The sequence below is a fragment of the Rhizobium sp. BK049 genome (genome assembly GCF_014193135.1).
Classification (GTDB): Bacteria; Pseudomonadota; Alphaproteobacteria; order Rhizobiales; family Rhizobiaceae; genus Rhizobium.
On the sequence record NZ_JACHYV010000003.1, the window covers coordinates 170,768 to 228,438 of the forward strand.

Genomic DNA, 57,671 nt, shown 5'->3' on the forward strand with positions numbered 1-57,671 from the left:
CGCGCAGTTCGGTGTCTGCGAGCGAGGTTCGGGCTGAGGCGAGTGTGGCCTCGGCGGCCTTCAGCTGGGCGTCGGCGGCGGCGATGTCCTCGACGCGCGAGCCTTCCTGCAGCAGCTTCAGCGCCTCGCTGGCGGATTGCGAGCGGGCGGCGGCCATAGCCTTTGCGGCGGTCGCCTGGTCGAGGTTCGCTTCGGAAATCGTGCCCTGCGGGCGAAGCTGGCGGGCGCGGTCGTAAGCGAGGTTGGCATTCTGCAGATCCGCCAGGCTTTCGTCGTAGGCAGCTCGCGCCTGAGCTATCTCGGTCGGCCGCGGGCCAGCCTTCAGCTTGTCGAGCGTCGCGCGAAGGGCCGCGGCATTGGCCTCGCCGGAGCGGACTGCGAATTCGTAGGGTGCGGCGTCGAGCTTCGCCAAAACCGTTCCGCACTTGACGACATCACCCTCGTCGACCCCGAGTTCGGAAATACGGCCGCTGACGCGAAAGCCGAGCGAGACCTGACGGATATCGACATTGCCGTAAAGGACGAATTCACGCCGGGCCTCGGACAGCCAGCCGAATTTTTCGGGCAGGCCGTACCACCAGGCGGCGGCGCCCGCCGAAACGAGAAGAAGGATGAGGAGGGGAAGGATGCGTTTCATGCCGTACCTCCTTTCGGTGGCCCGATGACGTCGGCCAGTTCGGCGGCAAGGCCCCGCAAGATCTCCACCTGCTCCGGCCCGAATGTGTCCCATTCCATCTGGGCGAGCACGGAGGCATGGGCAAAGCGGAAGATGAGAATGCTGCCGACGAGATTGAAGGTGCGCAGGCGCACATGTTCGGACGCCGGATCCTCGCCAAGAATGGCGCCGACCAGGCGCCGGCCCATTTCGATCATTGGTCGCATGATGGCCTGATAGACCCGCTTGAAAGCCTCAGTCGGCTCCATCTGCTCGCGGATCAGGAAACGGGCCCAGGGTTCGGATTCCTTGGCGACGAAAAGCGTCACCATGGTCTGGAGAACTTCAGTCAGGAAAAGGCGGGCGTCGGCTTCGCCGAGCGGCTCGCCGGCCGCGTCGAGCGCCATCAGATGTGCTCCGATGCGCGCCCTCATGCCGCTGACATGCGCGTCGATCTGCATCATCAGATGTTCGGCGGTTGCGATGTAGAGGCCTTCCTTGCTTCCGAAATAATAGGGGATCGCCTGCAGGTTGACGCCGGCGGCTTCGGTCAGCTGGCGCGTCGAGGCGCCGTCGAAGCCGTAGCGCCCGAAGACATCGAGAGCAGCGGTCAGCATCTTCTGGCGCGCGATCTCGGCGCGGGCGGAGGCCGGGGGATTTGGAGTGTCACTGTTCTGGGTCATGACGGATTCATAACACCGAAGTTGCAGTAAGTCAATCGAATGATATATTCTAGATGGCGAACCGCTTTGGACGCGGAAAAGGACACGTTGTGTCCTCTCAGAGGTCGGGATGGCGGCTAAAGCGGTTCAGCGTCACGGAAGCCCAGAACCGCTCTAACCTTTTGGATTTGTGCCGGATGGAAACCGCTTCGCACTTTTTTGGAATTGCTTTAACGTGGGAAGCACCATTGACGCCACTGATGTGTCCGGCGCCGACCGCGGCGGAACGAAGAGCCGTTGTTTTTCTCGTTATGCGCTCATTTTTTGACACAAAACTGCCTTGCTCCTTCCCTATCGCCAATGCGATGCGTATCCAAATCTATATTATCGCGCTCCTGCTCAGCGCCATCATGTGGTCGATCTCGTTCGATGCGGCGCGAGAATCCTATCATGCCGCGCAGAGCGCGGGCCTGATGCCGAACCTGCATATCTACAAGAAGCTGGATCGCATCCTCTAAGCCGCGATTCGCGTCCGGGCATCGCTTCCAGCCGCGGTGTGGCTGGTTTCGTCAGGCATGTCGATGTCCTTCCGTATAGAAAGTCAAATTTCCTAAAATTTGACCGATGCGCTTAAAAGCCCTGCAAATACTGAGGTGTAGAGTGTTCTCATGAAGGCGGCCGAAGCGTGGACAGACGCATCGACCGCTTGGATCAGGGCGAGACGAAAGCCCTGCGATCCGAAAACGGGGACTTTAGACATGCAGAAAACTCTTGCCACCATCGTCTTGACCTCGAGCATCATTGCGGCTGCCGGGCCGGCCCTCGCCGTCGGGCCCGCCGGTCTTGCCCAAGACCTGATGTATACGTCTGCCATCGGCCGTTCGCCCGAGATTCCGCTGACGACACGTGTGGGTTTCGTGCGGCCGAGCGTTCCCTTCGTTCTACGCAGCCCGGCTGCTATCGAAGGCGAGGGCTATCGGCTCAAGGCCTATTCGAAGAGCCTAAGTTTTGCCATCGACTATGTGTTTGCAAAGACTATCGGCACCGTGGAAGCGCTCGCGTTTCTGCGCTAAGTCGCGAGGATGTCGGATTAAGCGTCCAGTTCGCGACGAACGTCGAGATACCATTCGACGAAGGCTTTGACGCCGACATCTAGCGTTGTGCCCGGCTTGTAGCCCGTCAGCGCGACGAGCAGATCAGGGGCGGCGAAGGTGCGCGGCACGTCGCCCTTCTGCATGGCCAGCATCTTGCGGATGGCAGGACGGCCGAGCGCCTTTTCCACCGTTTCGACAAAATCCATCAGACTGACCGGCTGGCCGCCGCCGATATTTACGACGCGGAAAGGCGCCTGTCGCGAGAGCGTTTCGATGCTCGCGTCGGCCAAACGATTCTCTTCGCGCGGAGCAATGGCCGAGAGCCGGACGATCGCTTCGATGAGATCGTCTATATAAGTGAAGTCACGGCTCATATTGCCTTCGCCGTAGATCTCGATCGGCTGGTCTTCGAGCATGTTCTTGGCGAATTTGAACAGCGCCATATCGGGCCGGCCCCATGGGCCATAGACGGTGAAGAAACGGAAGGCCGTCGTCGGAATCTTGTGGAGATGGGCATAGCTGTGTGCCATCAGCTCCATCGATTTCTTCGTCGCGGCATAGATGGTCAGCGGTTCGTCGGCACGGTCGGTTTCGCGGAAGGGGACAGTCGCGTTGGCGCCATAGATCGATGACGTCGAGGCCAGCATCAGATGGCGGACTTCAACCCGCCGGGCGATTTCCATGATGTTCCAGGAGCCTTCGACATTCGAATGTATATAGGCTTCGGGATTTTCCAGGCTGTAGCGAACTCCGGCTTGCGCGGCGAGATGGATCAGGATGTCAGGCGCGGCCGCGGAGACTGCCGCTTCCAGCGCCGGCCGGTCCTCAAGCATTGATATGACAGGCCGGAAGGCAGGAAACTGAGAGAGTGCGGCGTGGCGCATCTCTTTGAGCTTGACGTTGTAATAAGGAGTGAGGCCGTCGAAGCCTGTCACCTCATGCCCTTCCTGCAACAGGCGCCTAGCCAGATGAAAACCGATAAAGCCGGCAGTACCTGTAATGAAGTAGCGCATTCCCACCTTTTCTCGGCTCCCTGCCGACGGCAAAAGCCGATTCCGTAAAATGGCACCCACTTACAGGATAAAAAGAGGCCGAGTCGATAGGCCATTGAAAGATAGCACCTGACGCGGCGCTGCTGTCGTCGTTTCCGGACGTTATGCTGCATTGCACCATAACGGCTTGCATGTTATGGGCGGCGGTCGTCTTGAGCATGATGCCGAAATGGTTGAGCGGTTTCGGGCGACATCCTGTTCAGGCGAGACCAGGGATTGATGAGAAACATAGTTTATTGGATTCTCTCTGCGTTTCTGACCCTCGCCATTGCGGTCGTGTCGCTGCGCTATCTCACGAATTTCTGGCTGCTCTCCTTCATCTACAGTTTTCAGATCCATCTCGGCCTCACATTCGCCGCCGCCAGCCTCGTCATCCTGGTTGTCAGAAGACATGCTTACGGCTTTGCCCTTCTGCTTGTCTCGCTGCTCCTCACGGCGCACGGCGTTATCATGCTCCGTGAATTCGCCGGGGACGACTGGGGAACGGGAACGGCGCCGCTTTTCCGTCTGATGTCGTTCAACGTTGCGATCGATAACTGGAAAAATTCGACCGCCATCGCGGATATGGTGATCGCTTCGAATGCCGATGTCGTCAATCTGCTCGAAGCCAAGCCGCTGACGTTCCATCTGCAGCGATTGTTCAAGGTCTATCCGTATCATATCGGTTGCGACAACGGCAAAGACAGCTGCGATACGCTGGTGCTGTCGAAACGCCCGTTCGTGACCCGCCAGGTCGCGAGCATCGGCAGTTTGCGGAAAGACAGGCTGGTCGCAGCGAGCGTCGATTTTGGCGGGCATACCGTCAATCTCGTCTCGGCCCATCTCACCAAACCCTATTTCGACGATTACCAGATAGAAGAGCTGGACGATCTCAGCAAAGCGCTTGATGCGATCTCAGGTCCGCTGGTGCTGTCCGGCGATTTCAATTCGTCGTCGATCGCTCCCAGCATTCAGGCTCTCCTGCGCAAGCAGAAGCTGAAGACTATGGCGCCCGAACCGGCGACATGGCCGATCTCCGCCGGTCGGTTCGGTATTGCCATCGATCACATATTCGCGCGCGCGCCGCTTCATCTGACGTCGTTGAAGCGCCTCGACGACAATCTCGGCTCCAACCATTCAGGGCTGATCGCCGAATTCGTTGTCGATAAGAGCGGCGAGACGGCGCCGGCACGATAACAGGCAAGATAAGCCGGGCTGAAATTAGAATCTGGTTCGGCCGCCCTTGCGGTCGATCATCTGAAAATTCTTGCCGTCAGTCTTCACGTTGACGCAGTCGGTCGACTTATCGGGAAACCGGACACAGACCTGGCCATTGTTGATCTTGTAGCCATTCTTGCTGCCCTCGCGATATTCATAGCCGTTGCTGCTTTCTTTCAGCTCCGACGTGCCGGGCAGATGCTGTCGGATTTCCGCCTCGCTTGCGGCGCGCATGTTCGCCGTTTGGGCAAAGGTCATTGCCGGCAGCAGGATTGAAAGAAATCCGGCGAGGGCGGGCAGGGTACGCATCAGAGGACATCTCCTGTCAGGTCTGTCGGCTCATTCATTCTACGAGAATCCCGGCAGAGAATTCAACAGGGATGGTGGGCATGCCGCAAGCGCCGGCGGGCTGACTTGGCCCGCCGGCCGTTCCGACGCTTGGCTTACGTTCTTCCGAATTCGTCGACGATGCGGATGATATCGTCCTCGCCGAGATAGGAGCCCGTCTGAACTTCGATGAGCTCGAGAACGATCTTGCCGGGATTGGCGAGACGATGGACTTCCCCGAGCGGGATATAGACGCTTTCGTTCTCACGCAGCATCTGCACATTGTCGCCGATCGTCACCTCGGCCGTCCCCTTGACGACGACCCAGTGCTCGGAGCGATGGTGGTGTTTTTGCAGCGAAAGCTTCTTGCCCGGCGTGACGAAGATGCGCTTCACCTGAAAGCGGTCGCCGTTGAAGATAGAGGTGTAGCCGCCCCACGGTCGGTAGGATGTCGGATGCGTTTCGGCAAATTTCGCCGTCGCCGAGGAGGAGGCCAGCATCTTGACCAATTGCCCGACGTTCTGGCTGTCCTTGAGCGGTCCGACATAGACGGCGTCTTCGCTGGCGATGACGGCGACATCCTCCATGCCTTGGACGGCAAGGTGCACGCCATGGGTCATGACCAGCGAGTTGTGGGTATTGACGACGGTCGTGTTTGCGGCGGCGACATTGCCGTTATCGTCGCGTTTGCCCGATTTCCAAACGGCATCCCAGCTTCCCATGTCCGACCACCGGAATGGTGAGGGGACGACCGCGGCCTTCGACGTCTTTTCCATGACCGCATAATCGATCGATATATCCGGGCTCTTGGCGAAATGGTCGGCATCGAGGCGGGTGAAGTCGAGATCGCGGCTTGCCTTGGAAACAGCCTTGCTTGAAGCCTTCAGCACCTCGGGCGCATATTCCTGCAGCTCGGCAAGAAGTTCCGTCACCGGGAACATGAAGATGCCCGAGTTCCAGTAGAAGCCGCCGTCGGCGAGCATCCGCTGGGCTTCATCCAATGCCGGCTTCTCGACGAAGCGGCTCACCTTGTGGGCGCCATTAACAAGCGCATCGCCGATCTCGATATAGCCATAGCCCGTCGCCGGCTCGGTCGGGTTGATGCCGAAGGTGACGAGCCTGCCGTCGGCCGCCGCCTCGCGAGCGATGCGGATACAGTCGAAATAGCTCTTGTCGGCGAGGATTTCATGATCCGAGGCGAGCATCTGGATGATCGTGTCCTTGCCGAAGAGCTCGGCGGCGAGCGTCGCGGCAGCGGCGACCGCTGCGGCGGTGTTGCGGGCAACGGGCTCGAGCAGCACGGCGGCGAGCGGAATGGCAAGTGCGCGGGCCTGCTCGGCGACCAGGAAGCGGAACTCCTCATTGGTGACGACGATCGGAGCTTCGTAGAGCTCGGGATCGGAAACGCGTTCGAGCGTTTCCTGAAACAGCGTCTTATTACCCACGAATTGGATGAATTGTTTCGGCGCGGTCGCACGGGAAAGCGGCCAGAGCCGCGTGCCTTTGCCGCCGGCCATGATCACGGGAACGATTTTCTGCGTCATAGGCGGGTTCCTTGAAATAGACGACCTTACTGGTTGCATGTCAGCGGGCGGCTGCCCAGCCTCTTATTCTGTTGAGACCGGCGTGCAGCAGGTCGAGAGCTGCAGGCTCGCTGCCGGCTTCCACGTAGCAGCGCATTTCCGGCGCATTGCCGGATGGGCGGAAATGGATGATCCGGCCGTCCGTCAGTGTCATCCGAAGCCCGTCAATATCGGATTTGGTCGCGACAGCGCCGATCGGCTGCAGGAAAGAACGGAGATTTTGATCCGAGGCGCGCAAGTGTTGCATCAGCGCGGCGCTCGTCTCCACCGGGAAATTCTCCAGACGATCGGCAGCGGCGAAGGGCAGCTTATAGGAGGTCGCAATGGCAGAGAGCGGCTGCCTGCGAGCGGCCGCAAGCGACAGGACTGCGAGCATGGGAATAAAACAATCGCGCGTCGGCAGGGCGCGGACGTTCTGCCCGTTGACATCGAAAGGGCTGGCGGTCAGCAAACCGCCATTGGCCTCAAAGCCCATGACCCGATCGTCGCCGGCCGCCACGGCCTCTTCCATGCCTGTTATGACGAAGGGAGAGCCGACACGGGTGCGCTTGACGGCGAAGGAGCCCGCGACCTCGATGCCGGAATTGGAGGTGACGGGCGTCACCACGATGCGAGCTCCCAAGAAATTGGCTGCTATAAGGCCGAGGAGGTCGCCGCGCAGTGGCGTGCCGGTTTCGTCGGCGACCAGCGGGCGGTCGCCGTCGCCATCGGTCGAGACGATTGTATCGAAGCTGTGATCGGAGACCCAGCGCTTCATCAGCGTGATGGTCTCCTCGGAAACGGCTTCTGTATCGACCGGAATGAAGCTATCCGAACGCCCGAGAACGGTGACCTCAGCGCCATAATGGGCAAGAACGTCGACCAGGAGATCACGGGCGACGGTGCTGTGCTGGTAGACGCCGATCTTCAGGCCGGACAACGCGCCTTGCGGAAGCAGGGCCGTATTGCGTTCGAAAAAGAGCTGTCGACAGATCGCCTCACGATCTTCCATCGCCGCTGGCGCCTGGATCACCGCTTCGCCGCTTTTCTCGATTTCGGCCGCCAAGGCGGTAATCGCAGCCTCGTCCGATTTGTCAATCTCGCCGTCCGGACGGTAGAACTTGATGCCGTTGCGGTCCGCCGGAATATGAGAGCCGGTTATCATCAGGCATGCGGCCTTGCTTTCAAGACCATAAAGAGCAAGGGCTGGCGTCGGGACATTGCCGCAGTCGAAAATGCGGAAGCCGAGCGCGGCAAGCGCGCCAGCGCAATTGCCCGAGATTTCGGGGCTCGAATCGCGAAAGTCGCGGCCGATCAAAATGACGTCGCCGGTCTGTGCCTTGCCGCTTTTCAGCAGATATTTGCCGAACGCCATCGCGTAGAGAGCCGAGGCGCGACCCTTGAGATCCACTGAAAGTCCGCGAAGGCCGCTCGTGCCGAATTTCATTTGAAGAGGTGTCTCCAGTTTACAATCAAGGTTCTACTCAGGCCGCCTGCCGGCGTAAATACCGAAGCCATCATATAGTTAAACACGAACGACGATGCCTCGGACAGCCTCTCGCAGTCTTCTCTCGCCGATCCTAAAGACGTAGGCCCATTGCCGACAGGCATTGCAGCGTAGATCGATTTTGTTAGAACCGTGTGTCCATTGTTTCGTCCTATGCTGAGGGGTTCTTGATGAGCGATACATCCGTCAGTCTCGATGAGAGCTGGAAGGCCGCGCTGGCGGGGGAGTTTTCAAGCCCCTATATGCAACAACTCAAATCCTTCCTCGTCGCGCAGAAACGAGTGGGCAAGCGGATCTTCCCGAAGGGCAGCGAATATTTCCGCGCTCTTGATCTGACGCCGATTGCCAATGTCAAGGCCGTCATCCTTGGACAGGATCCCTATCACGGGCTGGGGCAGGCCCATGGCCTGTGCTTCAGCGTCCGGCCGGGCGTGCGCATACCGCCCTCGCTCGTCAACATCTACAAGGAGATGGAGACCGATCTCGGGATATCGCCGGCGCGTCACGGCTTTCTCGAACATTGGGCAAGGCAGGGCGTGCTTTTGCTGAACAGCGTGCTGACGGTCGAGGAAGGGCAAGCGGCCGCCCATCAAGGCAAAGGGTGGGAGCGCTTCACCGATGCCGTTATCGGCAAAGTCAATGACGAATGCGAATCCGTCGTCTTCATGCTCTGGGGCTCCTATGCCCAGCGCAAGGCCGCCTTTGTCGATACGGCGCGGCATCTGGTGCTCAAGGCGCCGCATCCCTCGCCGCTTTCCGCCCACAACGGCTTCTTCGGCTGCAAACACTTTTCCAAGGCGAATACCTTCCTCCAGTCCCGCGGGCGGGCCCCGATCGACTGGCAATTGCCGGCAGATCCTCATGGTGCCTGAAGTGAACGCGGCCCGGTCTTTGTTCACTAATAGTAGACAATGCGTTTTGGTCTCAGGGTCTATTCCGGAGGCCGGGTGAGGCGCATTTATGATCCATGAAAAGCCCGCGAAAGGCGGGCAAGAAAGGGGTCTCACATGCTCGATCAGATCAAGGGTCTGCACCACGTCACGTCGATGGCGGAGGACGCCCGCACCAACAACCAGTTTTTCACCCATGCGCTCGGCCTGCGTCGCGTCAAGAAGACGGTCAATTTCGATGCGCCTGATGTCTACCACCTCTACTATGGTGATGAGACCGGTGCGCCCGGCACGATCATGACCTATTTCCCGTTCCCGAAGATGGCGCAGGGCCGCCCCGGCACCGGTGAGGTCGGCACGACGGTATTTTCCGTCCCGCAAGGTTCGCTGGGCTTCTGGAGTGACCGCTTCGCTACGCTTGGTCTCGGCGGCCTGAAGGCTGAGGAAAGCTTCGGCGAAAAGCGCCTCAACTTCTCCGGCCCGGATGGCGACGGCTTCGCGCTCGTCGAGGTCAAGGACGATGACCGCCAGCCGTGGACGCATGGCGGCATCAGCGCGGATCACGCCATTCGCGGCTTCCACTCCGTTGCCTTGCGGCTGAGAGACGAGGGCGCGACAGCCGAACTCTTGAAATTCATGGGTTATCAAGTGGATGAGGAGCGGGATGGCATCAAGCGGCTGATCAAGCCTGACGGCAACGGCGCGCACCTCATCGACCTTGAGACGATGCCGAACATTGCCCGCGCGCTTCCCGGCGCCGGCTCCGTCCACCATGTCGCCTTTGCCGTCGAGAATCGCGAAAAGCAGCTCGAAGTGCGCAAGGCGCTGATGGATACCGGCTATCAGGTCACGCCTGTCATCGACCGGGATTATTTCTGGGCGATCTACTTCCGCACGCCGGGGGGCGTTTTGTTCGAGGTCGCGACCAATGAGCCCGGCTTCGACCGTGACGAGGACACGGCCCATCTCGGCGAAGCGCTGAAGCTGCCGCAGCAGCACGCTCATCTTCGCGGCTTGCTCGAGCAGCATCTGCAGCCGCTCGAAGTGTAAGGAGGGCAAGATGACCGAAACAGGATATGTGCACCGGCTGCATGCCGGTGCACCCGACAAACCTATTCTGCTCGTGCTGCACGGCACCGGCGGCGATGAAAACCAGTTCTTCGATTTCGGCCGACGGCTGCTGCCCGAAGCAACGGTTCTTTCGCCGCGCGGCGATGTTTCCGAATATGGCGCGGCGCGGTTTTTCCGCCGCACCGGGGAAGGGGTCTACGACATGGCCGACCTCTCACGCGCGACGGAGAAGATGGCGGCCTACGTCAAGGCATTTGCCGACGAATACCGGGCTTCTCACATTCTCGGCCTCGGTTTTTCGAACGGCGCAAATATTCTTGCCAATGTGCTCATCGAAAAGGGCATCTTCGACGCGGCGGTTCTGATGCATCCGCTCATTCCGTTTCAGCCCGAGGCTCGCTCGACGCTCGCGGGAAGAAAGGTGCTGGTGACAGCCGGGCAGCGGGATCCGATCGCTCCGATTGCGGTGACCCAGGCGCTGTCTGCGCACCTGGAGGGCCGGGGCGCGGAGGTCAGGACGGTCTGGCATGCCGGTGGGCACGAGATCGCACCATCGGAGATCAATGCGGTTGGCGACTTCCTCGGCGGCTATTGATCTGTGCCGGCACAGTGGCCAAGATATTGAGCGGGGCCGGCGAATGCCGGCCCCGCAACGTTGCTGAAACGAAGATCGTTAATCGACAAATTATCTAGGGGCGATGAGGATATTTGCCTCTTATCGCCTTCATGTAAAAATTCCCCGGTGATTCTGCCATCGTCAAACCGACGACGACGCCTTTGGGGACTCCTTCATATTCTCGTCTCTGACCGTTGGTCAGATAGACCCGTAGATGCCGGCTGTCTTCGTCGTAGCTGATCGCCTCGATAAGTTTCGAATCAACCGCAGTTTCCACTTTGCACCCCGCAGTTTTGGATCTGAGATTCCTGATCAAGAATTGTCATTCACGCTCGCAGCGCACCATATTTATGCGGCGTCGAAGGGTCGTCAAGCGTGATCTGCTTTAACGTTCATTTTTTCCGGTAGCCTCTCGCTATAGTTGATATGTGCAGCTTTTTCGAAGTCCTCACCTGTGGAAAGTCAATCGTTTCGAGTTCTTCCAGGCGTGGAAATATTGGATGACACAGCTGAACGTGAAAGAATCGAACCGGTAGGCATAAGTTTAACCAATGGTTAAGCATCATGTAATAAAATACAACCTGTTATTAATCCCGATGTCTTCCCAACTATGGATAAGTACAGAACGCCGATTTCCGCGGCAGCCGTTTTGCTATCGCCGGTGAGCTGCGGCGCTTCGCACCCAGGGGAAGATACGCAGGAGACCCTTGCGCTTTCAATCGCGAGCTACAAGGATGGACCGTCCCCGTTGCTTGATGTGGGAGCGCAGCGTTCTGTAGCGACCGCGCAGGCGAGCCTGGCGCGCGCGGTTCAGCAAACCGCGAAGGATCATGTCGTTCCGAATATGGCAAGAGGTCGCGGCTACATTGTCGACGCCGCGATCAGGCCAACTTCTTATGAACACTGCGATTCGTGCCATGGCAGCGATAGATGGGAAATCGATCAACCCGCCACGCGGTCGGGTCTCATAAATGGGTTACATGTCTAATTATCTAGGACGGTGGCGACAACAGATACCGATGCTGGCCGGCAATCGTAAGCAGCGCGCTCGGCTGACCTTTGCCGAAGGCGACTTCGCTGCGGTCTACGCCATGAGCGATGTTCACGGATGTTACAACGAACTCCTCGACGTACATCGCCGTATCGAGGAGGACGCAGCACGCATTCAGGGGCCGAAACTCATCGTCATGCTCGGCGATTATGTCGATCGTGGACCGGATTCAAGCGCGGTTCTGGAGTTCCTGAGCAAGAACCCGCCGCCAGGATTTCAGCGCTTGGTCCTTTGCGGCAATCACGATGCTGAGTTGGTGAAGCTCTATCGCAAACCGGCGGGTATTCTCGAATGGCTGGGTTTCGCCGGGACGGAGACGCTGCACTCATACGGCATCGATATCGAGCATCTCCTGCAGTCGGCGGCCGGAAACGAAACGATCGCCCGCGTCATTCGCAATATGATACCCGAGCGGCATATCCAGTTCATCGAATCGTTGCCAATCATGGTGCGAATGGGCAGGGTGGTGTTTGTGCATGCAGGCGTCAGACCCGGCATCGATCTTGAGAAACAAAAAGACAGCGACCTCATGTGGATCCGGCAGCCCTTCCTGGACGAGGGACCGCAGCTTCCTGTCCTCGTGATCCACGGACATACTCCGGGGCGAGCCCCGACATTCGGTCCGCAACGCATCGGCATCGACACCGCGGTTTCGGCGACGGGCCGGCTGACCGTACTGACCATCAAGGGGACGCGGGTAGGGCTGCTTTAGAGCTTCGGACGCTCAAAGGACCCGCTGCCCTCCGAATCCCCGTGTCGTCCTTTTCGAAAATCAATTCCGATCTTTAAGCCGATACGCTGGGCGAAGAGAGCGTGGCGCACGCTTCAAAAACAAACGCCGCGGGCTTGTGCCCGCGGCGCCAGAAGGTTTACATAGTTGCCAGGTCCTGTCAGGCGTCCTGGTAAAGGTTGGTGCCGATACCGGTATAGGTAAAGCCGTGTTTGCGGATCTCGTCACTGCGGTAGATGTTGCGCAGATCGACCAGGACCGGAGCGCGCATCGACTGCTTCAGGCGATTGAAATCGAGTGCGCGGAACTGGTTCCATTCGGTGACGATGACGAGGGCATCGGCGTCGGCAGCGGCTTCGTAAGGGCCGTTCGCATATTCGATGTTCTCGATGACCTTGCGGGCATTGTCCATACCCTCGGGATCATAGCCGACGACCTGGGCGCCGGCGTCCTGCAGGGTCTGGATGATGGCAATGGCCGGGCTGTCGCGCATGTCGTCGGTGTTCGGCTTGAAGGTCAGTCCGAGGACGGCGACTTTCTTGCCGCGAATGTCCCCGCCGACGGCCGAAATGACCTTGCGGCCCATCGCCCGCTTGCGGTTGTCGTTGATCGAGATCGTCGTTTCGATCAGACGGACCGGTGCGTCATAATCCTGCGCCGTCTTGGCAAGGGCAAGCGTATCCTTGGGGAAGCATGAACCGCCGTACCCCGGACCGGCATGCAGGAACTTGGAGCCGATACGGCCATCGAGGCCGATGCCGCGTGAAACGTCCTGGACGTTTGCGTCGACCCTTTCGCAGAGATCGGCGATCTCGTTGATGAAGGTGATCTTCATGGCCAGGAAGGCGTTGGCCGCATATTTGATGAGCTCGGAGGTGCGGCGGCTCGTGAAGACCAGGGGAGCCTGGTTGAGGTAGAGCGGACGATAGACTTCAGTCATGGTCTCGCGTGCCCGGTCGTCGTTCAGCCCAACGACGATCCGATCCGGACGCTTGAAATCCTCGATCGCCGCGCCTTCGCGCAGGAATTCGGGATTGGAGACGACGGCGACGTCAGCCGAAGGATTGGTTTCCCGCACGATGCGCTCAACCTCATCGCCGGTGCCAACCGGCACCGTCGACTTGGTGACGATGACGGTGAAGCCCTCAACATAGGTGGCAATCTCGCGCGCAGCGGCATAGACGTAGGAGAGATCGGCATGGCCGTCGCCGCGACGGGACGGTGTGCCGACGGCGATGAACACGACGTCGGCGCCACGAACGCTTTCGCCGACATCCGTCGAAAACGAGAGGCGGCCGGTGCTGGTATTTTCAGCAACCAGCTGATCGAGACCCGGCTCGTAGATCGGAATACGGCCCTCGCGAAGGGCCTCGATCTTACTCAGATCCTTGTCGACGCAGATGACGTCGTGGCCGAAATCCGCAAAGCAAACGCCTGAAACGAGGCCGACATAGCCTGATCCAATCATCGTGATGCGCATATTTCCCTCAAATCATTAGAGTAGAACGTCATGCTGCGTCGCAGCATGGCGTTCGTCATACTGAATCTGGGCCAAAAGGCAATATCGAAGATCGCTTAATACCCATATCGGAAGTCGTATGAGGGTGCCGCTGTTTGCTGCCGGGCACCCGCTCGACAGCAAAAACATATGTTTGTGTGGGCGATATGACAAGTCGAGCCGTTCGTGAGCGCCGGCTCGACTTCAATCCGGGAATGAGACGAATTGCTCTATCGGCTGCCTCGGCCGCTACAGCCGGTACCAGACGTAGGGGTCTGTTCCCGATTGAATCTTGTCCCAACGCAGATCCGTATCGCGCCAGTCCTTGATGCTGCTTTGCCTGTTGTCGAGCACCAGGTCGCCCTTGTCGGTTCTGACCACGAGGACGGCGTGCCCTTCGCCGGAGGGTGTATAGGCTGTTGCGATCCGCAAGGCGCGCGATGACCAGCCCATCGCTATCAGGCGGCTGCGCTTGGTCAACGCAAAATCTTCGCAGTCGCCGCTGCGCACATTCACCTTCCAGACATCGCCGTTCAGCTCGTTGCGGGAATCGTTGCGGCCGATCATGGTACGATTGACGGTGTTGTTCACATTCTTCAGCTGCAGCATTTCCTTGTCCGTCAGTGCGATGACCGACAGTCCGTTATTGTCGCGGCATTCGGAAGGGTTCTGGGCGCAGAACAGCACCTGGGCGAAGGGTGGAACGATCTTTCCCTTTTCGGAGATATAGCTGATCTCCGAACCGCTGGTCAGGCCGCGGGCGAAACCTGCGGGGCCGGCCGCGAATGCAGAGCAGGCATTCCCCGCAGTGAAAGCCAGTGCCAGAAGTGTAACGAAGGTTTTCTTCATCTCTTGATCCCCGTCAGGGCAAGCGCTTGAGATCAGGCTTGCCTTTTGGCTCAGTCAATGGCATGGCGACTTAGCGACCTGCCAAGTATTGGGCACAGAACGTCTGTCCCGTTTCTGCTGCTTGAAGGAGCATAAGCGGGGTCCTGTCTCGATTGGCTTAAGCCATTCGTGACAATTTTAACGATGTGGAATTCTGTTGCACTTTAACACGCAAGCGCTTGATCTGCAACTTATGTTAGTGCGAGTATATTAACCGTACTGGTTGTGATTGGCTCGTTTTGACTGCTGGTGAGTGAAGTCAAATGTTATCCAACCTCATCAACAGGCAGGTCTTGCGGGAGGCGGTTCTCGTTGCCTTCATCGGCCTGGTGATATTGACGCTCATTCCTTTTGGAAGTGTCACACCTTTGCCCTTCGCCTTCGCCGCAATCGGGATGTTTGCTCTTGCCATCGTTTCGGTATTGCTGTTTGCGGAGCCAAGACAAAGCAGGTGGGTGTTCAAGATCGCCTTGCTTTTGCTCGTGGTGCTGACGAGCTGGACATTTATCCAAACGATCGAACTGCCGGCCAATTTGCTGGCAAACCCTGCCTGGAGCGCTGCACGCGATCTGGCGGGCGTCCAACATGCGGCGATCTCCGTCGAACCGGCGGACACGCTTGCCTCGATACTCTGGGTGGCCCTGCCTTTCGTGACCTTTCTGACCGGACTTATCTTGTGCGATACCGATCAACGAGCGCGCAAAATGCTCGCCAGCCTGGGGCTCGCGGCGGGGGGCATCGCCGTTTTCGGCCTGCTGCAATTTTCGATGTTTCCCAACGTCTTGATCGTCATAGAAAAACACGCCTACCTCGACAGCCTGACGGCCATCTTCGTAAACCGCAATACCGCCGCCACTTTCCTCGGGCTGGGAACGTTGCTCATGCTGACGCTGGTCAGGGACATTGCCCGTTCCTATTCAACCCATCCGCCCGGCGAACCAGGCCGAAACCTTCTGCTCTTGAGAACGTGGATCTATATTCTGCTCTTATGTGCATGTTTCACCGCGCTGATGCTGAGCCGCTCCCGCGCCGGAATATTCGCGACCTTTGTTGCCGCGCTCATCTATTTTCCCTGGCTGGTCCTCAATTGGAACAGCTCAAGGCGATATTTAATATCGGCACCGAAATGGCATTCGGTATTAAAGCTTCTCGCGGCAGTAATTTTCGTCGTCCTCTTGCTAAGCATATTTGCAGGGCAAGCGATCTTACGCGCGCAGGAACGGCGGCTCGAGGATGATGATCGTTTCTGTATTCTGCCCGGCATATGGCGCGCCATTTCGGATCACTGGTTAACCGGAACGGGCCTCGGGACCTTTCGCACCGTTTTTCCGGCCTATCGTGATCCGGCCTGCGGCATCTTCGGGATTTTTGACCGTGCACATAATTTCTACCTCGAAGGATTTCTGGGCTTGGGGGTAGCGTTTCCAGTCGCGACGTTTCTTGCTTTCGCAGTGCTCGCGAGGGTTTTCTGGCGCGGGCTCTCCGAGAGGCGGCGCCTGCGACATTATGTTCTGCTCGGCATAGCGGCGACGGTTCTGGTCGCTCTTCATGCCGCGGTCGACTTCTCGCTGCAAATCCCTGGTTTCGCAGTATTTTTTTCCGCATTCCTGAGCGCCGTTGTTGCAATCAGCCTCGGCCGCAGTCACCGCGAAACGGATCGCCAATATGGGTGACCCGTGCATGCGCAATGGCTTAAATGAATGGAATTTATGAAGGTTTTTCGAAGATGCCGGATTGATTCAGGGCTGCGGGTTGACTCCTAAACCTAAGAAATTTTATAGCGGACGCAGCCTTTAGATTATTGCCGACGTCAGAGAGTCGGGCTGAGGCCGTTGGTTTCCTGAAGGGCGCGGCGTTGCCGGGCTGCCACAGTTAGGAATGATAAACGGCATTTGGTAATTATTGATCAGGGATTGTCTTGTAATTTGTCCGATTGCGGAGCAGTAGCTTCAAGGGCGTCAACACGGGTTATTCTATGGGTTGTTTTCCTGTTGGTAGTACACGCGTCGCCATTGTTGTAGCGCTAACGAGTATATTGGCAAGCTGCACGTCCTTGCCAAGGTCCGGCCCCGATCACAAGGATGTTGATCGAAACGCCGCGGTAAAGGTAACCACGAAGGAGCGTCGAGTCGGTATCGACTACGCCCTGGTTGATCTCAGCAAAAACGTCCTGGCCTATTTCACGACTCCGCAGCCGACCTCGTTCAAGGGTTTTGGCGGTGGACGCGGTGGCGCGCCCGAAATTCCACTCGGTTATGGCGACGTCGTTCAGGTTGCGATTTTCGAAGCCCAGTCCGGTGGTCTCTTCATTCCGTCCGACGCCGGTAGCCGGCCTGGCAATTATATCTCTCTGCCAGAGCAGACCATCGATAGAAACGGAACGATCACGATCCCCTATGCGGGTCGCGTTCCGGCTGCCGGTCGCCTGAAGGAGACTGTCGAGCAGGACGTCGAAGATCGTCTGGCTAGCCGCGCAATCGAGCCGCAGGTTGTTATCACAACGACGACTAACCGCTCCAGTCAGGTAGCCGTGCTGGGTGACGTCAACAATCCTCAGCGCGTTCAGATCAGTCCGGCCGGTGAGCGCATTCTCGACGTCATTTCCGCCGCGGGTGGTTTGACGACCAATAATATCGAAACGAACGTGACGCTTCAGCGCCGCGGCAGAACGGCGACCGTCGCCTACAATACGCTGCTGAAAAACCCGGCGGAGAATATCTATGTGGCGCCGGATGACACGATCTCCGTTGATCACGAGCGTCGCACGTTCCTGGCGCTCGGCGCCGCCGGCGTGAGCGGCCGGTTCGATTTCGAGGAGTCGGACCTGACCCTCGGGGAAGCCATCGCCAAGGCGGGCGGTCTGCGTGACGACCGTGCGGATCCAGCCCAGGTCCTGCTCTATCGCCTTGTCCCGAAGAAGACGCTGGCAGCGATGCATGTAGATACGACGCGGTTTGCGGGCGAGACGGTTCCGGTGATTATCCGCGCTAATCTTCGTGATCCGGCAACCCTGTTTGCCGCTCAGCAATTCAAGATGGAAGACAAGGATATTATCTATATTTCCAATTCGGACTCTATCGAACTGGTCAAGTTCCTTGACATCGTAAACTCGGTATCGTCCACTGTTGCCGGCGTCACGGACGACGCACGCGATACCCGTAATGCGGTCCAAGACCTCGGAAACTAAGTGGGGAGTAGCCGGCGCCGATCGTAAACGATCGGTGCTGGTGGTCTGTTTGCGATAGCGGATTTGATGAAGGAAGCCACTTTTATGGCAAGGTTTAGTGTTTATCGTAAACTTGCATACAGCGGAATTGCCGCGGGGATTTTTGTCGGCATGACTTCGAGCGCCTTTGCGGCTGCTTGCCTGGGTCCTGCAAATCTCACACCCGCAGACGTCGGCGGATTTACCGCCAATCCTGCCGTTCTGCTCGACATGTCCGATCCCCTGGTTCTGTCATCGCGTGTCCGAGCGCTGGTAGGGAGCAGCAACGACGCCCTATTGCCGGTACTCGAGCAGGCCAAGAAGGCTAATGCCGCACAGATGGCGGCGATCGGATCCGGTCTCGGGCGAGCCGCAAACAGTTGCCAAGTCTCGGATCCGCAGTTCAAACTGGCGATCGAAAAAGCTGTTGCCGAGGCGGCTAGCGCCGATCCCAATCTTGCGCCGCTGCTGACAGCCTTTGCAAAGGTTCTGGCCGAAGGCGGGACGGCGGCGCTCGGTCCGGGCACAGGTGCGCCAGCGGCAGCATCCGGTATCGGCAACACTGGTTCAATCGGGCAGACAGGTCCCGGGTCGGATGACGGTACGCCGTTTGACGGCAGCGCCACGACTGCCGGCACGCTTAGGGTTTCGGATACGAACAATGAGGACAGCTCGTCCACAACGTCGACGACGACAATCGTCAGCGCGGGAGGAGCGGGCCAGTCGTCCTCTGATACATCGGAGTCGACCAGTCAGAGCGTCCCCGTCACACAATAGCTGGAATTGCCTGTAGATCTTAGCGCTTGACGCCATTGTTGGAGATCGAAATTGCTGTCGCCAGATAAACTTACGCCGCGTATCGACCCTTCCCGCGATACGGGAAACGAAGCTGATTTCATCGATTTCGACAAGCTTATCGCAATCGTCCGTCGCCAGTGGCGGATTGTAGCGGTATGCGCTTTCGCCTTTGGCATTCTCGGTGTCGTCTATGTTCTGACGGCGGTGCCGGTCTATACAGCCGAGACCAAAGTGCTGATCGACCGCAGCGACAATCAGATGATTAACCAGCTGGCGGCTTTTGGCCAGTTGGACGATGACGAGGGTACGGTCCTCAGCCAGGTCGAGCTGTTGAAGTCCGATACGATCGCTTATGCCGTCGTCGACAAGCTGAAACTTGTCGACGATCCGGTATTCAATGCACAGAAGAACTCACTCTTTTCTGTCGCAACGCTGAAATCTCTGCTGAATTTTCGCTCCTGGTTTGCCGATGACGCGGCCATCGCTCCCGATCTGGAGATGAAGCGGCGATGGGCCGCAGAAACCGTCGCCGGAAATATCGATGTCGAGCGTGTCGGCAAATCCTACGTTCTCGACGTCACCTACACCTCGCAGTCTCCGGATCTGGCGCGAGTAATCGCCGCCGCCATTGCCGATGTTTATCTGGTCGATAAGCTCAATTCGAAATATGACGCGACACGCCGGGCCGGCGAGTGGCTGCAGGAGCGTATCGAAGAACTCCGGCAGCAGGCGTTGGACACCGACCTTGCAGTGCAGAAGTTCCGAAGCGAGCATGGGCTCGTCGAGGCGGGGCAGGGCAACTTGCTCAGCGAGCAACAGCTTTCCGAGCTGAACAGCCAGTTGATCAAGGCCCAGGCCGAAACGGCTCAGGCCGAAGCGAAATATACCCGCATCAAGTCGATCATCGAAGCCAAGCAGACCGATGCGATCGTGACCGACGTGCTCGACAGCTCGATTTCAAACGAACTTCGCAAGAAATATCTCGAAGCCTCGAAGCTCGAGGCCGAAATCGAGGCGCGGCTTGGTCCCGACCACGTCCAGGCCGTCCGGCTGCGCGCCGAGATGGCCGAATACGAACGGCTCATGTTCGACGAACTGAATCGCATCGCCGAGAGCTATCAGAGCGAGCTGACGGTTGCGCAGTCCCGCGAAAAATCGCTGCGTGACAGCGTTGATAAGGCAACGGGTGTGGCCGCAACGGCGGGTGAGACGCAGGTTCAGCTCCGCGAGCTCGAGCGGACGCGGGATACTTATAAGAACCTCTATCAGAGCTTCTTGGCGCGCTATCAAGAGGCGATCCAGCAGCAGAGCTTCCCAATTACCGCCGCACGTATCATCACGACTGCGGAGACGCCAACGAAGCCGAGTGCGCCGAAAAGAAGCCTCGTCATCGCTTTCGCCATGTTCCTGGGATGCGCGTTCGGTAGCGGCATTGGAGCTTTCCGTGAATTCCGCGATCGCTTCTTCCGCACCGGTGACGATGTCAAGGATATGCTCGACGTCGAATCGCTTGGCGTCATGCCGCTGATTGATAACAATGTCGAGGATCCGACGCTCGTTGATCCGGGTAACCCGCGAAGCATCGCCAGAGGCGGCAAGACCACAACTTATGTCGAGGAGCATCCGCTGTCGGCATTCGCCGAGACGCTTCGCAGCGCGAAAATCGCGATCGATATCAGTGCCTCCGACCAGCGCTGCAAAGTCATCGGTGTGGTGTCGAGCTTGCCCGGTGAAGGCAAGTCGACGACGGCCATCAATTTTGCCAAGCTCTTGGCCATGCAAGGGGCACGGTGCCTGCTTATCGACGGCGATATGCGCAATCCCGGAGCGACGCGGGCGATCGGCCGCCACGCGGAAGCCGGCTTGCTTGAAGCAATCGTCGACAATCGTCCGCTGAAGGATCTCATTCTCCTCGACCCCAAAACAAAGCTCGCATTCCTGCCGACGGTGGCACGCTATCGCGTTCCGCATTCGTCGGAGCTGCTCGCATCGCGCGGTATGGATCAGCTTCTCGAGATCGCGCGTCAAAGTTTCGATTACATTATCGTCGACTTGCCTCCTCTGGCTCCGGTGGTGGATGCACGCGCCATTAACCCGAAGCTCGATGCGGTCGTGTTCGTGATCGAGTGGGGCAAGACTTCGCGGAAGGTGGTCCAATCGACATTGTTGTCTGAGCCGGATCTCTATACGAAGTGCGTCGGCGCCATACTAACCAAGGTCGATCCGGCCCAGATGAAGCTCTACCGGACATTTGGTTCGAGCGAATATTATTACAAGCGCTATTCCCGATACTATACCGAAAGCTGATGTTCGGCATTCGGCCTGTTTCGCGCACGAGAATCGTTTTCTTCATCGTCGCCGTGGCCTTTACTGCGCTGGCCAGCCGCGAGCTCTATGCTTCGATCAGGACGGCCAGCATTTCGATCGTCGCCGAGAGGATAGAACGCGGCGAAACTGTCGCGAACAATGTCGCGGCGAGATATGCGGCGCGCGCCATTGAACGAATCGACGGACACTACTGCCGATCTGACATTGTTGCCGCCGGCCTGACGCTCGTTCTGACGCAGCTCGATCGACAGAACGTCAATATCGATTACGACGACTGGGTTGCCGCGGCCGCCAGTGCACGTCATTATCTGCAACATGCATTATCATGCATGCCGACGAACAGTAATTTCTGGCTGCGTCTTGCGGCGGTCGAGTCGAAGATTGCAGAAGAGCCGCTGTCGAGTGCTGGCATGATGAAACGTTCGGTTGCTCTGGCGCCCTACGATGAGTCGATGATTCTGACGCGGTTTTATTTCTGGAACGGTTTTACCGATACAACGCTCCTGGCGGCGGGCCACGCGCTCGACAGCGATCTCATGACCATGCTGAAGCTTGGCGATCGTTGCAGGGTCAACGCCGTCATGAAGCAAATCAGCCCGCAACTCCGCCCGATCTTAGATAAAACTTTGGAGAAGGCAGGAGACGGAGCGACAGCGCGTTTCCGGCAACGCTGCAGCAAGTGATCACGGCGCGGAGCTCTTCCCTTAGAGCTTTGTGCGGCCCTGTCGGCGCACAAGAGACGCACTAACACTATAAATCTACGCCTGGTGCCGAATTCCGATTTCCGGCCGTACTCTCTCCCATACGACAAAGCCACCCGCCGCTTTGTGCGGCGGGCTTTTTTATCGGTGCCCGTTTGCATAGGAAGCGGGCCGAGAAGCCTGTCGTCGATCAGACGACGGGGCCAGAGATGACGTCCGTCCCGGTGATGTTGAGCGTCAAAATGCCGACATCAGTATGACCTTCGCCGTCGGAGATCTTATAGTAACGAATGGTTTCGGTGGCATGGTCGCCCGGGGCGATATCGGATGTCAGCTCATAGGTGAACTCGCCGTTCGCCTGGACATGAAACGTGCCATAGGTACCGAGTACGTCGGTTATGGCGCCCGGATTGGCGTTGACGTTCGTGCCGTCGAATTGGCGAAGGAAGAGGTGACCATTGTCGCCGGCAATATCATTGTCCAGAACGTTGCCGCCGATGGAATCGCCTTCGTTGAAGCTGTAATGATCGTCCACTGCGATCGGCTTAACCTGCGTGACGCCCTGAATATTGAGGGTGAACAGGCCGAAATCGGTGTGGCCGGCCCCGTCGGAAATCTTGTAGGAGACTTTCTCCTGAAGCGTTTCGCCGTTGATGAAGCCGATCTTCGCGGCATCACTCAGCACATAGGTATAGCTGCCGTCCGCCTTGACGTAGAAAGTACCATAATCGCCGTGAATTTCGGTAATCTGGCCGGGTTGCTTGGCGCCTACACTCTGGTGATCAAAAGCGCGCAAGAATAGATTGCCATCAGATGTATCATTGGTCAGCAGATTTCCTGAGATAACGTCCGTTTCCAGGAATGTTGCAGAATCGTCTGTTGCATGAATAGCCATCGGGGGTCTCTCCTTGAAATATTGTTCGCTGGTCATGTTTGAACTTCAGCAAGCGGCCCGATTAAGGATATCTTAATACAATGAGTCAAGGATATGATTAACAAAAAGTTTATATTTATGGATGTGTTTTCTCATATCGGCGTACATGCGAGTGCGTAAGGCGATGAAAAGCCTCATAAACATAAATCGTGGCGTTAATAATATACCATAACGAACGTGCCTCGCGATAAACCGAATTTCTTCTCCATGGCAGTTTGTTTATGCACGGTGAATCGAGCGATATACGACAGAAATATGAAAATTAAGTCAAGCAGAGGAGATAGTCACTTCTTGCTGCAAATCTCATCTGCGCCGTTTAGTAGAAATACTAATCTATTGGGGTATGCGTGCGCTCGTGCAGCCAGAACGCTGGCTGCTGGGAAGTAAATGTTTTCCGTGATCTTTGCCTCCCGTCATCATCTAAGAAGACGTAGTCTCTGGCGGGGCAACGGTCATGGAGGTTGTGGTTTTAGTTAAATATACAACCATTTTGTGTTCTTACGGCTTTTTGCGATGCAGAAAATATTCGAACTCCACAAATATTAATGCCCGTTGCCCAAGAATATCGCGAGATAGAACGCATTTTAGTGTTTCATTTTAGCAGGCGGATAGAGGTCCGCCATTAAAAGATCTCCTAACATCGGGGAGATCACGCATGACTGTCTATTATGTGAATTCGGCGACAGGATCCAACAATAACAGCGGGACCAGCGAGAGTTCGGCATTCGCGACGTTATCCGCCGTGGAAGCCTTGAAGCTGAACCCCGGCGACAGCGTGTTGCTGGCGGCCGGAAGCGTCTTTAACGAACAGTTCGATCTGAGATATTCCGGGACTGTCAACGCTCCGATCACCATAGGCAGCTACGGCATCGGTGACGCGCCGGTCATTCACAGCAGCAATGACGGGATCCACGGCTCCAAGGCTTCGAACATCATCATCGAGAACATCAAGATCGCCGATACCGGCGCCAACGCGATCTATGCCGGCAATGTTTCAAACTGGACCGTGCGCAATGTCGAAGTGTCGAATACCGGCCTGTCCGGTAAACCTGGTTCGGTCAGCTTCCAGAGCAGCCAGAACATCACCATCGAGAACAGTACGCTGACCGGCGTGCATTCCGACGGGATCTGGATGGATAGGGTCAACGGCGTCATCCTCGTCAACAATACCGTCACCAACAGTCTAGGCAGCGCAGCAGACGCGATCCAGCTCAACGACAGCAGCAATATATTGGTCGCGGACAACCACCTTGAGCAGACGGCTACGAATAGCGCCAAGGGTGTTCTGGTGCTGATCCGGGCGACCAATGCCGTGGTCGAGGGCAACACTCTGCTCGGTGGCGGCTTTGGACTGAGCGCGCAGGCGGGTACGAATATCGCCATCCACGACAATGATATCTCAGGATATGGCGGCTATAGCTGGTCTTACGGTATCGGTCTCGGTGACCAAGGCGATGCGAAGAACTACGACATCAGCGGAAACTATCTGCATGACGGCGTCTACGGGGTTTTGGTCAGCGCCGTCGGCAACCCTGGCTATATTCGCGAGAATATCACTGTCCACGACAACATCTTCGACGAACTTTCCTCGTCCGCATTGAAAGTTGACAAACCGGCATCAGGCTCCTTCTACAACAATATCATCGACAGCGATGTACCGACGCTCACGATGCCGGCGACAATTGCCGCCCAAAATACGTTCTCCATCGGAGAGAACAAAACCCTCGAGCAGGCGCAGGCAGAGTTGGACAGCGCTGCAGGCAGCACGGGCGACAACACCTCGCCGGCTGTCGCCGAGCCTGAAGTGATGCCTCCGCCGACGACCACGGTAACACCTGCTCCCGCCACAGATGCAGTTGTCATTCCCAAAATTGTCGCAGTGCATGACAACCTGAAGATTTCGGCCGATACCGGCAGCGGTTATCATGGCAATCTGCTGGAAAACGACAGCGCGAGCAACGGCATCGTATGGCTTCGCCGCTTCGGTGATAGCGCAGTTGACAAGCATGGCCTGACGCTGACCGGAAAATACGGCGTCATCCATGTTGAGAGTGATGGCGATTACACCTACACGGTCGACGCTGCGAAAATCGCGGGTTTGAGCGGAAAAGTGAGCGAGACCTTCCAATACAAGATCTCCGATGGCGCTTCGCATATCGATACCGACAGCTTGAGCGTCTCCATCAACGTCGACGCATTCCACGGCAGTCACGTCTCACAAATGCTGGCTTGAAACTGCAGCGGATCCCGAAGCGTTTCCCGCGCGTGGCGGAAATGCTTCAACTTTCAAGGGTCGTGAAGGCCGTCGCTATCGGCGGACGCTGAAGTCACGCGGTGATTATGGAAATGTTCCACAGGTACTCATAAAAGTTAACTATAGATTGCATTTATAGTTAGCATCCTAGTAAATATCGATATAAGTGCGCCACATGTTCGCCGCTTTGAGCCGTTATTGGGCGGATTGCGATTATCTCTTGCTTCGGCCGGTATGATTATCGTAGCGTTAATGTTAGAGCCTCTGAAATTGTTCGTGATAAATTTGTATTTTCGGTCACTTTTCAGTGGGACTCATGAGCTAAGTTATAGGCTGCAAGCGGGGGCGGCACCGGTGCCGGCTCCTAAGGCAGCATGTCAATGATTGGGCTTGATAAGCCCGCAACTGCAATGTGTATCCGCGGCTTCGCCGGGTTAGCGATGCGGTAAGAGAGGATTGCTTCGTGTTTCAAAGTTCGACAGCTGACGTCAATGAACCGTCCAAAGCATTGCGGAAATGCAAAGGGGGCCTGATCTTTATTGGCATAGCAAGCGCACTTATCAACATCCTCTACCTCACAAGTTCATTTTTTATGCTTGAGGTTTATGATCGAGTCATTCCAAGCAAAAGCATACCGACGCTGGCCGCCTTGGCAATACTTGCGTTGACTCTTTATGCTTTCCAGGGCGCGTTCGAAGTTCTCAGGAGCAGAATGCTCGTTCGCGTTGCCGGTGCGCTTGACGAGATGGTGAATGGGCGGGTGTTTCGGGCGTTGATCAAAGCGCCGCTGAAGGTCAAGATCGGCGGCGACGGGCTTCAGCCCCTGCGGGATTTCGATCAGATAAGAACGTTCCTGTCCGGCATGGGCCCGACGGCAATGTTCGATCTGCCCTGGCTCCCTTTCTATCTCGTCATCTGTTTCCTGTTCCATCCGGCTATTGGATATATCGCCATCGGCGGATCGCTCGTTCTCGCCATGCTGACGTACCTGACCAACCAGGGCACGCGTACGCTCTCCAAGCGGCAATCGGAAGCCGCCAACATGCGCAACGGATTTGCGCAGAGCTCGATCCGCAACTCCGAGGTCATTCATGCCATGGGCATGGCAGGCACGATGGCTGAGATCTGGGATCGCAAAAACGGCGAATACCGGAACATCACCCGGCAGGCATCGGATGTCGGCAATGGTTATGCGACCCTCTCGAAGATTTTCCGTATCGCCCTGCAATCGGGAACGCTGGCAACAGGCGCGATCCTGGTCATTCAAGGTCAAGCCTCTTCAGGTATTATCATCGCCGGTTCCATCCTGACGTCCCGCGCTCTGGCGCCTGTAGAGGCGGCGATTGGAAATTGGCGCGGTTTCGTTTCCGCCCAGCAAAGCTGGGCGCGGCTTGCGAACCTCCTGAAGACAATTCCGGAGATTCCAGCCCCTCTCGCGCTGGCCGCACCTTCCAAGCAGGTGACGGTCGAAGGCGTCGCCAGCGGACCGCCGGCCGGCCAGCGGTTGGTCATCTCCGATATCAGCTTCGGCCTGAGAGCAGGGAGCGCGCTCGGGGTCATCGGCTACAGCGCCTCGGGCAAGTCGTCGCTGGCGCGGGCGATGATAGGCATCTGGCCGACGGTCAGAGGATCCATTCGTCTGGATGGCGCGGCGCTCGACCAATGGGACGGCGACGCACTTGGCCGGCATATCGGTTATCTTCCACAGGATGTGGAGCTCTTCTCAGGCACGGTCGCGCAGAATATCTGCCGCTTCGCGAAAGAGATGTCGCCGGAAGCGGTGGTTACCGCAGCGAGGGCGGCGCGCGTTCACGACCTCATTCTGCGTCTGCCGAACGGTTACGAGACCGAAATCGGCGAGGGCGGTGCTGCGCTTTCAGCCGGGCAGAGACAGCGTATCGCGCTTGCGAGAGCGCTCTACGGCGAACCATTCCTCGTCGTGCTCGATGAACCGAATTCCAATCTGGATGAGGAAGGCGAGCGGGCGCTGAGTGCTGCGATCATGAGCGTGCGTGCACGTGGCGGCATCGTCGTTGTCATCGCGCATCGTTCCGGCGTTCTGGCAGTGTGCGACTTCGTGCTGATGATGCAGGAGGGCAGGATGATCGCATTCGGTCCTAAGGAAGAAGTTCTGGCGCGGGTCAGTCGGACCGAGACAGCGCGCACCCCAATTGCCGAGCGCGTGGCTCAGCTTAAGGTCGTGGTCGACGGGAATGCGGCGGAATAGGCCGGAAGGAAGATCGTGAGCAAAGTTATTAGTGAATCCAAACGCTCCCTCAATCGCCATGTGGCGGTTGTCGGCGCGCTGTCCATTGCGTTGGTTTGCGGCATCGGCGGATGGGCGGCGACGACGGAACTTTCGAGCGCCGTCATCGGCGAAGGCGTCGTTGTCGTCGACGGCGACGTCAAGAAGATCCAGCATCTGACGGGCGGTATCGTCTCGGAACTTCTGGTCTCTGAAAACGAGCATGTGTCGGCCGGACAGGTTCTGATACGGCTTGATGGAACGGCGACAAGAGCACAGCTGTCGATTGTCGAGAGCACGCTTGCTCAGCTTTATGCGCGCCGCGCCCGTCTCAAGGCGGAGCGGGTCGGCGCCGAGTCGTTCGAAGTCGACGAAAACCTCAGCGATCTGACATCCAGCACCGCGGCGCAGCAGCTGCTCGACGGCGAGCGGAAGTTGTTCGACAGCCGCAGGTCAGCGCTGATCGGAATGAAGAGTCAGCTGGCGTCGCGCAAGGATCAATTGGGAGAGCAGATCAAAGGCTTGGTCGTTCAGATCAACGCCACCGGCGATTCCCTCGGTTTGATCGAACAGGAGCTCGAAGCCGTCGATGTTCTCTACAAGAAGGGTCTGGTGACGCTTCAGCGTTTGAATACGCTCAAGCGAGCCCGCGCCGATCTCCAGGGTAACAGCGGTCAGGAAATCGCTGCAAAGGCGGAGGCCGAAGGCAAGGCGATCGAAATCGACCGGCAGTCGATTCAGCTGGATGAGGATCGTCGCTCGGAGATCGCAAAGGACCTGACCGATGTCGAAGCTCAGATCGCCGAAAATGAGGAGCGCCGCGGCACTGCGCTCGATCAACTCCGCCGTCTCGACATCACCGCGCCGCTCAGCGGCCGCGTTCACGAATTGTCGGTGCACACCGTCAATGGCGTTATCGAAGCGGGTCAGACGCTGGGGCTCGTCGTTCCCGAAAACGACGATCTTACCGTCCAGGCGAAAATCGCCACCCGCGATATCGATCAGGTCCATGTCGGCCAATCCGTCGATGTGCGTTTCAGCGCTTTTGATCAGCGCACGACGCCCGATGTGCAGGCGGTGATCACCTCAATTGCGCCTGATATCGTCAAGGATGAGCGGACGGGGATCAGCTATTATCCGGTGCGCGTCAAGCCGGAGGCACAAAGTATCGCGAAGCTGAAATCAATAAAGCTCTATCCCGGCATGCCGGCCGAAGTCTTTATCAAGATCGGCGACCGGACCGTTATCTCTTATCTCACAAAACCGCTGACCGATCAGATGCAGCACGTATTTCGTGAGGAGTGATTGGCGCTCCTCGGCACCGTTGCGGTGTGTCGAGGCAGCTGCTATCCCCGGTTGGATGTAAGGCTGATTTGCGCGCTGAAGCGGGCGTGACGATCTGTGCTTCATGATATTGTCTCAAGCCTGCTGCAAGGTTGGCTTCAAGGGCCTGCCAGCCGTTCCACAAGGTTCTCCTGCCGGGTGACGTATAGCTCTTGCCGAGATATGGTTTTGTCATGATATGTTTGCGGCTTTGGCGAGCGGCGCCGACCGAGAGGCGACCGGTATCGGGTCTGGTTCTGCTTTTAGCCTGCCTCGTGATGGTTTTCATGACTGAAAACAGTGATGCCGAGAACCTTCCACCGCTGAAAATAGTGGCTTTCGGAACATCGCTGACAGCGCGCGGGGGATGGCAGCCCGGCCTCCAAACAAGGCTTTCTGCCTGCCTGCAGAGATCCGTGAAAGTCGAGAGCGTCGCAAAGAGCGGCGAGACGTCGGCGTGGGCTTTGACCCAGCTGAACCGGGTCGTTGCCGAGCAGCCGGATATTATTTTGATCGAGCTCTACGCCAATGACTCGACATTGCATCGGTTCGTGTCCCTGGCGCAAAGCCGAAAGAATATTGCCGACATTCTCGATCAGCTTCATCAACGCCTGCCGCGGGCACGGATCATTCTCATGGCGATGAATCCATTTTCAGGACTGCGGGGGCTGATCCGTCCTTTTGTCGGTAGCTATATCTCGGCTCATCAGGCGGAGGCACGGAAACGGGGACTGGAGTTTATCGACCACCGCCCCGATTGGGAGAGTCTCACCCCTGACGATCTGGCCGCTGCAATTCCTGACGGCGCACATCCGCGGCCCGAAGTCGCTTCTAAAATCATTTTGCCCCAACTCGTCCGGCACATAGCCGGCCACGATTGCGGAGAATGAATCTCCCCCGCCTGAGGATGTCTGCACCTGTCGACGGGTTCAACCTGCTGCGAGATAACCCTTCAAATAGTTGACCAGCGACGTCCGGCCGGCATCGGATACGTCTTGATGAGAGGGGCTCTCCAGGTCCTGGAGGAGATAGTCTTTGAGTTCGTCGTCATTCTGGGCGACATAGATGCCTGGCCGGCCGACAAGCTGGCTGACCGTGGCAAGCTGGTGATCGTTTCGGTGCTCGCCAAGAGCCGCCTTCCGCGGAACAAGAATGATCGGTTTGCCGAAACGCTTCGCCGTGAGGACCGTGCCGATTCCTGCGTGAGAGACGATAACAGTCGCATCGCGAAAGAGCCTATCGAAGTCCGCAGGCTCGATATTCTTGATCCATTTCATGTTCTGTGGAGTATAGGTGCCCTTGCCGATCTGCGCCAGCACCGGTCTGGTCAGATCCTTGGCGAAGGTATCGACCGCCTTGACGAGGCGATCAAACGGCAGCTGCGTTCCGACGGTGACAAGGATCAAAGGACAGCTCCTGCGTAATGGGGCCCATCCGGCCGGGAGAGATGTTGCCATTGCGTGAGCCAGAGCGTTGCAATATGGCCAGCCAATTTTCCCGATAAGGACAGTTTCTCGACATTGGCGACGCTATCGATCCAGATCGTGCGTTTGCCCGTCATCTTGCCGGCAAGTAAGCAAAAGAGTCCAGGCGCCGCACCGGTGGAGATGATGACGTCGGGCCTGTGCTTGATAACTATGGCAAAAGCGCTGAAAAAGCACCGGATTGACATGGTTATTGAGTCACGGCTGCAATCGGGAAGGACCAGTCCGTCTTTGATACCATACTTGGCAAGCAAACCGGGGATGGTGGTTGCAAAGACAATATCGCAGCCTTCGAAAGCACCGCGCATGGCCATCAGCTGCTCCCAATGTCCGCCACCCGAGGAGGCGGCGAGAACTTTCAACCTTTTCTCAGCCATAGAGGGGACCTCTTATATCAAGAATTGCGCTAAATCATGGACCGTTTTGAAACGGACGCTGGGTTACTGTTCCGAGACTCTACATTTTGGAAGCCGATGTTTGAATATCGAAAATCATACTGCCAGTCTTCGACGAGAATTCGACATGGCTGCTTTTCTCGGGCTAGGCCTGAAGGAACTGGGCGAAGGATCTTTTGGCAAACACACCACCATAAGCGGCCAAAGCACGACGGGGGCCAACATCAGCCCAGCCTCCATCATCGCGCCGATCATGATCATGATAATGATTGCAACTTCTTTGGCTTGAACTTCGTTCAAGCTGGCGCCTACTGAGACTGTCGTTATCCGTTGCCCAAGTCGCTTGAACAAAAATGCGACCCAGGCAATTGTTCCGGGCACGCCGATATTGAGCGCGAGCTCGAGATAGGTGTTATGCGTCGATCTCGCATCGAACGTCACCCGGACGAACTCCTCCATAATTTCGGGCTGCCGAAACAGAGCGAAACCATATCCAAAAATCGGCTTGTCATAGACCAGCGGAATCAACTGCTCCCAAATGTTCGTTCGTCCGGAGAACGTCAAATCCTTGCCGAAGGCATCTGCGATCAACTGCGCAGCACCGAGATAGGCAGTGGCGCCAATGAAGCCGAGGATAAGGCAGAGGAAAAACAGAAAGAACGATCGCACGCCAGTGTTGCCGATCTTGAACATTACTTTCAGACCGGTGAGGGTCGCAAGGCCCATTGCCAGCATAACGACAGCTGTCGACGATCGCGAGATGGCGATCAACAAAAGCATCAGTAACAAGGCCGCCCAGCGAAACACGGTCCGGTACCGAAGCCTGCGGGATGGCAAGCCGATGGAAACCACCACTATGAAGGCGACCGCAAAGAACTGCCCCATCGTGTTCTTATGATAGAACAGCCCTTTGACCATCCCGGCGTAAGAGCCACCCATGATGGCGAATTGCGGAAAGGCAGCCGTGTATAGAACATTGGCAAAAGCTGCGAAGATGGCAAAGTTTTGAAGCACTTTGAATGTATCGACACTGCCATAGCGGCGTCTGTAGAGAAGTGGAGCGATCGTCAATATCGTCACAGCGGCGATGCCGCGAGCGGATGCCCCGAAGCTGACCGACAAAGCAATAGATATCAGTGAAAATCCGGCGACAACAGTGACAAGAACCGGAATCCTGCGAAAATAGGAGAGAAATCGGTTCGGCTCCAGGATGATGTAGAGCCCGATCATCGGAATCAGAGAGTAGAGCATCAGCTTCTGCGGAAGCGGATCCACAGAAATCCCATCATCGAAATTGGACGGATAGCCGTACCACATCCCGGTGGCGCGCAGCAGCGCCATATAGAGCATGACCGTGAGGAGCCCATGGACGAGGGTCTCTTTTTGGATGCCATGACGTGGCCGCGCACGGGCGGACCGCCGCAGGCCGATATCCCCGTCTCGAACATAGGTAGGGCCGAAACTCATCCGAGGGCGCTCCTGCAAACAATATCAGAGGGCGGCATTGGGCTTGTATTCCTGGTAAGCATGTCCGAGAATCCCGTTGACCATGCCTGCGCCACGCAAAACATGGGTGAGCGCTCGCATACCCCAATAGGGTGAAACTAGGATCGTCGGCAGCATGGCCAACCCAAGCATCACTCTTGTGGCGCCATAGGCTGCCCGATAGAGCCGGCGCTTGACGTTACCGTGCAGGACCTCGCTGACCGCGAAAGTGTTACCGAGCCGGTATTGTCGCTGCAACACCCACTTCCAGGTCATGCGGCTGGCGGGAACGATATCATAGACGAGCGCCTTGTCAGCCCAGAAAACCTGCATTCCCCGGCGAATTGCCTGATTGAAAAAGAGATAGTCAGTGCCCCCGGTGAAGCGCATTTTCTCTTCGAAGCGCAGATTCCATGAGCGGATGAGGGGATAATCGAACATCACATTATTCGAAGCCGCATAGGAAATGCGCTGACCGTCCCTGTTCTTCTTGCGCTCGAAAACCCTCGCCTTGATGAAATATTCAGGCGGATTGTCGGGATAGACCGGCTGGACAGGACCGTAGACGCAATCGGCGCGGTTTTTCTCCCGGGTCTCCAGCATCGCATCAAGCCAGCCATCGACAGGCCATTCGTCATCGTCGAGAAAGCAGAAGAGGTCCGTGCCGGCAGGGGCCGAATCGAGCGCGCGGTTGCGCGCAAAGGGTATGCCTTGGTTCGATTCGACGACATAGATCAGATCATAGGCGCCCGTTTGGCCAAAGCCCTCGACGGTGGCTCTTGCGCTGCCGGCGGCATCATTGTCGACGATCACCATCGTCAGATGATAGGGGCGAGCCGGATGCCTGGTCTGACGTGTCATCACGTCGAGCAGCTTGGCGATCCCGTCGAGCCGCCGATAGGTCAGTACACCGACGGCGATGTTCAGCGGCAACGTGCCTTGCCGATCAGCTCCGGCAGATGGATGCGGAAAGGTGTCTTGCTGATTCATGACTGTCCTCTGCGCAGCATGTTTCCCAGACGCTTGCGCGCGGCCATCAAGGCCACTTCGTTTACGGCATCTTCCCCGAACGGGCCGCCGGTCACGGTGTTGCGCGCTTCGCTCCTCAGTTTCAAGAGCGATGTTGTTTCGGCAATGCCACCGGCCACAAGGCTCTTGCCGAGTGCATGCAGCCCATCATAGCGGCGTGCCAGTTCCAATCCGGTCGCAATCATGATCCGCGGGCGCAGTGTTTTTGCCCTGCTCGTGCCCGTATAGCGGTTCGAGGCATGTATGCGCTGAAAGGTCAGCGGTGTTTCGACGATGGCGCCGCGACCGAGATAGGCGGCTGCAAACTTGATGTAATTGTCGCTGAGGACGACGTCTTTTGCGACAGACATTGGCAGGATCTGGGACAGCAGGTTGCGGCGGAAGCTCAAGCCGGAGGTCGGCACCGGAAGCGAGGGAAAGCCGCCTCTGCGCAGCGTATCCCGCTTGTCAAGCAGCGTCACCTGCAGTTCCGCGGGCGGCTGGTCGCCTTCGTTGGTCGTCACACGGTCAAAGCACCAGTCGATCTCATTGCGGTCGTAGATTTCGGCGACGCGCGCGAGTTTGCCGGGCAGAAACGCATCATCGGCATCGAGGAGGAAGAGGATATCGCCGCTCGCAGCCGAAAAGCCCGCGTTGAAACTCGAAGCTTGGCCGCCGTTTTCCTTCAGCACGAGCCGGATTTGGCCGCCGTAGGAAGCAAGTATCTCCCGGGATTCATCCGTAGAACCGTCGTCGACGACGATCACTTCAAAATCGCCACACTCCTGGCGAAGCGCGCTCTCGATGCACGCCGGCAAGTACCGGGCATAATTATAGTTATTGATGAGTACCGATATCCTCATTATTTTTCCTACAATTATCTGCAGCACCTGTGTCTCTACGCAAATGGGTACGGTCGTGCGAGGGCACGTATCAGGCCGACCTTGCACGTTGACGTTTGCGCCTTAGAGCTGAGATTGCCTTGGTCAGGAATTTCACCGCTTCACCTTCGATTCCAATGGTCGTTTTCCCGGTAGTTAACCAGAGCACGGCATGGATTCCGCAATAGGCGGCCGCGCCGAACACGCTTTGCAGCACGATCATAACGAGAGCGTCGTGATTGCTGGAAATCGGTCCCAAGACATGACGGATAATCAAGCAGACGATTGTCATAGCGAGGCCGCTCACCCACGACCGCCACGTTACGAAGATCTGTTCGAAGACGCTAAGATCAATCAATTTGCGTACGAGATAGAAGTTCGCCATCGAGGCAACAATGCCGCCGCTGAAAACACGTGCGTAGAGTAGGCCGGGCAATCCGTAAAAATATAGACCGGCTAGTACCACAGGCACGCGAAAAAGAACAAGGACCAGTCCTCGATTGAACAACATCCGTGTGGCGCCGATGGCGTTGCACAACGCGTTGGCCGGCCCAAAAACGATTTGAGCGCCTAGAACCGGCGCGATTGTTTGGATGACGATCACTGCGATGGGCCAATTGGGTCCAAGCGTCAGATACACGAAAGGTTCTGCAACGAGCGCAGTCCCGACACCGACAGCAAAGCCTAGCGCGAAAAGCGACGCTTGGCTTTTCTGAAAGGCGGTTTTCAAGCGATCAGCGTCGCCGGAGATTTTGGCAAAGCTCGGGAACAGCACTCGCTGAATGGGCGCGATGGCAGATTGGGTGATGACGCCTGCCATGTTATTGCCGACGTTCATCGCACCGAACGCAGTCAAACCGAGCCAACCGCCTGCCAAGAAATTTTCGAATCGATTTCCAACAATGGTGAGAAACTGATTGAGGGTCAGCCAAACAGAAAATCCAAGAAGCTTGCGCCATGAGGCAACTGAAAGGCGAGGCCAGTAGGGTGCCACCCAGTAGGTGACAATGGTGCCCATCACGGTTGCGAAGGTTGCTCCAGCGACAATCGCCCAATAGCTTTTCGTATAATAAGCAATCGCAACCGAGACGACGAGCTGCGTCGTGTAATTCAGCCCTTCTTGGACCGCGACCGTACCGAACTGCAGTTCCTTGGAATACAGGACATATCGAGGACTCCCGATGCCGGTCAAGAACGGTCGCAGCGAAAGCCCCGCACAGATCCCGATAAGTCGCTCGTCATTATAGGCATGCGCCATGATGAAGCCGCTGACTATCAAGATGATTGAAACGAGAATGCCGCGCAATGTGCTGAGCGTGAATGCTGTGTCAAAATCCTTATCAGCAAGGTCTTTGTGGTGAATGAGCGCACTTGCGACCGAGATGTCGGTGATCGAGTTCAGCATCAGCAACAGAGTCGTTCCCAATGCAACAAGACCGAAATCTGCCGGAACGAGAAGCCGCGCCAAAAGAATGGTCATCAGGAGATTGATGAACCTGCTGTAGAAAACGCCAGCGAGCAAGAGACTCGAAGCGATGAGTGTCTTGTCGCCGATCGCGGGAACGGAGGCTTGTTTCATGATCTCATCGCCCTAACTGGGTGGCTTTCCTTGATGGCCCCAAGCGCGAGCGGCCCGGCAGATTGGGCAGACAAAGCTTGAGCGGCAATTTCCGGCATGACAGAGCGATAAAACCCTTCCAACTCGCCACTGAATTGGATGGCTTTCCGGGTGAATTCTTCAGGCACAATATGCGAGATGTCGGTTACCCATTTGGATTGTGAAATTCCCCGGTACAGCTCAGTCATCTTGAACTCGTAAGAAATCGGAAGAACCGGGACGCCGCTACACATCGACAGGATTGCCATGTGCATCCTGGTTGATATGACGAAGTCGAAGCCTCTTACCAGCGTCATCAGTTCATCGGGACTGTGAAAGGCTCTATCCACCGAAACGGACTTCTTCGTGTCGGCGTCAAGGCTTTCGAAAATCTCCATGGCGACGGCGGAATCGTCGTATCGGTATTCAGGAATGCCCTGGCAGGTGGAGAGAAAAACAACCTCGCACCGCCTTTGTCTGACTAAGGACGTGACGGCGTCGGCAACCGACTTCTTGTAGTTCCGCATGCCAACCTCAGCGTCCAGATTCTCGAAATGTTGCCAGTCGCGCACAGACACAGCTACCCTCATCCTTTCGCCTTTCACTCCGGCGAAGGGCTCCTTCAAGGCATCCGTGTCGGCCAAGGCAAAGACGCTGTCAGAGACAACCCTGAGCCGGTCTCCGGAAACGCCAATATTCAGCAAATTATTCTGCGATTTTTCGTCTCGCAGCAAAATAAGCCTGGCTTTCGAGGCTATCTCCCTGACTTTCTCGACATTTTCCGGTCTCGTGAACGGTCCTAGGGACTGTGTGAAAAGGACTAATGGTTTCCTTAGAATAAAGTCCTTTTCAAATTCCTCGATGCAGGGAGCGATGTCGTAGTGCTCCACCAGATAGGTTCCGCCGGTTGAAACAACTAGGTCTGCATCCGAATAGGTTTTGAGGTTCTTGGAAAGCTGGCGATCGAACGAAGTGAACTGCGCGAGCTTCGAGAGCTGTCCGGCAGCCAATGACTTCAGGATCCTATTATAACGCCAGTTTTTCAGCCTTTGAACATTCCGGCGGATCCGGATGTTCCAGCGTTTGCCGACGAGAGGGAGGTTAAAGGGTTCGGTCTTCAATAGACTGGTGGTCAACGGGTAAAACCGGATGTCCTTGTAGTATTTTGCGGCCACGGCTGGATTTTTATCGAATACATGAAATTCGACATCTTTGCCGAGTGTGCGCCCGATGATCCGCATGATCGCGATCAAGATGGCCGCGTCACCTGCATTCAGGCACACCGTATTTTCAACAATAACCTTCATTCACAGCAAACCTTTTAATTCGGTGCCCATGTTGCGGTTTAAAGCTGAGCACGTCCTGCGCAAACTCTTCAAGATCGGAAGGTCGGCTTCCGATTATCCTGTTAGCGCGGAAAACTTGCGCACGACACAACGGCGCGCTTGTCTTAGCGAAGGACGCGGAGAGATGCTCCGGGCTAGAAGACCCTGTAGTATCCATAACAGGGACTTCATGAGATTTTTCGAAGCGAGTTCAGGCGCGCGACGTGCCTTGAAAGCCTTTACACCGCGGGCGCCGATGTGGTTTTCCCATTTGGCAAGCCATCCCATCGATCGTTCGAGCCGATCTGTCGCCAGACTGATGCGATCCTTGCGCACATCGATCTTCCAGATCGTCAAAGGCTCCTCAATGGCGAGAAAGCGAAACCCCATAATTTCGGCGCGGATCAAAAAGTCCCAGTCCTGATGCAGCCTCAAGGTTTCATCGAACCGTACTGCACGAGCAATATCCGTAGCCATGAGCCAAGAGCTGGTCTGGATATACGCCTCGGACCAGTTCATGAACAAATATTCCAAGACGTTCTGTGAGCGTCCGAATGGTTTATTGATAAGGGGTCGCGGTCTTACGCCATCGTCGAGGATCAGATTTGTGTAGGCCAATACAGACGGATCGTTCACCGACATCAGATGCTTGAGTTGAACTTCAAGCTTCTCGGCAACCCAACCGTCGTCAGAATCGAGAAAGGCAATGTACTCGCCCTTGGCGGCTTCTATACCGCGGTTACGAGCGACGCTGCCACCGCCATTTTGCGGCAACGGCAGCACCCTTACGCGCTCATCAGACACGGCCTTCAAGACTTCGATCGTATTGTCGGTTGAATGGTCGTCGACGACCAAAACCTCGATATTGCGATAGGTCTGATTGAGAACTGTGCTCAAGCTATCGAGAACGAGATGGCCTCGATTGAAGGTTGGAATGACAACTGAGATCAACGGGGTCAAGTACAATCTCCAATAAAGGCCGATTCTTGTTGGCTGACGAGTGTGACGGATCGATGACAGGCAGCGCTTATCCGGCGATCGTGATCTTTCTTTTTAACGGCAAGGCGGACAACATCGTCATCAGCGCGGCGGCCTGTGTCTTGTCGTTGTAACGCTCTTCAACGATCTGGCGTCCGTATTGTCCCATCCTGCTCACTTTCTGAGGGTCCGCTGCTAACTGCTCCATCGCCGCGCTGAGCGATGCAGTGTCGCGCTCGGCGACCAGGAGGCCTGAAACGTCGTGTGCAACTAGTTCGGGGATGCCGCTGTGAAGGGTGCTTATGACAGGCAAGCCCATCGCCATCGCCTCCATGATCGCGACCGGTATTCCCTCCATGTCTCCGTCTGCAGCCGTGACGCTTGGGAGCACAAAGACATGGGCTTCGCCGAGCAGTTTTCTCACCTCGGCATGGGGAAGGCTGCCGTGGATGACAATTTGTTCTTTAAGGCCAAGACTAGCTGCGAGCGCGTCGATATCTTCACGTAATGGTCCCGAGCCCACAACGTCGAATTGGACGTTCAGATCAGGGCGGCGCCTTACCAGTTCCGCGAAGGCCTCGATCGCATAGATATGGCCTTTCTTTTCCGTCATACGTCCAACCAAAATGAAGCGCAGAGGCATGCCGGGTTGCGGAGTTCTTTCTTGGTAGACGAATGCGCTGCAGTCGATTCCGAGGCGTTGTGTGCGGATTTTTTCAGCGGGAGCATCAAGTTCGATCAGTTTGCGGTGCCACAGATCGCTGATCGGTAGGAGAAGATCGGCCTTGTCGAAGAGAGTGCGGTAGACGCCTTTTGCTTCCTTGCCGACGTATTTCGTAATGTCGAATCCATGAAAGACGGTTGTGATGGGAGCACTGATCAAGCCAGCCTGTTTGAGATCGGCAACGATGCGCCCCGCGGTACCGAAATGGCAGTGGATGCGCGGTTGCGTTCCTTTTGGCTGCAATTCCGCAGCAAGCCTCACCTGCAGCGAAATCGGCATCGACGGCCGCTTTCCGGCAAGTCTAGCAATGCAAATTCTGGCCACGTTTAACAGGCTGGAGCGAGGCAGCCTGAACATGCTCCTCAGCAGGTCTCGCAAACGGCGCCACTTTCCGCCTGAGCCGTTGCTCGCTGAAAGATATTTAACTTTTCCCGCAAATCCGTATTTTTCAGGAAGGTCGGAGGCTTCCTGGACCTCGCGGCGCAGCGCGACGACGCGTATATCTGCGCCTTCATCTCGCAGACTGCGCATCTCGTTAAACACGAAAGTTTGGCTGAGTTCAGGAAAGTTTATCGAGAAATAAACAACATCTTTCCGATCGCCCGAATCCGCGAAGGCAACAATTTTCCCTCCCCTCTCATTCATCGCAAACCAATGCCTCGTCTCGACTAGTGATACCAAACTGTGCAGGGCAGATATGCGTTGTCGAATGGAATTGCGCTGCCCGCCCGCGTGTAGGCAATGCGCCCTTCAAGCCTGCCCCCTTGCCGCAAAGCGTGCATAGCCTGCCCGCAATCCGCGGAAGTAAAAATATCTCCATTTTATCCAAAAACGGTGTTTCTGCTCGGGCATCAGAAAGGTGAGTGGATAGGTCGCGGTCCAGAGATAGTTCATGAGCGCGATTTCAAGCGGAAGCGGGACGAAAGCAGGGAGTCGGCGCTTATAGCCGGCTGAATTGCCTACGGCAAAGATGCCGTAGGCGAGCCGCTCAGCTCGGCGGACGACCCAATCCTCGGACACCGTCTCAGACTTGATCGTATGTTCGACCACGGCATCGGCGACATAGTAGGCTTTGAAGCCCGCTTTGCAGACGCGTGTCGCCATCTCGGTATCCTGGCCCATCGGGTAGAGCTTGCCTGGCCGGGGCCCGACGGCTTCATTGTAGCGAAAGCCGGCATCAAATACGGCGCGTCGATAAACGGTGTTCGGACCCCACACTTCACCGGCTCCACAAGGGCCACTCACCGGATTCTCGTTGACGGCATAGGTAGAGCCGAGCGGGATCCATTGACGTAGTTTCTCGGACGGTTGCCGTTCCCAGCGACCGACAATCTTGCCGGTGAAGACGCTGTATTCGGGGTGTGTTGCAGCGGCGGCGATCATGGCTGACAGCCATTCGGCATCGACGGTTACATCGTCATCGGTGAAGGCGATTAGGTCTGACCTGTAATGGGGGACCGCCTGATTGAGAGCGTGGGATTTCCCAGCCTCAGGCACCTCGATGATGACGAGGGGCAGCCTGCTAGCGTAGCTGTCAGCTTCTGCCCGGCTGCTGTCCGTGCAGGCGTTGAGCACAAGAAGCAGGCGCCAATCCGACTGAGGAAGCTTCACGCGCGTCAACGATTCCAAGGTTTTCTTGAGGCGTTTTCCGCCATTATAGGTGGCGATAACAACGTCAATCTTGGTCACAGCGCCTCCTGTCTCGGGTAGGTATCCCGCATGATTCCGGGCTGCTGTCCACTGCCCTCTCTCATGCGGCCATACCGGCTGATAACTTCAATGTCGCTGCGGATTATCTTTGCCGGGTTGCCGGCCACGAGCGATCGCGGCGGCACGCTCTTGGTCACCACCGAGCCGGAGCCGATGACGCATTCGTCGCCGATCTCCACGCCGGGCAGGATGATGCTGCGGGCACCGATGAAGCAGCGTTTGCCGATCCTCGTGTGAAGATAGAGCCCGCGTGTGAGGTCGTGGGTCAGGATCGCCGCCTCAAAGGCGACATAGGTTTCGGCGCCGATATGCAGTCCCTTCGGGTTGGTCTTGTCGAAGCGCACGCTCAACGAAAAGCTGGCAGTCGGATCGATGTCCATACCCCAGAATTTCGTGTAATAGAGCCATTTGGCCTTTACGATCCCGTTCCGCAGCGGCCGAAATACGTTCAGTCCCCACTTTGGCTTCTTTCCTGTATGCACCATCAAGTCCGACCCCGGCTGGCAAATTCGTCTAGAACGGAACTGTAATAGTCCTCTAGCATCCCCGTTTGACGACGTATGTCGAAACGCTCGGCCACCAAAAGCGGTGCCCGCGCGCTGAAGGCTGTCCACAGGGCTTGGTCGTTGAGCAGCTTTCCAACCGCTTCCGCCATGCCCGCGACATCCCGCTCCTCCACGAGATAACCAGTTTTCCCCTCTTCGATCGCTTCGCCCACGCCTCCCGAGCGGAATGCGACGACCGGAGTACCGACGGCTTCGGCCTCCAGATTGGCGAGGCCGAAGGCTTCCGCGTGACCATTGTCGAGGGTCACGCTGCCATGAAGATAGAGTTCCGCACTGGCGAGCAGATCCCTTATCTCTGTCTGCGACAGATTTTCATGGATCGTGACGCTTGGCAAGGAACGACGCGCCAAGGCTTCGATTTCCTCCTTCAATGGTCCCTGTCCGACCATGACGAATTCAACCGGGGTGCCGGCGGCCGCCACGCGTGAAAGCGCGTCGATCATGAAGCGGTGGCCCTTATAGTCGACGAAACGGGCAATGGAAACCACCAGGCCCTTTTTTCGTGGACGCGGTTCCATTTTGAAGAGATCGAGATCGATGCCGATGTGATGGCGAAAGACGCGGTCGGCGCGGAAACCGAGCGCCAGCAGCCGCTCTCGGATGAAATCGGAAACGGCGATGTTCCAGCTGTTCCAGCCTGCCATCTCGCTCCGGCCCTTGGCGAAGAAACGCACCTGATTGAAGCCGCCCGGTTTTTTCGGATCGCCGCGATAGGTGGCGTCGAAGCCATGAAACGTCGTGACGAGCGGCTTGCCGGCGGCGCGCGCGAGCGGACCGATGACATAGCCGTTCTTGCCGAAATGGGCATGGACAAGATCGGCTTGGCTGATCGCGGGAAACAGAAAAGGCAGGCCGACCTGCGGGATTTTCAGAAGCAGCTCACCGGCCCGCGCAACGGGAGACCGACGAATGTCATGAACCGGGACAGTCGATTTTTTTGTATGGGCGGAAGAGATTCGCGAACCGGCAAGAATTTCAGCTTCGAAGGAGCGAAACGCCACCGCTTGGTTGAGAACAAATGCCTGGCTGGCAGGCAAAAATTTTTCCACATAAATAACGGCTTTTTTCATGAATCTGTTCGCGTCTCCACTGTCTCGGCGATCACATTGCCTCTATTGCCCGCCTGATGCCGTCAATCGAACTTCTCGGATCGTTGTTATCGTCGTAAAGATTAACGCGCTTCGTGCATGCCGCGCCGGGGTTGGTGTCCTTCTCGTCAAGCCCGCCATATCTCTCCGACATGCCCCAAACGGTGGCGCCTTTCAAGTCACCACGCTCGGCTGCGACGGTGATCACGTCACCGAATATCTCGGCATAGGAGACCGGCGCGGAGCTCTTGTCGCGATTGAGGAAGCGGCAGGACGCATCGAGTTCGGTGATAAAAACCCCGATACCCATATCCTTCAGCGTTGCACAGAACCGGCCCATTCCCTCCGGATCGATCCGATCGAGACCGGGGCGGAAATGCGATTGCAGCCCGACGGCGCCGATCGGCGTCTTTCTGGCGACGAGATCCTCGACAATCTTCAGGATGCGTGCACGCTTCTGTTCGAACACGTCGGATTTTTTCTCCAGGTGCGTCTCGTTGAGAACCAGCATCGCGTCGGGATTGGCTTCGTGTGCCATGTCGAAGCTCATGCGGATATAGTCGTCGCCAAGAAGGCGTCGGAAAACGCAGTCCCGCAGATCCGGCACATCATATTCCAACGGCTCGTTCACCACATCCCACGCGTCGATCGATCCCTTATAGCGACCGACAACCTGTTTTATATGACGGCTCATCGCCGCCCGAATGGTCTCAGCATCGGTGATGGCGGACACCCAGTCGGGCGTGCGATACCAGATAAGCGTGTGTCCATAAACCCGCATGTTGTTTTTGCGCGCAAACGCAACGATTTGATCGGCAGGGCCGAAGGAAAAGGCGCCTGGCCTCTTTTCCGTTGCCTTCCACTTCAGCTGGTTTCGCGGCGTTATCGAATTGACGTTATCGATGTATATCTGCGACGCAATCGGATTGCCGACATCCGCCGGATCGATCGCCGAACCGAATCGAAACGATTTTCTGTCGGCAATGGCGCGCAGCCCCGCGGACGGCGGCACCTGCGCCAAAGCCTGACCCGCGCGCGCATATAACAGGGCGAGCGGAACGGAGGCGAAGAAACGTCTTCTATTCATTCTTTCTCTCACTGTTGGCTGTGTTTAACGTCTTCGGCGGAATCGAAGGGCCAAATTTGCGGATTACGATCCATCGCGGCTTCAACTTTAATCAATAGATCGTTACAACTTCCGATTTGTTTTGGATGACGACGGCAATTTCTAGATTTTTCTGCATAATCCAAGATATTAAACCGCTGCGGGAGAGAGCTCGTTATGGAAGATTGGTTTAACTATCTGATGAGCTATGCCGCTTTTTTATGGCGACTGTTTGCAGCGGCGTATTCCTTCTGATGAGAGTTCGCGGCGTTTGCTCTCGGCGTTGTCGGTATCATTCTCCTCCTCTTCGGCGCGCTCGTCAGAACCTCGTTGCGATTGCGTCAATCGGCACGCGTCGTTCGCTCGCTCAACGACGAACTTGCGCAAGCTACTCAGGACCTCAATGTGGAGCGTCTCTGGCGTCTGGCCGGCGGTGAAGGGGCCGAACGGCCAGGTCCAGACAGCTTGACGGAGCTTTGCGGGATCCTGTCCCGTTCATCACGTGATGCAAGTTCGCATCGCCTGATGTGCGCTGCATGCGGCTCTAATTGCGATTTACTGCCGGCGGCTCTTGATGGGGAAGTTCCGGCTGCGTGCCGTTGGCCGCAATTGCGGGCTCCGGCGCGGGAAGCCATGTTCTGCCGGAAAAGTAATTCCTCGCCCTTTTCTGGGGGGCTGAGATTGCCCCCAGCGAGAGGGTAAAATTGTAGCGCTCCGGATTGAGCACCTCGTGGGTGAAGGCGATATTGGCTCCGAAGCCGTCTTCCTTGACGTCCTTCAAGTTTTTTATCGCATTCAGGGTCTCATGAAAATCGAGCCATTGCGGTTGAAGCAGCATGGTTTCGAAAACTCGCAGGATCGCCGGATCGAGCTGGCCATTCTGATCCGTTCCGGGATTGACGATCTTCACGCGCATGCTGCTGATCGTGCCGGCGGCATCGCCACGAACAATGACGAAGATGGAATTCGCGAGCTGATCCTTCTCGCGCTTGGCGCTGTGCTCGTAAAAGCACTCGAACGTGTCGGCATTGAAGCTGGCCGCCGCCCATTCGCTGGTCTGAACGCCCGCTTGTCGCAGCGCCGCGCACATTGCAGGCCCTGATATGCGCCATGTGCGCAGAAAAGCCGACGCGGTCTGTGCCATGGGCGCTTCGGTGGCATGCAGAGGAAGCTTGTAGGTCGCCGGCGGCGCCGATCGGGGAGGCGCTTCGGGCGGCGGCGGCTTAACCTCAGGGGGGAAAAGATCGAAGCCGAAATAATGGCCGATCGCCCTCAGGTGTTTCATGTCGTTGGACAGAAGCACCGTTCCGATGACCAGCGAGAGGGAAATCGTCAGCAGCAACCAAAAGATCACGGGAATCCGCGGTTTTCCTGCCGGCTGTTTCGCATACGCGGGCGACGAATTATCGGGCAAGCTTGTCTTCTCCGGCACGCGAGAAGGGTTTCGTTGGTCTGTCTGGATCCCAGCAGTATACATGATCCGGTTAAATATCTTTTGGCTTCGTGTCTGCAACCGAGCGCCCTTTCATCCGCGCCCTCATGAAAAGCGCGCCATCGGTTCGCCGAGAGCGCTTCAACAGCATTTCAGTCGAGAATTCCAATACAGCATTCGGCAATTCGGCGAGAGATAGTCGTGGATCTTGCCCCTTCTGTGGTCGCACAGGGGCGTCGTCCGCATTGAATTGAAATAAATACGAGTTTTTTGAAAAGATTGTTGAATTGACACCATTAGTTTCATCTATCAGTCGAGCATATTGAGATATTTAGTGTCATTGTCAGGCAAACTGGCTTAATTTCCGCAATTTTTTCGCGTATAACTTTTAGAATTATTTGATGAGTTCTAGATTATGCCGAACATATATTTGTATGCTGACGAATTTGGGCGAATCCGATCAAATTTTCGACGTATTAATCGATAGGGTTTGCGTGCAACAGCAGAAAGGAGAGACCATGTCCATCGAGCTAGACGCAACCACCTATATTCACGCCAAACCGACAACCGCGCACTCCTACATCTTGCCCAAAATCTTCGATGTACTGGAGAATCATTTCGACGGCTCAGCGGAAAATGACGTCTTCGATCTCGGATGCGGAACCGGCGGGGCTGCAGCGACTCTTGCGAAAGCAGGATATGATGTCGTCGGCGTCGATCCTTCCAGCGACGGGATCAGCAAGGCCAATATCCGTTATCCCGGCCTGGCGCTGAGCGTCGGCTCGGCCTATGACGACCTGTCCCGGGAATATGGCGACTTCAGCGCCGTTATCAGCCTGGAGGTCGTCGAGCATGTCTACGATCCGAAGAGCTTCACCGCGACGATGTTTGATCTCGTCAAGCCCGGCGGCATCGCGGTGATATCGACGCCCTATCACGGCTATCTGAAGAATCTTGCACTGGCTGCGACGGGAAAAATGGACGATCACTTCATGCCGTTGAGGGATCACGGGCATATCAAGTTCTGGTCGAAAAACACATTGCGCACACTGTTGCTGGAGACCGGCTTCGCTAACGTCCGTTTCGAATATGTTGGAAGAATTCCTGTCTTTGCCAAATCAATGATCGCCGTCGCCGATAAGCCGCTTTAGCCGGGCGGCGCGACATTGCGCGGTTCGCCGCAGTAGTCCAGAGGTTGTTCTACTGCGTGCCGTGATGAAAAAAACCGTTCTGAAATATTTACTTTTAGTTGCATTCTTGCTTAAACTCTCCACTATACAGCCGGCGTATTGATGAAGCGGGAGACTTAAGCAGATGAAGGCCAAATCGCCGAATTCCATCGATGTCTATGTTGGCAACCGCGTGAGAGTTCGGCGAAAGACGCTCGGCATGACCCAGCATGGCTTGGCCGAACTTCTTGGCATCACCTTCCAACAGATTCAAAAATACGAAAAAGGAACGAATCGGATCGGCGCCAGCCGCCTTCAGCGCATTTCCGAGATCCTTCGCGTGCCGGTCGGCTTCTTCTTCGAGAACGGCGGTTCCGGGCCGATCGAAGGCGAGACGAGCGAATTGAACAAGTTTTTGTCCTCGAAGGAAGGGCTCGCGCTCAATAAGGCGTTCATCGCCATCGAAGATCCCAACATCAGGCAGAAGCTGGTGGCCTTGGCCAAAAGTCTGGCGATGACGGGATTGCCCGACGTCGATAGCGACCTGCAGGATCCGGTTGTACACAACTGAGGATGGATCGTGCTTCATCTGCAGACATTTGGCGATCTGCGGCTGACTGAGTCGGATGGCGAGCCGGTTCGCTATCCGATCAAAGGTCTGTTGATGATGGCCCACATCTATGCGGGTGCGAGCCATGAACTCAGCCGTTATGAACTGGCCCAGTTTCTATGGAGCGACGTCGAGCCCGAATTGGCGCGGCTCAATTTGCGCAAAATGCTGTCCCGCATCCGGGAGATGGACGGCGGACGCACGGAAGTAGCCTTCGATTTCACTGCCACGACGGTTTGCCTCAACAAGGAGGTGGTTTCCAGCGATCTGGATGTCTTTCGAGCCGGCGGCTCGCCGCTGGATCGACTACAGGCGATCGCCGAATCGATGCAGCGCGGCTTCATCGGAAATATCAAGCCGGCGACAAAGCAGATAGATGCTTGGATCAGGGCGCAGCGGGACGCCCATGCGCTGCAATTGCGGCAAGCGTTGCTGGAGGCGCTGCCCGATGTGCAAAAGCCGGGTGCTGCGCGCATCATTTCCAGCGCCGCCCTACAAATCCTTGAGCGGGATCCGAATGACGAGCAGGTCAGGACATTGCTGCATCGGCTATCCGGCGGCGCATCGTTCGGCGAGAGATTGCCGGAAGGCGGCGGCCAAACAAGGGTGGAGGTGAAGCGTCCCGAGCCCGGCAGCCAGCCGACCGATATCGAACACATATCGCCGATCCCGAGGATCCTTCCCCGTCTGGTGTTGCTTCCCCCGACGGCGAAGCACGCCGATGCCGGACTTGCACTTGCCAACGCCTTGATCGAAGACGTCACAATCGAACTCTGTGCACTTCGGCATATTTCCATCGTCGCTCCGCATACGGCCGGACAGATCCGCCGCGACTCCGAAAAAGCGGCGGTGGTCGCCAGGCACTCGATTGCCTATCTTCTCGACACCCGATTTTCCGAAGAGGGATTGTTCGCCCAGCTGATCTATTTCCCCACGGATGAGATCGTCTGGGCCAATCGTTTTAAGATGACCCCCGATATATTGCCGCGTCAAAGGCGGCTTATCGCCCAGCAGTTGACCGAGTCGGTGGCGCGTGAGCTGGCTGAAAACGAGGAGGAACGGCTACGTTTCGAAGCCAATCCTGAAGCCTATCACGCCTATCTCGTCGGCTCCAGCCTGATGAGCAAGCTGACGCTGCCGCATATCCGCCGGGCAAGGAAGGCGTTCAAGCAGTCGCTGTCGCATAAGTCGGATTTCTCCCCGTCATTTACCGGGCTGGCAAGAACTTTCACCAGCGAGTGGCTCGTGACGGCGCAGGGAAACAATGAACTGCTGCACCTGGCAGAGCAGCATGCGCTTCGCGCAATCGAGCGAGATCCGGGATCGGCGGCGGGCCATCGCGAACTCGGGGTCACCAGACTTTATCTCGGTGATGTGGATGCCAGCGTCGCGGCCCTTCACCTGGCGGAAGAGCTCAGTCCGCATTTTGCCGATGTCATCTACAGTCATGCCGACACGCTCGTGCATGCATCCCGCCCCGGCGACGCGCTCGCCAAGATCAGAAAGGCAATTTCGCTCAATCCGATCGCACCTGACGCCTATCTCTGGTGTGCCGCTGGAGCCAGTTTCTTTTTGGAACAGTATGAGGAGGCCATCGCCTATGTCGAAGCGATGAAAGACAAAGCGCCGGCCCATCGTATCGCCGCGGCCAGTTGCGCAATGATCGGCGATCGAAAACGGGCACTCTTCCACCGGCAGCGCGCCGAAAGCATCAACCCGGTGTTCGACGTCGAGAAGTGGCTCGCCATCGTTCCCTTCAAGGAGCACTGGCAAAAAGAGCTATATCGGGAGGGCCTGTTGAAGGCTGGTTTTTAACAATAGCTGAGGGGCATACCATGGCGAAAGCTGTCATTATAGGAATACCGGGCGAGGAAGGTCTTTGGCTCGCCGATCTCGACGCAGGCACCGTCAAACCGCTCAATCCGACGGGGGAATTGGCGACTGCGAGCAGCCTGCGCAAAGCCGGTGGCATATTCGTGAAGGGCGTCGATTTGGCCGTCGCCGTTTCGTCGGCGCAGGTCGCGCTTTCCGGTCACGTCGACGGCTGAGCCAGCATTCTGACGGACCGGTCCATATATTCCGACAGGATCATATCGCCGCGGGAAACTCTTTCCCGCGTCGAGCCTTTTTTAGCTCGGTTCGGCATTACCAGGGTTGCACGACATACCGGGCTTGATGACGTCGGAATTCCCGTCTGGTGCGCCTATACTCCGAATTCACGCTCAATCGTGATTGCTCAGGGGAAGGGGCTGACCGATATCGACGCCAAAGTATCCAGCGTCATGGAAGCTGTGGAACGGGCAGTTGCCGGCGAACCTTTCGTTGATCCTGTCCGCAATACCTCGTTCGGTCTGCAGGCGATGGGGCACAAGATTGATCCGCTGAAGTGCCTGATCGCCATGCATAAACCCGATCTCAGGCCGGACGAGGAGACTGAATGGGTGGCTGGCATCAACATCCTCACCGGCGAGACGATTCATATCCCTTTTGAAGCGGTGCTGCTCGACCGCACGCGCGATGCGCGATACTGGATGTCTTCTGACGGTTTGGCATCGGGAAACAATATCGAGGAGGCCGTTTTCCACGGTGTGCTCGAGCGGATCGAGCGGGATGCGCATGTGCTATGGCAGGTTGGCGCAGAAAAGGATCGTTATGTCCGCTGCGTCGACCCCCGCGGCTTCCGGGACGAGGCACTGACCGAGTTGATCGACAAGATCGAAAAATCAGGATTGGCGCTCCGGCTCTTCGATATCACGAGCGACATCGCCATTCCGTGTTTCGCCGCCATTCTGGGTCCCGGGGACTCCGTTCCAGGCCAGCGGGATCGCCAAGGCGGCAGGGACATTCGCCTCGTTGAGGTGACCGGCGGTACGGGAGCCCATCCGTCTCCCGTGCGCGCGGCCATCCGGGCGGTAACGGAAGCCGCGCAATCCAGGCTCACCTATATCGGCGGAGCTAGGGACGATATTTCTGCCGCCACGTTCTCGAGATCCTTGCCGCCGCTCATGCGGCGAGCCTTCGACGCGGTTCCGATCTGGCCGGCTGCCGGTCCTGTCCGCCACCGAACGCCGGGACATCGGGATCTGGCGCATTTGCTGCAGCATGTGCTGGAGGCTTTGCGAAACAGAGGGATCAACTCGGTCATCGCCGTACGCCTCAGCGACGACATGCTTCCCTTTGGAGTCGTCAAGGTCGTTATCCCCGAACTCGAAAATCCGGAGGGGCCGCGGGCTCGCCAGTTTGGAACAAGGGCGCTCGCGAGAGCGATAGGCTTTTGAAGGTCATTTTCGCGGGTCCCAGTCTTCCCGACGCAGCCTCACTTGCCGGCGAGGGGATACGCGTCCTGCCGCCTGCCACGCAGGGCGATGTTCTGGCTGTGGTGGAACAGGGTGCCAATGTCATCGGCCTGATCGATGGCGGTTTCGAATACGCTGCACCTGTCTGGCATAAGGAAATTCTCTACGCTCTTTCGCTTGGCGTGACGGTCCTCGGGGCGGCAAGCATGGGCGCGCTGCGCGCTGCGGAATGTCATTCGTTCGGGATGATCGGGATCGGCCGCATTTTCGAAGACTATCGGACGGGTCGGCTGGTCGACGATGCCGCCGTTGCACTCCTGCACGCGCCGAGCGCGCTGGGCGGCAAGCCGCTGACGATACCGCTCGTCAATGTCTGCGCCACCCTCGATGCCATGGAAAGGAATGAGTTGCTCGCAGACGGGCTGCGCCAAGTCATTGAAGACGCCGCGAATGCAATATTCTTCAAGAGGCGGACGTGGCGGGCAATCGTGGAGCAATGCGCTGACGTCGCCGAGCCGGATCGCCCGCACCTTCTGGCCACTCTCGTGTCGCATTCCGTTGACCAAAAACGCATCGATGCACTGGAATTGTTGAAGAGGGTGCAGTCGACCGCCGATATTCGCGTGAATGCCGATTTGTCCTGGAAACTGCGCGAGACCTCGTTCTCCACACGGTCCGCATTGTGAAGCGAAGACGACGATCGTCACCGAGGGTTGTGTCACGCTTTTTTCACGGGCTCGACCACGTCAGCCCACGTATCATTGCTTCCATTCGTTGGAGAAATGGACATGGGCGTGACATCGACTATTAAACTAGATGGAGATCTAGGGGCGAAGGACGCTCTGGACGAACTGGTCGCATTGGCACGGATGATCGCCTATGCGCGACAGGTTGCTCAGGATGTCAAGCTGCAATTCGCGACGAATTGCCTCGACCTTGCTCTTGAAGCGGTGAAGCAGGAAGTCGGGGAGGGGCTGACCAGAGAGTTGGCCGAATTGAGCTCTCCGGTTCCGCAAGTCAGCGTAAAAAGACATTAGTGCCGCTTTCCTGCTGCAAACTCGGATAGCCCCGAAAATCACATCGATTTTGGGGCTATATGCGTCTGCGCATATGGGAGGGCCGCAGAAAACCGGCTCCGGTCGGTTGCACAGCAACGGTCTGTCGGGCTGAAACGAGTGCTCTGAGGCCTGTCTATCGGCAATCCATCTGAATTGTGGGTTGGGAGAAGCCTCGGCTTGTCGCGGGCTGGACAACCGCCGCTCATTCGATGGCGTAAAGATAGGTTCAGAACGAATGGTAAGCGGTTTGGCTGGCGTTGTCTCCGGGCAGGGAGGCGGCGGCGATAGCGGTTTGCGGTCGTCCGAGCTGGCCGATCCATGATCTCAATGGGTCAAATTGCGCTTTTGGGCCAGCAGTAAAATATAGTCGTCGGCAATGTCCGCGATAGCCATTGCGACTTCCGCCGGATCGCACCCCTCGACCTTCGTGTTTGCAATGAACTGATAAACCGCCTTCTCGATCTGTTTGCGGCAAATCATCACGCGTTCATCATAACCAAATTCCGGAATCTGCGATGCCATATCACTCATCAGGGCGGCTCCTCACTACTTCCAGTGACCATGACACAAATTATAAGTTGAGCAAGCAAATGCTTTACGAACGGTTAATTCGATCACGGGGTGCGACCATTTCGACACAGCTTGACGCGAGAACGGACATTCGAGGCTTTTGACTGCGGCGATGCGTTTGGTACTCCGGAGCCCTCGTTCCATGCGGGTGACCGCTCAAACGAGGATGGTCGTCTCTTAGCCTGCGGCCTCGCGTGCCCGGGGTCTCGGCTCATCATGCGAATTTGTCATGCCACGTCGAAAGGCGCGCCTTATACCGTCCGACCAGTGGCGTGATGAACGGCGATAACCCCTTATTTACTGGTGTTTCGAAGCTTCATTCGCCTCGAGATCAGCACTCTTTAGTATCGAATTGCGCCGCCACGTCTTCGGTGCGAAGACTTTCGGGCCGCCCGTCGTAGTGCCCGTTCGACAGGCCTATATGGTTACAGCACTGCCGACACGGCACTCAGCAAACTAACGAGAGCGATTCCATATTTCTGGAACGAATGCATCTCCATTATCTACCGGTCGGAAATTAATAACCCTTAAGGATAGCGTAATACAAATCAAATTATATCAAACGCGGAAAACATTAATTTCACACCAAGGTTGTATTTATAAATCTACCGCAAGATGAGTTAGATTATGCTGATGCTGTGAGCAAGCTGTGACGAGCGAATGTAATGCAGTAGAATGATCTCTGATCGACAGTAATACCACGTGACGAATTTGCTGTGCCCCATCACTGCTGAGGGAAACATAGGTGCGGGAGGATGCAGCAGGGTCGTTCGGTCCTTACTTTGTGGTGTCGCCGATCTCTTCTTGTCCGACCCAGGAACCATCGCCGTTGGCTCTGCGCAAACTTTCGAGCTTCTCCGAGCTAGATTGAACCAGCCTCTTGGCTCAAGCAGAGTCGGCTGGCGATCAGTCCATCCGGGTATCTCCAGCCAAAGGCGATCGGCTCGGGAGTACCAGGAGGTATGCCCGAGCCGATCGCCTTTGCCCTGACGAAAACCTGCTCCCCCAGAATGCTTCAAGCTAACCTGGAAAGGTTCTAGCAAAGTTGAGGACCCGCCGGGGTGGTGACGGATCCTCGGGTAAGATTGCCTGCGCAGTACGAAGACATGATTGCTGTCAAAGTCGATATTGTCACGGATTATTATTGGGTTGTTATGTTATCCCACAATTTATTGTCTTCTCGTTATGCCAACGTTTTTATTTTTCTGAAGTTTGTACTTCAAAATAATGAGATGGTCGCCAGAGGAGTGGAAAGGGCCCGCCTTCCGAAGTATTTTCGTTTTCTCTCGATTGGCGGAGATGCTCTATCTTCGCGAGGTCGCAATTGACTCTCCGCTGCACCGGTCGATCTCCGACAATCGCGTGAACAAGGCCCTCGTTCGGAAACGTGACCATCCGCCGACCAGCGGAATAAGGGGATCTATTTCCTCGAATTTCTTGAGATTCTTCCGCTTTTGTCGCCTGACCGGTCGGACTTTGGACAACAGCTTATTTGCGGCTCTGATGGCTTTTGAAAAGATCAGCTTGGTTATGATGCTGGCGGCGAGCAGGGGACTATGACGATAGATGTGCTTAAGCGAGGTCGCGGCGCTGTGCCAATCTTTCACAGCTGCAAATTTTGAGAATGCATAAAGGTGAGCCGAAGCGCGGGCACAGCTGACGACGAAGACGGGAAGCTGCGCATTGCGGGCCACAAATTGCTCATACACTGCCAGAAGCGATCGCGCCATTCGGGATCTATCGGCAGACATGCCTGCGGAATGAACGCGATAGCCGACCAGGCCAAGTGGCACCGCCTCAATCTTGAAATGCTCGGCAGCGCGGAGTTGGAAATCGAAGTCTTCGCATCCTCCAATTCCCTGATTGGCGTAGCTCGAATCATATCCGCCGATTTTGTCTATGACGGCACGGCGCACCATGAAGGCGCTGCCATTGCCGACAAAGCGGAAGACGAGATGGCGAATGAGAATGAATCCCCGGGCGCTGAGCGACGAGCCGGACTTGGTGCAATATCCCTCGGAATCCACCAAGCGGTGAAGGGCATAGACCGCGCCCCAGGCGTCGGGCAGAGGATGGAGCGCTGACAGCATCCTTTCGACATAAGTGGGGTGCCATAGGTCATCCGCATCCAGCAAGGCGATATAGTCTGCCGTCGATGCTTCGATCCCAGCATTGCGCGCTGCGGCTACACCGCGATTTTCGGTCGACAGGATCGTGATCCTCGGATCAGCTGCGGCGAACTCGCGACAGATCGACGCGGTATCGTCGGTGGAGCCGTCGTCCACGACGATGATTTCGAGTGCCGAATGGGTCTGGTCGACAACCGATCGAAGTGTGGTGGCGATGAACTCTTCGGCATTATAGGCAGGGATGACGACTGCCACTGTCAATCCGGATAGACGCTCAGCCGCCATAGAGCAACCCATCCGCTGTTGTGGCCGGACGCAGGTCGATCCGGTTCTTCATCAATCTTGCGACCGACGGGCGATGACTGACGACGATCAGGGTCCGGCCGTCATATTCCCTGAGCAGGAGTGAGAGCACGCGCCCCTCCGTCTCCTCATCGAGTGCGCTGGTCGCTTCGTCCAGGAGCAATATGTCGGGCCGGCCGGCCAGCGCCCGCGCCAGACCGATGCGCTGTCGTTGCCCACCCGAAAGCCGGATCGCTTCGTCGCCCAGCCATTCGTCGAAGCCGTAGGGCAGATTCTCGATGAATTCGGTGGCGCAGGCCATATCTGCCGCCCAGCGGACATCGTCCTCAGGGATGTCGCGACGGAAGCGGATATTGTCGAGGACGGAGCCATCCATAAGCTCGACGTCTTGGCCCGAGACCGCGAGCAGGCGCAGCCAGCTGGATCGCTTGACAGTCGAGAGGTCCTTGCCATCGATCGTGATCCGGCCTTCGGTCGGTTGAATAAGATCGAGAAGCATGTTGATGATCGTCGTTTTGCCGGAGCCGCTGGGTCCGGTCAGAGCCGTGGTCTCGCCTGCCCTGATCGAGAAACTGGCATGACGCACGGCAGGCATTCTGGCCTCTTCGTAGAAGAAGGATACATCGTGAAAAACGATCTCCTGTTTTAGATGTCGCAGTTGCTCTCCTCCTGCAGTTTTCCTGGCGTCGTCCTGTTCCGCGATCAGCGCGAGCACGTTTTGCAGTGAGGCTTCGATTTCATGCAAGCGCAGCAGCTGCGAATCGAATTGCTTGATATGTGGCTGGAGCCTGTAAAGAAGTATCGTGGCAGACAGGGCGGCCCGAAAATCGACCGGCAGGACCTGCGAGGACAGGATGATCGTCAGGATCACCCCGAATGTCAGCGTTTCGCTCAGAAGCGACGTTGCTGCCCCCATCCGATCCGAACGGCGCCAGGTTTCCCCCACTGTCTTGGACATGGTTTCGAAAATACCTTTGTGGTCGTCTTCCAGACCGAAGCTCTTCACCGCCTTGAACGTCTGCAATGTGGTCCAGCTCAGATGGGTCAATTCTTCCAGAGCTGAAAGACTGGCGGCGCCAAGACGGCGATAGGCAGCTGCAAACAAGCCGAGGCTGAGGTTATGGACGACGCCGAACATCACCGCGAGCACAGCAATCGGCCATGCCATTACGAGCATTCCGGCCCCGAAGATGATGATGGTCCCGAGACTGATTCCCAGGCGCACAAGGCCGGTATGAGCTGAGGCCACGGAATAGGATTCAGTGGCGATGACATTGATCAGATCGCTGCGCTCATAGCGTTGAAATCGCTGGAAGGGGATCGTCAGAATCTTTGCATAAAGACGGTGACGAATACTCTCGCTGATCTGATGGCTTACGGTGCTTGCGATGATGTCGTTGACGAAGCCCAGAATGATCCTCAGGATGATCGCGCAGATCAGCACGGCGACTAGCATCGACTTCGTGATGGAAGATTCCAATCCGCCAAAGTATGCCGGTAGCCAGGCGACGGGTCCGGAAGCAGGGCTTTGTTGGCTGAGGGCAAAAACGAGACTGACCAGCAAGGTTATCCCCACCATTTCCGATAGCCCGGTCAGGATACCGATGACGATCAGGACGGAGGTCTTCAACCGCAGCGAGGGAACGAGCTCCAGAAGTTCGCGGAAACGCGCTGCGACAATAACGTTGAAGGCGCCCCACGACCTGCGGAGAACGGGTTTCCGTAGCGTCATCATAAATGATCCATCCGGGACTTGGTGAGCTCGCCTGTCCGTATCGTTGGCGCGGCTGCGACAAGGTCGTAAAACGACGTGCCGCTGATGGGGAGCGCCACGATTTTCGGAGCCGCCCCTTTGGGCCACGCGTGCGACCTACGACGTATCCGTTTCAACAGTTTCCTGCGCTGCCGCTTCGCTTGGCGCCACAGATGCCTGACAGCCTGGCCGACAAGCCTTGACGGGAATCTCCTGACAAGGAGAGTCGCCACTTTCCTGACCTGCCCGTAGTTGCCGCCGGCAAACGCCTTCTTGAAATACCAGCACGCCGTATGGAATTCCGCCCGGGTGGCGGCGGCGGCAAGATCAGGATGGCGCCGCTTCACGTCTGCCATCACCAGAGCGTGGGATTTCAGCATGCGCGAGGCGTTGCTCGACATGTTGCCTGCGGTAAAACGATAACCGGTCAGGAAATCGGGAGCCACTGCAAAGGGTAGTCTTTCAGCCAATGCGAGATAGAGCTTCAGGTCCTCGCATCCCTCGGCTCCCTGATCACGCAGGGCAGAATCATAACCCCCGCATGCCAGGACTTCCGCCCGCGGCATGAGGGGGGTGCTGCCGTTGCCGATGAAATTTTCCCCGACCAATATTTCGAAGACATCGCCCTCATAGAGCACGGGACCCGAATGGCTGAAAATCACGTCGTTCCCGTCGATTGCCGCGTACCAGTTGTAGGCGACGCCGTGGCCTGTCGACAATTTCCCGAGCGCGCGGACTTGCATCTCGATTTTTAGAGGGTGCCAGAGGTCATCGGCATCGATCGGTGCGATGTAGCTGCCGCGGGCCTCTTCTATACCGTAGTTGCGGGCAAGGGCGACGCCGCCGTTTTGCTGGCGAAGGACACGAACGCGCGGGTCAGAAAGGCGATATTCTGTCGCCAGTTCGAATGTTTCGTCCTGCGATCCATCGTCCACGACGAGAATCTCGAGGTGTTCATAGGTTTGGGCCGAGACGCTTCGCAGCGTTTGCACGAGGGTCGCTTTCGCATTGTACGCGGGAATGATGACGGTCACCAAAGGAGCAATGATCATGGCATTATCCGATAAAGGCGTTGGGATGGCCCATCAGTTCGGCAAACGCCGTGATGGGTAAATCGCCGCGTACCTCAAGGCGCGGGAGTGACAGCAGCTTGTCCGAAAAGCCCGCCTTTGCCGGCCTTGTGGTGAAGCCAATTTGATATCCCGCCTCGGCCAGAATTCCGGGAACACGGAAATCGGTGCAGCCGAAGGGGAGAGCGATAGATGTCGTGCCCGCCCCGAGCCGGTTCTCCAGCGTCTTGCGAGAATGAACCGCTTCGGCCAGTAGCGTGGCGTTATCCAGCGCGCTCGCCGGCGTGTGGGTTTCCAGATGAGACCCAAATCGGATGCCCTTTCGATGTAGTTCCTCAATGTCGTTCCAAGACATCAGAGGGGCTGGCTCACCGTAAGCGGCATCCCAATCCGACCGGCCGCCCACTTTTTTCGTCACGACGAAGACGTCGGCGCTGAAGCCGTTCTCTGCAAGGATGGGATAGGCTTCGGTAAAAAAATCGAGATAGGCATCATCGAAGGTCAGGACGACCGGCCGCCCCTGTATCGGCTTTCCCACCTGAAGCAGATGGGCTAGCCCATCGGCCGTCAGCCCATAGTAGCCCTGCCGCCGGAGAAACTGCATCTGCTGGCGGAACATCTCCGGCGCGATCCGGAAACGCCGCAGCCGATCGGGACCTTCGTGCGCGATTCTGTGATACATCAACACCGGGATCGAGGTCGTCACTTCGTTCGACCACGCCGCCACTCGTTCGACACCGGCCGGTCCCCAGATGATGTGCTTGGCCACCTCCGTGTCCAATGGGACACCGTGCCGTTCAATCCGCATTGTGTGTACGGACGTTTCACGCTTGCGGAACCGATGAATGGCGTAAAGCTCGGTCTCGATCGTTTCTTCCAGGGTAAGGTCCGGCAGGTTCGAAAAGACTTTCCTGATGGTGCCGACACCGAACGGATTGTCCCAATCGAAACCGGTCCTTTCGGGCTCGTCTCGCCGGAGATGGGCGTGAGCGGTAATCAGACAGCCGCCCGGCTTCAGTGCTGCGGCCATCTTTCGGCATACCCGCTCCAAGACCTGTTCGTCATCCATGTAATAGAGGACTTCCGAGCAGACGATCAGGTCCTGTCCCCCAGGAATGTCGTCGCCTGCGAAGTCCAGGACACGAAACTCGGCATTCCCGCACTCTCGGCACCGCTCGGATGCTCTTTCGATCGCACGACGCGAGATGTCCGTTGCCGTCAGCGTCCCGACCTTTTGCGCAAGCTTGGCGGAGAATATCCCCTCCGCACAGGCAAGTTCCAATGCCTTGCCTATCCCTTCCGGGACAAGGCCCAGCGTCTGCTCGTATTTGACCTGTTCGTAGATCG

At 57.0% G+C, this 57,671-nt stretch carries 52 protein-coding genes and 1 pseudogene (2 of these 53 running past the window's edge); 24 read left to right on the forward strand and 29 right to left on the reverse strand.

What is annotated here, in order from left to right; genetic code table 11:
- A protein-coding gene (gene hlyD / locus FHT70_RS04415) for a secretion protein HlyD (RefSeq protein WP_183699181.1) crosses the window boundary here: on the reverse strand, positions 1 to 637 show its 5' portion. Its footprint begins 377 nt before the window's first position; 637 of the gene's 1,014 nt are visible here — the first part of the coding sequence; the start codon lies at positions 635 to 637; its stop codon lies off the left edge, out of view.
- Complete coding sequence (locus FHT70_RS04420) at positions 634 to 1,338, reverse strand: CerR family C-terminal domain-containing protein (protein ID WP_183699183.1); 705 nt, start codon at positions 1,336 to 1,338, stop codon at positions 634 to 636. The genes hlyD and FHT70_RS04420 overlap by 4 nt, the downstream gene beginning before the upstream one ends.
- A 176-nt stretch (positions 1,339 to 1,514) precedes the next feature.
- Here FHT70_RS04420 and FHT70_RS04425 point away from each other — a divergent pair, with 176 nt between their 5' ends.
- Positions 1,515 to 1,835, forward strand: a complete 321-nt coding sequence (locus tag FHT70_RS04425; RefSeq protein ID WP_183699410.1) for a hypothetical protein — start codon at positions 1,515 to 1,517, stop codon at positions 1,833 to 1,835.
- Positions 1,836 to 2,075: 240 nt separating this feature from the next.
- A complete protein-coding gene (locus tag FHT70_RS04430) occupies positions 2,076 to 2,390 on the forward strand; it encodes a hypothetical protein (RefSeq protein WP_183699185.1) in 315 nt (104 codons plus the stop codon).
- 17 nt (positions 2,391 to 2,407) lie between these two features.
- On the opposite strand, the gene FHT70_RS04435 is transcribed toward FHT70_RS04430, so the two are convergent.
- Entirely contained in the window at positions 2,408 to 3,424 is a 1,017-nt protein-coding gene (locus tag FHT70_RS04435) for an NAD-dependent epimerase/dehydratase family protein (RefSeq protein ID WP_183699187.1), read from the reverse strand.
- Positions 3,425 to 3,682: 258 nt separating this feature from the next.
- Here FHT70_RS04435 and FHT70_RS04440 point away from each other — a divergent pair, with 258 nt between their 5' ends.
- Positions 3,683 to 4,639, forward strand: coding sequence for an endonuclease/exonuclease/phosphatase family protein (locus FHT70_RS04440; RefSeq protein ID WP_183699189.1), 957 nt, complete (start codon positions 3,683 to 3,685; stop codon positions 4,637 to 4,639).
- A gap of 24 nt (positions 4,640 to 4,663) precedes the next feature.
- Here FHT70_RS04440 and FHT70_RS04445 read toward each other — a convergent pair whose 3' ends face one another.
- The 3 genes from FHT70_RS04445 to FHT70_RS04455 all read right to left on the reverse strand — a co-directional run bounded on the left by FHT70_RS04445 (position 4,664) and on the right by FHT70_RS04455 (position 7,996).
- Positions 4,664 to 4,969, reverse strand: a complete 306-nt coding sequence (locus FHT70_RS04445; RefSeq protein WP_097597120.1) for a hypothetical protein — start codon at positions 4,967 to 4,969, stop codon at positions 4,664 to 4,666.
- Between the two features lie 134 nt (positions 4,970 to 5,103).
- Entirely contained in the window at positions 5,104 to 6,531 is a 1,428-nt protein-coding gene (locus FHT70_RS04450; RefSeq protein ID WP_183699191.1) for a mannose-1-phosphate guanylyltransferase/mannose-6-phosphate isomerase, read from the reverse strand.
- Positions 6,532 to 6,571: 40 nt separating this feature from the next.
- Positions 6,572 to 7,996, reverse strand: a complete 1,425-nt coding sequence (locus FHT70_RS04455) for a phosphomannomutase (RefSeq protein ID WP_097597118.1) — start codon at positions 7,994 to 7,996, stop codon at positions 6,572 to 6,574.
- 230 nt (positions 7,997 to 8,226) lie between these two features.
- Between FHT70_RS04455 and ung the strand changes: the two genes are divergently transcribed.
- From ung to FHT70_RS04470, 3 genes are all read left to right on the forward strand, one after another.
- On the forward strand, positions 8,227 to 8,928 hold the full coding sequence (gene ung, locus FHT70_RS04460) for a uracil-DNA glycosylase (protein ID WP_097597117.1): 702 nt from the start codon (positions 8,227 to 8,229) through the stop codon (positions 8,926 to 8,928).
- A 135-nt stretch (positions 8,929 to 9,063) separates the two neighbouring features.
- On the forward strand, positions 9,064 to 9,996 hold the full coding sequence (locus FHT70_RS04465; RefSeq protein ID WP_183699193.1) for a VOC family protein: 933 nt from the start codon (positions 9,064 to 9,066) through the stop codon (positions 9,994 to 9,996).
- A 10-nt stretch (positions 9,997 to 10,006) separates the two neighbouring features.
- Entirely contained in the window at positions 10,007 to 10,612 is a 606-nt protein-coding gene (locus FHT70_RS04470; RefSeq protein ID WP_183699195.1) for an alpha/beta hydrolase, read from the forward strand.
- A gap of 94 nt (positions 10,613 to 10,706) precedes the next feature.
- On the opposite strand, the gene FHT70_RS04475 is transcribed toward FHT70_RS04470, so the two are convergent.
- Complete coding sequence (locus tag FHT70_RS04475; protein WP_064804427.1) at positions 10,707 to 10,949, reverse strand: KTSC domain-containing protein; 243 nt, start codon at positions 10,947 to 10,949, stop codon at positions 10,707 to 10,709.
- A 372-nt stretch (positions 10,950 to 11,321) separates the two neighbouring features.
- On the opposite strand from FHT70_RS04475, the pseudogene FHT70_RS30200 reads away from it, so the two are divergent.
- Together FHT70_RS30200 and FHT70_RS04480 are read left to right on the forward strand one after the other, a co-directional pair.
- Positions 11,322 to 11,621: pseudogene (locus tag FHT70_RS30200) on the forward strand (hypothetical protein); the annotation flags it as partial.
- Positions 11,605 to 12,396, forward strand: a complete 792-nt coding sequence (locus tag FHT70_RS04480; RefSeq protein WP_183699197.1) for a metallophosphoesterase — start codon at positions 11,605 to 11,607, stop codon at positions 12,394 to 12,396. The pseudogene FHT70_RS30200 and the gene FHT70_RS04480, both read left to right, overlap by 17 nt.
- Positions 12,397 to 12,574: 178 nt before the next feature.
- Here FHT70_RS04480 and FHT70_RS04485 read toward each other — a convergent pair whose 3' ends face one another.
- Positions 12,575 to 13,894 (reverse strand): UDP-glucose/GDP-mannose dehydrogenase family protein, encoded by a 1,320-nt coding sequence (locus tag FHT70_RS04485; protein WP_183699199.1) that lies wholly within the window; start codon positions 13,892 to 13,894, stop codon positions 12,575 to 12,577.
- 267 nt (positions 13,895 to 14,161) lie between these two features.
- Complete coding sequence (locus tag FHT70_RS04490) at positions 14,162 to 14,761, reverse strand: transglutaminase-like cysteine peptidase (RefSeq protein WP_183699201.1); 600 nt, start codon at positions 14,759 to 14,761, stop codon at positions 14,162 to 14,164.
- A 302-nt stretch (positions 14,762 to 15,063) separates the two neighbouring features.
- Between FHT70_RS04490 and FHT70_RS04495 the strand changes: the two genes are divergently transcribed.
- The 5 genes from FHT70_RS04495 (at position 15,064) to FHT70_RS04515 (ending at position 21,814) form a co-directional block, all read left to right on the forward strand.
- The gene (locus tag FHT70_RS04495; RefSeq protein WP_183699203.1) at positions 15,064 to 16,473 is read left to right on the forward strand and encodes an O-antigen ligase family protein; all 1,410 of its coding nucleotides are present in this window, start codon (positions 15,064 to 15,066) and stop codon (positions 16,471 to 16,473) included.
- A 302-nt stretch (positions 16,474 to 16,775) separates the two neighbouring features.
- Complete coding sequence (locus FHT70_RS04500; RefSeq protein ID WP_183699205.1) at positions 16,776 to 17,987, forward strand: polysaccharide biosynthesis/export family protein; 1,212 nt, start codon at positions 16,776 to 16,778, stop codon at positions 17,985 to 17,987.
- An 84-nt stretch (positions 17,988 to 18,071) separates the two neighbouring features.
- Positions 18,072 to 18,782 carry a sugar transporter gene (locus tag FHT70_RS04505; RefSeq protein ID WP_183699392.1) on the forward strand — a complete coding sequence of 237 codons (711 nt, stop codon included), beginning with the start codon at positions 18,072 to 18,074 and terminating at the stop codon, positions 18,780 to 18,782.
- A 51-nt stretch (positions 18,783 to 18,833) separates the two neighbouring features.
- Entirely contained in the window at positions 18,834 to 21,110 is a 2,277-nt protein-coding gene (locus FHT70_RS04510; RefSeq protein WP_183699207.1) for a polysaccharide biosynthesis tyrosine autokinase, read from the forward strand.
- A complete protein-coding gene (locus tag FHT70_RS04515) occupies positions 21,110 to 21,814 on the forward strand; it encodes a hypothetical protein (protein ID WP_183699209.1) in 705 nt (234 codons plus the stop codon). Before FHT70_RS04510 ends, FHT70_RS04515 begins: the two co-directional genes overlap by 1 nt.
- 208 nt (positions 21,815 to 22,022) lie before the next feature.
- On the opposite strand, the gene FHT70_RS04520 is transcribed toward FHT70_RS04515, so the two are convergent.
- On the reverse strand, positions 22,023 to 22,727 hold the full coding sequence (locus tag FHT70_RS04520) for an Ig-like domain-containing protein (RefSeq protein WP_183699394.1): 705 nt from the start codon (positions 22,725 to 22,727) through the stop codon (positions 22,023 to 22,025).
- A 694-nt stretch (positions 22,728 to 23,421) separates the two neighbouring features.
- Between FHT70_RS04520 and FHT70_RS04525 the strand changes: the two genes are divergently transcribed.
- The 4 genes from FHT70_RS04525 (at position 23,422) to FHT70_RS04540 (ending at position 29,478) form a co-directional block, all read left to right on the forward strand.
- Entirely contained in the window at positions 23,422 to 24,999 is a 1,578-nt protein-coding gene (locus FHT70_RS04525; RefSeq protein WP_183699211.1) for a right-handed parallel beta-helix repeat-containing protein, read from the forward strand.
- A gap of 484 nt (positions 25,000 to 25,483) precedes the next feature.
- The gene (locus FHT70_RS04530; protein WP_183699213.1) at positions 25,484 to 27,247 is read left to right on the forward strand and encodes a type I secretion system permease/ATPase; all 1,764 of its coding nucleotides are present in this window, start codon (positions 25,484 to 25,486) and stop codon (positions 27,245 to 27,247) included.
- A 15-nt stretch (positions 27,248 to 27,262) separates the two neighbouring features.
- Positions 27,263 to 28,570: an HlyD family type I secretion periplasmic adaptor subunit gene (locus tag FHT70_RS04535; protein ID WP_085779117.1), complete on the forward strand. Its 1,308-nt coding sequence runs from the start codon at positions 27,263 to 27,265 to the stop codon at positions 28,568 to 28,570.
- Between the two features lie 212 nt (positions 28,571 to 28,782).
- Complete coding sequence (locus tag FHT70_RS04540) at positions 28,783 to 29,478, forward strand: SGNH/GDSL hydrolase family protein (RefSeq protein WP_183699396.1); 696 nt, start codon at positions 28,783 to 28,785, stop codon at positions 29,476 to 29,478.
- 39 nt (positions 29,479 to 29,517) lie between these two features.
- Here FHT70_RS04540 and FHT70_RS04545 read toward each other — a convergent pair whose 3' ends face one another.
- From FHT70_RS04545 to FHT70_RS04610, 14 genes are all read right to left on the reverse strand, one after another.
- Complete coding sequence (locus tag FHT70_RS04545; protein ID WP_183699215.1) at positions 29,518 to 29,994, reverse strand: glycosyltransferase; 477 nt, start codon at positions 29,992 to 29,994, stop codon at positions 29,518 to 29,520.
- Entirely contained in the window at positions 29,991 to 30,449 is a 459-nt protein-coding gene (locus FHT70_RS04550; RefSeq protein WP_183699217.1) for a glucuronosyltransferase, read from the reverse strand. The genes FHT70_RS04545 and FHT70_RS04550 overlap by 4 nt, the downstream gene beginning before the upstream one ends.
- A 114-nt stretch (positions 30,450 to 30,563) precedes the next feature.
- Positions 30,564 to 31,934 carry an O-antigen ligase family protein gene (locus FHT70_RS04555; RefSeq protein WP_183699219.1) on the reverse strand — a complete coding sequence of 457 codons (1,371 nt, stop codon included), beginning with the start codon at positions 31,932 to 31,934 and terminating at the stop codon, positions 30,564 to 30,566.
- A 24-nt stretch (positions 31,935 to 31,958) separates the two neighbouring features.
- Complete coding sequence (locus tag FHT70_RS04560; protein ID WP_183699221.1) at positions 31,959 to 32,942, reverse strand: glycosyltransferase family A protein; 984 nt, start codon at positions 32,940 to 32,942, stop codon at positions 31,959 to 31,961.
- Positions 32,939 to 33,823, reverse strand: a complete 885-nt coding sequence (locus FHT70_RS04565) for a glycosyltransferase family 2 protein (protein WP_183699224.1) — start codon at positions 33,821 to 33,823, stop codon at positions 32,939 to 32,941. The genes FHT70_RS04560 and FHT70_RS04565 overlap by 4 nt, the downstream gene beginning before the upstream one ends.
- 70 nt (positions 33,824 to 33,893) lie before the next feature.
- Positions 33,894 to 35,420: a lipopolysaccharide biosynthesis protein gene (locus FHT70_RS04570; RefSeq protein WP_183699226.1), complete on the reverse strand. Its 1,527-nt coding sequence runs from the start codon at positions 35,418 to 35,420 to the stop codon at positions 33,894 to 33,896.
- Positions 35,417 to 36,745 carry a polysaccharide pyruvyl transferase family protein gene (locus tag FHT70_RS04575; RefSeq protein ID WP_183699228.1) on the reverse strand — a complete coding sequence of 443 codons (1,329 nt, stop codon included), beginning with the start codon at positions 36,743 to 36,745 and terminating at the stop codon, positions 35,417 to 35,419. Before FHT70_RS04575 ends, FHT70_RS04570 begins: the two co-directional genes overlap by 4 nt.
- 93 nt (positions 36,746 to 36,838) lie before the next feature.
- Positions 36,839 to 37,723 (reverse strand): glycosyltransferase family 2 protein, encoded by an 885-nt coding sequence (locus tag FHT70_RS04580; RefSeq protein ID WP_183699230.1) that lies wholly within the window; start codon positions 37,721 to 37,723, stop codon positions 36,839 to 36,841.
- Positions 37,724 to 37,790: 67 nt separating this feature from the next.
- Complete coding sequence (locus tag FHT70_RS04585) at positions 37,791 to 39,110, reverse strand: glycosyltransferase (protein ID WP_183699232.1); 1,320 nt, start codon at positions 39,108 to 39,110, stop codon at positions 37,791 to 37,793.
- A gap of 105 nt (positions 39,111 to 39,215) precedes the next feature.
- Positions 39,216 to 40,154, reverse strand: a complete 939-nt coding sequence (locus FHT70_RS04590) for a glycosyltransferase family A protein (protein WP_183699234.1) — start codon at positions 40,152 to 40,154, stop codon at positions 39,216 to 39,218.
- Entirely contained in the window at positions 40,151 to 40,660 is a 510-nt protein-coding gene (locus tag FHT70_RS04595) for an acyltransferase (protein ID WP_183699236.1), read from the reverse strand. The genes FHT70_RS04590 and FHT70_RS04595 overlap by 4 nt, the downstream gene beginning before the upstream one ends.
- On the reverse strand, positions 40,660 to 41,811 hold the full coding sequence (locus FHT70_RS04600; protein ID WP_183699238.1) for a glycosyltransferase: 1,152 nt from the start codon (positions 41,809 to 41,811) through the stop codon (positions 40,660 to 40,662). Before FHT70_RS04600 ends, FHT70_RS04595 begins: the two co-directional genes overlap by 1 nt.
- 31 nt (positions 41,812 to 41,842) lie before the next feature.
- Entirely contained in the window at positions 41,843 to 42,916 is a 1,074-nt protein-coding gene (locus tag FHT70_RS04605) for an endo-1,4-beta-xylanase (RefSeq protein ID WP_183699240.1), read from the reverse strand.
- Positions 42,917 to 43,478: 562 nt separating this feature from the next.
- Entirely contained in the window at positions 43,479 to 44,348 is an 870-nt protein-coding gene (locus FHT70_RS04610) for a DUF6030 family protein (RefSeq protein ID WP_183699242.1), read from the reverse strand.
- 536 nt (positions 44,349 to 44,884) lie between these two features.
- Here FHT70_RS04610 and FHT70_RS04615 point away from each other — a divergent pair.
- The 7 genes from FHT70_RS04615 to FHT70_RS04645 all read left to right on the forward strand — a co-directional run bounded on the left by FHT70_RS04615 (position 44,885) and on the right by FHT70_RS04645 (position 50,478).
- A complete protein-coding gene (locus FHT70_RS04615) occupies positions 44,885 to 45,517 on the forward strand; it encodes a class I SAM-dependent methyltransferase (RefSeq protein ID WP_183699243.1) in 633 nt (210 codons plus the stop codon).
- 163 nt (positions 45,518 to 45,680) lie between these two features.
- Positions 45,681 to 46,106 (forward strand): helix-turn-helix transcriptional regulator, encoded by a 426-nt coding sequence (locus tag FHT70_RS04620; protein ID WP_064804372.1) that lies wholly within the window; start codon positions 45,681 to 45,683, stop codon positions 46,104 to 46,106.
- A 9-nt stretch (positions 46,107 to 46,115) separates the two neighbouring features.
- On the forward strand, positions 46,116 to 47,960 hold the full coding sequence (locus FHT70_RS04625) for a peptide antibiotic resistance protein (protein ID WP_183699245.1): 1,845 nt from the start codon (positions 46,116 to 46,118) through the stop codon (positions 47,958 to 47,960).
- 20 nt (positions 47,961 to 47,980) lie between these two features.
- Positions 47,981 to 48,193 (forward strand): hypothetical protein, encoded by a 213-nt coding sequence (locus FHT70_RS04630; RefSeq protein WP_085779099.1) that lies wholly within the window; start codon positions 47,981 to 47,983, stop codon positions 48,191 to 48,193.
- Positions 48,194 to 48,235: 42 nt separating this feature from the next.
- Positions 48,236 to 49,423 (forward strand): YcaO-like family protein, encoded by a 1,188-nt coding sequence (locus FHT70_RS04635; RefSeq protein WP_183699398.1) that lies wholly within the window; start codon positions 48,236 to 48,238, stop codon positions 49,421 to 49,423.
- On the forward strand, positions 49,420 to 50,127 hold the full coding sequence (locus tag FHT70_RS04640; protein WP_183699247.1) for a TfuA-like protein: 708 nt from the start codon (positions 49,420 to 49,422) through the stop codon (positions 50,125 to 50,127). The genes FHT70_RS04635 and FHT70_RS04640 overlap by 4 nt, the downstream gene beginning before the upstream one ends.
- 102 nt (positions 50,128 to 50,229) lie before the next feature.
- Positions 50,230 to 50,478 (forward strand): hypothetical protein, encoded by a 249-nt coding sequence (locus FHT70_RS04645; RefSeq protein WP_097597140.1) that lies wholly within the window; start codon positions 50,230 to 50,232, stop codon positions 50,476 to 50,478.
- Between the two features lie 345 nt (positions 50,479 to 50,823).
- Here the strand turns inward: FHT70_RS04645 and FHT70_RS04650 are convergent, their stop codons facing one another.
- The 5 genes from FHT70_RS04650 to FHT70_RS04670 form a co-directional block, all read right to left on the reverse strand.
- Positions 50,824 to 51,030 carry a hypothetical protein gene (locus FHT70_RS04650; RefSeq protein ID WP_004676311.1) on the reverse strand — a complete coding sequence of 69 codons (207 nt, stop codon included), beginning with the start codon at positions 51,028 to 51,030 and terminating at the stop codon, positions 50,824 to 50,826.
- A 1,343-nt stretch (positions 51,031 to 52,373) separates the two neighbouring features.
- Positions 52,374 to 53,483, reverse strand: a complete 1,110-nt coding sequence (locus FHT70_RS04655; RefSeq protein ID WP_183699249.1) for a glycosyltransferase family 2 protein — start codon at positions 53,481 to 53,483, stop codon at positions 52,374 to 52,376.
- Complete coding sequence (locus FHT70_RS04660) at positions 53,473 to 55,233, reverse strand: ABC transporter ATP-binding protein (protein WP_183699251.1); 1,761 nt, start codon at positions 55,231 to 55,233, stop codon at positions 53,473 to 53,475. Before FHT70_RS04660 ends, FHT70_RS04655 begins: the two co-directional genes overlap by 11 nt.
- A complete protein-coding gene (locus tag FHT70_RS04665) occupies positions 55,233 to 56,306 on the reverse strand; it encodes a glycosyltransferase family 2 protein (RefSeq protein ID WP_183699253.1) in 1,074 nt (357 codons plus the stop codon). The genes FHT70_RS04660 and FHT70_RS04665 overlap by 1 nt, the downstream gene beginning before the upstream one ends.
- A gap of 4 nt (positions 56,307 to 56,310) precedes the next feature.
- Positions 56,311 to 57,671 carry the 3' portion of a glycosyltransferase gene (locus FHT70_RS04670; protein WP_183699255.1) on the reverse strand. It continues 1,642 nt past the right edge of the window, so only the last 1,361 of its 3,003 coding nucleotides appear in the window; its start codon lies off the right edge, out of view; its stop codon occupies positions 56,311 to 56,313.

Bases quoted from the DNA above. Each gene is read 5' to 3' on its own strand.
- FHT70_RS04500 (WP_183699205.1), top strand. From the start codon at position 16,776: ATGGGTTGTTTTCCTGTTGGTAGTACACGCGTCGCCATTGTTGTAGCG.
- FHT70_RS04440 (WP_183699189.1), top strand. From the start codon at position 3,683: ATGAGAAACATAGTTTATTGGATTCTCTCTGCGTTTCTGACCCTCGCC.
- FHT70_RS04445 (WP_097597120.1), bottom strand. From the start codon at position 4,969: ATGCGTACCCTGCCCGCCCTCGCCGGATTTCTTTCAATCCTGCTGCCG.
- FHT70_RS04595 (WP_183699236.1), bottom strand. From the start codon at position 40,660: ATGGTGCATACAGGAAAGAAGCCAAAGTGGGGACTGAACGTATTTCGG.
- FHT70_RS04565 (WP_183699224.1), bottom strand. From the start codon at position 33,823: ATGAGGATATCGGTACTCATCAATAACTATAATTATGCCCGGTACTTG.
- FHT70_RS04615 (WP_183699243.1), top strand. From the start codon at position 44,885: ATGTCCATCGAGCTAGACGCAACCACCTATATTCACGCCAAACCGACA.
- FHT70_RS04555 (WP_183699219.1), bottom strand. From the start codon at position 31,934: ATGAGTTTCGGCCCTACCTATGTTCGAGACGGGGATATCGGCCTGCGG.
- FHT70_RS04540 (WP_183699396.1), top strand. From the start codon at position 28,783: ATGATATGTTTGCGGCTTTGGCGAGCGGCGCCGACCGAGAGGCGACCG.
- FHT70_RS04585 (WP_183699232.1), bottom strand. From the start codon at position 39,110: ATGAATGAGAGGGGAGGGAAAATTGTTGCCTTCGCGGATTCGGGCGAT.
- FHT70_RS04450 (WP_183699191.1), bottom strand. From the start codon at position 6,531: ATGACGCAGAAAATCGTTCCCGTGATCATGGCCGGCGGCAAAGGCACG.
- FHT70_RS04575 (WP_183699228.1), bottom strand. From the start codon at position 36,745: ATGAAGGTTATTGTTGAAAATACGGTGTGCCTGAATGCAGGTGACGCG.
- FHT70_RS04490 (WP_183699201.1), bottom strand. From the start codon at position 14,761: ATGAAGAAAACCTTCGTTACACTTCTGGCACTGGCTTTCACTGCGGGG.
- FHT70_RS04465 (WP_183699193.1), top strand. From the start codon at position 9,064: ATGCTCGATCAGATCAAGGGTCTGCACCACGTCACGTCGATGGCGGAG.
- FHT70_RS04550 (WP_183699217.1), bottom strand. From the start codon at position 30,449: ATGGCTGAGAAAAGGTTGAAAGTTCTCGCCGCCTCCTCGGGTGGCGGA.
- FHT70_RS04495 (WP_183699203.1), top strand. From the start codon at position 15,064: ATGTTATCCAACCTCATCAACAGGCAGGTCTTGCGGGAGGCGGTTCTC.
- ung (WP_097597117.1), top strand. From the start codon at position 8,227: ATGAGCGATACATCCGTCAGTCTCGATGAGAGCTGGAAGGCCGCGCTG.
- FHT70_RS04660 (WP_183699251.1), bottom strand. From the start codon at position 55,233: ATGACGCTACGGAAACCCGTTCTCCGCAGGTCGTGGGGCGCCTTCAAC.
- FHT70_RS04485 (WP_183699199.1), bottom strand. From the start codon at position 13,894: ATGCGCATCACGATGATTGGATCAGGCTATGTCGGCCTCGTTTCAGGC.
- FHT70_RS04645 (WP_097597140.1), top strand. From the start codon at position 50,230: ATGGGCGTGACATCGACTATTAAACTAGATGGAGATCTAGGGGCGAAG.
- FHT70_RS04470 (WP_183699195.1), top strand. From the start codon at position 10,007: ATGACCGAAACAGGATATGTGCACCGGCTGCATGCCGGTGCACCCGAC.
- FHT70_RS04435 (WP_183699187.1), bottom strand. From the start codon at position 3,424: ATGCGCTACTTCATTACAGGTACTGCCGGCTTTATCGGTTTTCATCTG.
- FHT70_RS04455 (WP_097597118.1), bottom strand. From the start codon at position 7,996: ATGAAATTCGGCACGAGCGGCCTTCGCGGACTTTCAGTGGATCTCAAG.
- FHT70_RS04420 (WP_183699183.1), bottom strand. From the start codon at position 1,338: ATGACCCAGAACAGTGACACTCCAAATCCCCCGGCCTCCGCCCGCGCC.
- FHT70_RS04425 (WP_183699410.1), top strand. From the start codon at position 1,515: ATGGAAACCGCTTCGCACTTTTTTGGAATTGCTTTAACGTGGGAAGCA.
- FHT70_RS04620 (WP_064804372.1), top strand. From the start codon at position 45,681: ATGAAGGCCAAATCGCCGAATTCCATCGATGTCTATGTTGGCAACCGC.
- FHT70_RS04430 (WP_183699185.1), top strand. From the start codon at position 2,076: ATGCAGAAAACTCTTGCCACCATCGTCTTGACCTCGAGCATCATTGCG.
- FHT70_RS04560 (WP_183699221.1), bottom strand. From the start codon at position 32,942: ATGAATCAGCAAGACACCTTTCCGCATCCATCTGCCGGAGCTGATCGG.
- FHT70_RS04630 (WP_085779099.1), top strand. From the start codon at position 47,981: ATGGCGAAAGCTGTCATTATAGGAATACCGGGCGAGGAAGGTCTTTGG.
- FHT70_RS04520 (WP_183699394.1), bottom strand. From the start codon at position 22,727: ATGGCTATTCATGCAACAGACGATTCTGCAACATTCCTGGAAACGGAC.
- FHT70_RS04515 (WP_183699209.1), top strand. From the start codon at position 21,110: ATGTTCGGCATTCGGCCTGTTTCGCGCACGAGAATCGTTTTCTTCATC.
- FHT70_RS04570 (WP_183699226.1), bottom strand. From the start codon at position 35,420: ATGAAACAAGCCTCCGTTCCCGCGATCGGCGACAAGACACTCATCGCT.
- FHT70_RS04655 (WP_183699249.1), bottom strand. From the start codon at position 53,483: ATGGCGGCTGAGCGTCTATCCGGATTGACAGTGGCAGTCGTCATCCCT.
- FHT70_RS04600 (WP_183699238.1), bottom strand. From the start codon at position 41,811: ATGAAAAAAGCCGTTATTTATGTGGAAAAATTTTTGCCTGCCAGCCAG.
- FHT70_RS04480 (WP_183699197.1), top strand. From the start codon at position 11,605: ATGGGTTACATGTCTAATTATCTAGGACGGTGGCGACAACAGATACCG.
- FHT70_RS04505 (WP_183699392.1), top strand. From the start codon at position 18,072: ATGGCAAGGTTTAGTGTTTATCGTAAACTTGCATACAGCGGAATTGCC.
- FHT70_RS04665 (WP_183699253.1), bottom strand. From the start codon at position 56,306: ATGATCATTGCTCCTTTGGTGACCGTCATCATTCCCGCGTACAATGCG.
- FHT70_RS04605 (WP_183699240.1), bottom strand. From the start codon at position 42,916: ATGAATAGAAGACGTTTCTTCGCCTCCGTTCCGCTCGCCCTGTTATAT.
- FHT70_RS04650 (WP_004676311.1), bottom strand. From the start codon at position 51,030: ATGAGTGATATGGCATCGCAGATTCCGGAATTTGGTTATGATGAACGC.
- FHT70_RS04525 (WP_183699211.1), top strand. From the start codon at position 23,422: ATGACTGTCTATTATGTGAATTCGGCGACAGGATCCAACAATAACAGC.